Origin of the sequence: Pedobacter frigidisoli, assembly GCF_004331675.1 — a bacterium.
In the GTDB taxonomy this organism is placed as follows: Bacteria; Bacteroidota; Bacteroidia; order Sphingobacteriales; family Sphingobacteriaceae; genus Pedobacter; species Pedobacter frigidisoli.
Window position 1 is genome coordinate 1 of sequence record NZ_SJSN01000015.1, and the last position, 57,671, is coordinate 57,671.

Annotated in this window: 51 protein-coding genes and 2 rRNA genes (1 of these 53 running past the window's edge); 17 read left to right on the forward strand and 36 right to left on the reverse strand. The window is 36.0% G+C overall.

Annotated features, from left to right (window positions below; translation table 11 throughout):
- The 3 genes from EZ449_RS17105 to EZ449_RS17115 all read left to right on the forward strand — a co-directional run.
- Positions 1-241: ribosomal RNA gene (locus EZ449_RS17105) — 23S ribosomal RNA — on the forward strand; the annotation flags it as partial.
- A 140-nt stretch (positions 242-381) separates the two neighbouring features.
- Positions 382-493 (forward strand): 5S ribosomal RNA (rrf, locus tag EZ449_RS17110).
- Between the two features lie 358 nt (positions 494-851).
- Positions 852-1,832 (forward strand): acyl-ACP desaturase, encoded by a 981-nt coding sequence (locus EZ449_RS17115; protein WP_131561117.1) that lies wholly within the window; start codon positions 852-854, stop codon positions 1,830-1,832.
- A 103-nt stretch (positions 1,833-1,935) separates the two neighbouring features.
- Here EZ449_RS17115 and EZ449_RS17120 read toward each other — a convergent pair whose 3' ends face one another.
- The 11 genes from EZ449_RS17120 to pyrR all read right to left on the reverse strand — a co-directional run bounded on the left by EZ449_RS17120 (position 1,936) and on the right by pyrR (position 18,475).
- A complete protein-coding gene (locus tag EZ449_RS17120) occupies positions 1,936-5,307 on the reverse strand; it encodes a methylmalonyl-CoA mutase family protein (protein WP_131561119.1) in 3,372 nt (1,123 codons plus the stop codon).
- A 181-nt stretch (positions 5,308-5,488) separates the two neighbouring features.
- Complete coding sequence (gene pafA / locus EZ449_RS17125) at positions 5,489-7,147, reverse strand: alkaline phosphatase PafA (protein WP_131561121.1); 1,659 nt, start codon at positions 7,145-7,147, stop codon at positions 5,489-5,491.
- Positions 7,148-7,216: 69 nt separating this feature from the next.
- On the reverse strand, positions 7,217-8,506 hold the full coding sequence (locus EZ449_RS17130) for a bifunctional folylpolyglutamate synthase/dihydrofolate synthase (protein ID WP_225872354.1): 1,290 nt from the start codon (positions 8,504-8,506) through the stop codon (positions 7,217-7,219).
- A 32-nt stretch (positions 8,507-8,538) separates the two neighbouring features.
- Positions 8,539-9,372, reverse strand: coding sequence for an energy transducer TonB (locus EZ449_RS17135; RefSeq protein WP_131561123.1), 834 nt, complete (start codon positions 9,370-9,372; stop codon positions 8,539-8,541).
- The gene (locus EZ449_RS17140) at positions 9,372-9,773 is read right to left on the reverse strand and encodes an ExbD/TolR family protein (RefSeq protein ID WP_131561125.1); all 402 of its coding nucleotides are present in this window, start codon (positions 9,771-9,773) and stop codon (positions 9,372-9,374) included. The genes EZ449_RS17135 and EZ449_RS17140 overlap by 1 nt, the downstream gene beginning before the upstream one ends.
- Entirely contained in the window at positions 9,773-10,477 is a 705-nt protein-coding gene (locus tag EZ449_RS17145; RefSeq protein WP_131561128.1) for a MotA/TolQ/ExbB proton channel family protein, read from the reverse strand. The genes EZ449_RS17140 and EZ449_RS17145 overlap by 1 nt, the downstream gene beginning before the upstream one ends.
- Positions 10,477-11,955, reverse strand: coding sequence for an HU domain-containing protein (locus EZ449_RS17150; RefSeq protein WP_131561130.1), 1,479 nt, complete (start codon positions 11,953-11,955; stop codon positions 10,477-10,479). The genes EZ449_RS17145 and EZ449_RS17150 overlap by 1 nt, the downstream gene beginning before the upstream one ends.
- Before the next feature lie 54 nt (positions 11,956-12,009).
- On the reverse strand, positions 12,010-13,707 hold the full coding sequence (locus EZ449_RS17155; RefSeq protein ID WP_131561132.1) for a porin family protein: 1,698 nt from the start codon (positions 13,705-13,707) through the stop codon (positions 12,010-12,012).
- 4 nt (positions 13,708-13,711) lie between these two features.
- Positions 13,712-16,735: a tetratricopeptide repeat protein gene (locus EZ449_RS17160; protein WP_131561134.1), complete on the reverse strand. Its 3,024-nt coding sequence runs from the start codon at positions 16,733-16,735 to the stop codon at positions 13,712-13,714.
- Positions 16,736-16,981: 246 nt separating this feature from the next.
- Complete coding sequence (locus EZ449_RS17165; RefSeq protein ID WP_131561136.1) at positions 16,982-17,911, reverse strand: aspartate carbamoyltransferase catalytic subunit; 930 nt, start codon at positions 17,909-17,911, stop codon at positions 16,982-16,984.
- A gap of 3 nt (positions 17,912-17,914) precedes the next feature.
- Positions 17,915-18,475, reverse strand: a complete 561-nt coding sequence (pyrR, locus tag EZ449_RS17170) for a bifunctional pyr operon transcriptional regulator/uracil phosphoribosyltransferase PyrR (RefSeq protein ID WP_131561138.1) — start codon at positions 18,473-18,475, stop codon at positions 17,915-17,917.
- 246 nt (positions 18,476-18,721) lie between these two features.
- Between pyrR and EZ449_RS17175 the strand changes: the two genes are divergently transcribed.
- Positions 18,722-19,123, forward strand: coding sequence for a thiol-disulfide oxidoreductase DCC family protein (locus tag EZ449_RS17175; RefSeq protein ID WP_131561140.1), 402 nt, complete (start codon positions 18,722-18,724; stop codon positions 19,121-19,123).
- Between the two features lie 31 nt (positions 19,124-19,154).
- Here the strand turns inward: EZ449_RS17175 and EZ449_RS17180 are convergent, their stop codons facing one another.
- The 3 genes from EZ449_RS17180 to EZ449_RS17190 all read right to left on the reverse strand — a co-directional run bounded on the left by EZ449_RS17180 (position 19,155) and on the right by EZ449_RS17190 (position 21,421).
- Positions 19,155-19,358 (reverse strand): hypothetical protein, encoded by a 204-nt coding sequence (locus EZ449_RS17180; protein ID WP_131561142.1) that lies wholly within the window; start codon positions 19,356-19,358, stop codon positions 19,155-19,157.
- 121 nt (positions 19,359-19,479) lie between these two features.
- Entirely contained in the window at positions 19,480-19,857 is a 378-nt protein-coding gene (locus EZ449_RS17185) for a DUF779 domain-containing protein (RefSeq protein ID WP_225872355.1), read from the reverse strand.
- Between the two features lie 58 nt (positions 19,858-19,915).
- Entirely contained in the window at positions 19,916-21,421 is a 1,506-nt protein-coding gene (locus tag EZ449_RS17190) for an aldehyde dehydrogenase family protein (protein ID WP_131561144.1), read from the reverse strand.
- A 332-nt stretch (positions 21,422-21,753) separates the two neighbouring features.
- Here EZ449_RS17190 and EZ449_RS17195 point away from each other — a divergent pair, with 332 nt between their 5' ends.
- On the forward strand, positions 21,754-22,680 hold the full coding sequence (locus EZ449_RS17195; RefSeq protein WP_131561146.1) for an AraC family transcriptional regulator: 927 nt from the start codon (positions 21,754-21,756) through the stop codon (positions 22,678-22,680).
- Here the strand turns inward: EZ449_RS17195 and EZ449_RS17200 are convergent.
- The 10 genes from EZ449_RS17200 to cmk form a co-directional block, all read right to left on the reverse strand.
- Positions 22,677-24,344 carry a beta-N-acetylhexosaminidase gene (locus tag EZ449_RS17200; protein WP_131561148.1) on the reverse strand — a complete coding sequence of 556 codons (1,668 nt, stop codon included), beginning with the start codon at positions 24,342-24,344 and terminating at the stop codon, positions 22,677-22,679. The two genes, EZ449_RS17195 and EZ449_RS17200, sit on opposite strands and share 4 nt — an antisense overlap.
- A gap of 445 nt (positions 24,345-24,789) precedes the next feature.
- Positions 24,790-26,724, reverse strand: a complete 1,935-nt coding sequence (gene rpsA, locus EZ449_RS17205) for a 30S ribosomal protein S1 (protein WP_131561150.1) — start codon at positions 26,722-26,724, stop codon at positions 24,790-24,792.
- Positions 26,725-27,114: 390 nt separating this feature from the next.
- On the reverse strand, positions 27,115-27,444 hold the full coding sequence (locus tag EZ449_RS17210) for a type II toxin-antitoxin system RelE/ParE family toxin (protein ID WP_131561153.1): 330 nt from the start codon (positions 27,442-27,444) through the stop codon (positions 27,115-27,117).
- Entirely contained in the window at positions 27,434-27,640 is a 207-nt protein-coding gene (locus tag EZ449_RS17215; protein ID WP_131561155.1) for a hypothetical protein, read from the reverse strand. Before EZ449_RS17215 ends, EZ449_RS17210 begins: the two co-directional genes overlap by 11 nt.
- Positions 27,641-27,666: 26 nt before the next feature.
- Entirely contained in the window at positions 27,667-28,647 is a 981-nt protein-coding gene (locus tag EZ449_RS17220; RefSeq protein ID WP_131561157.1) for an SH3 domain-containing protein, read from the reverse strand.
- Positions 28,648-28,769: 122 nt separating this feature from the next.
- Positions 28,770-29,159, reverse strand: a complete 390-nt coding sequence (locus EZ449_RS17225) for a hypothetical protein (protein ID WP_131561159.1) — start codon at positions 29,157-29,159, stop codon at positions 28,770-28,772.
- Positions 29,160-29,252: 93 nt separating this feature from the next.
- Positions 29,253-29,507: a hypothetical protein gene (locus EZ449_RS17230; protein WP_131561161.1), complete on the reverse strand. Its 255-nt coding sequence runs from the start codon at positions 29,505-29,507 to the stop codon at positions 29,253-29,255.
- A gap of 40 nt (positions 29,508-29,547) precedes the next feature.
- Positions 29,548-31,041 (reverse strand): TPM domain-containing protein, encoded by a 1,494-nt coding sequence (locus EZ449_RS17235; RefSeq protein ID WP_131561356.1) that lies wholly within the window; start codon positions 31,039-31,041, stop codon positions 29,548-29,550.
- Positions 31,042-31,096: 55 nt separating this feature from the next.
- Positions 31,097-31,927, reverse strand: coding sequence for a 3-keto-disaccharide hydrolase (locus EZ449_RS17240; protein WP_131561163.1), 831 nt, complete (start codon positions 31,925-31,927; stop codon positions 31,097-31,099).
- Between the two features lie 60 nt (positions 31,928-31,987).
- Positions 31,988-32,665 carry a (d)CMP kinase gene (cmk, locus tag EZ449_RS17245; RefSeq protein ID WP_131561165.1) on the reverse strand — a complete coding sequence of 226 codons (678 nt, stop codon included), beginning with the start codon at positions 32,663-32,665 and terminating at the stop codon, positions 31,988-31,990.
- Between the two features lie 122 nt (positions 32,666-32,787).
- Here cmk and EZ449_RS17250 point away from each other — a divergent pair, with 122 nt between their 5' ends.
- Positions 32,788-33,312, forward strand: a complete 525-nt coding sequence (locus EZ449_RS17250) for a ferritin (RefSeq protein WP_131561167.1) — start codon at positions 32,788-32,790, stop codon at positions 33,310-33,312.
- A gap of 40 nt (positions 33,313-33,352) precedes the next feature.
- Complete coding sequence (gene arfB / locus EZ449_RS17255; RefSeq protein WP_131561169.1) at positions 33,353-33,763, forward strand: alternative ribosome rescue aminoacyl-tRNA hydrolase ArfB; 411 nt, start codon at positions 33,353-33,355, stop codon at positions 33,761-33,763.
- Positions 33,764-33,826: 63 nt separating this feature from the next.
- Here arfB and EZ449_RS17260 read toward each other — a convergent pair whose 3' ends face one another.
- Both EZ449_RS17260 and lon read right to left on the reverse strand, forming a co-directional pair.
- Positions 33,827-34,774 (reverse strand): lipid A deacylase LpxR family protein, encoded by a 948-nt coding sequence (locus tag EZ449_RS17260; RefSeq protein ID WP_131561172.1) that lies wholly within the window; start codon positions 34,772-34,774, stop codon positions 33,827-33,829.
- 83 nt (positions 34,775-34,857) lie between these two features.
- On the reverse strand, positions 34,858-37,329 hold the full coding sequence (gene lon, locus EZ449_RS17265) for an endopeptidase La (protein WP_131561174.1): 2,472 nt from the start codon (positions 37,327-37,329) through the stop codon (positions 34,858-34,860).
- A gap of 309 nt (positions 37,330-37,638) precedes the next feature.
- Between lon and EZ449_RS17270 the strand changes: the two genes are divergently transcribed.
- Positions 37,639-38,259, forward strand: a complete 621-nt coding sequence (locus EZ449_RS17270; protein WP_131561177.1) for a tetratricopeptide repeat protein — start codon at positions 37,639-37,641, stop codon at positions 38,257-38,259.
- A gap of 49 nt (positions 38,260-38,308) precedes the next feature.
- Here EZ449_RS17270 and EZ449_RS17275 read toward each other — a convergent pair whose 3' ends face one another.
- Positions 38,309-38,836 (reverse strand): hypothetical protein, encoded by a 528-nt coding sequence (locus EZ449_RS17275; protein WP_131561179.1) that lies wholly within the window; start codon positions 38,834-38,836, stop codon positions 38,309-38,311.
- Positions 38,836-40,359 (reverse strand): 2,3-bisphosphoglycerate-independent phosphoglycerate mutase, encoded by a 1,524-nt coding sequence (gene gpmI, locus EZ449_RS17280; protein ID WP_131561181.1) that lies wholly within the window; start codon positions 40,357-40,359, stop codon positions 38,836-38,838. The genes EZ449_RS17275 and gpmI overlap by 1 nt, the downstream gene beginning before the upstream one ends.
- Positions 40,360-40,565: 206 nt before the next feature.
- On the opposite strand from gpmI, the gene EZ449_RS17285 reads away from it, so the two are divergent.
- The 4 genes from EZ449_RS17285 (at position 40,566) to EZ449_RS17300 (ending at position 43,669) form a co-directional block, all read left to right on the forward strand.
- Positions 40,566-40,931 carry a DUF4783 domain-containing protein gene (locus tag EZ449_RS17285; RefSeq protein WP_225872357.1) on the forward strand — a complete coding sequence of 122 codons (366 nt, stop codon included), beginning with the start codon at positions 40,566-40,568 and terminating at the stop codon, positions 40,929-40,931.
- 297 nt (positions 40,932-41,228) lie between these two features.
- Positions 41,229-42,071 (forward strand): carboxylating nicotinate-nucleotide diphosphorylase, encoded by an 843-nt coding sequence (gene nadC, locus EZ449_RS17290; RefSeq protein ID WP_131561185.1) that lies wholly within the window; start codon positions 41,229-41,231, stop codon positions 42,069-42,071.
- 48 nt (positions 42,072-42,119) lie between these two features.
- Complete coding sequence (gene plsY / locus EZ449_RS17295; protein WP_131561188.1) at positions 42,120-42,767, forward strand: glycerol-3-phosphate 1-O-acyltransferase PlsY; 648 nt, start codon at positions 42,120-42,122, stop codon at positions 42,765-42,767.
- A 95-nt stretch (positions 42,768-42,862) separates the two neighbouring features.
- Positions 42,863-43,669, forward strand: coding sequence for a M48 family metallopeptidase (locus EZ449_RS17300; protein WP_131561190.1), 807 nt, complete (start codon positions 42,863-42,865; stop codon positions 43,667-43,669).
- Positions 43,670-43,786: 117 nt separating this feature from the next.
- On the opposite strand, the gene EZ449_RS17305 is transcribed toward EZ449_RS17300, so the two are convergent.
- From EZ449_RS17305 to EZ449_RS17325, 5 genes are all read right to left on the reverse strand, one after another.
- A complete protein-coding gene (locus tag EZ449_RS17305) occupies positions 43,787-45,043 on the reverse strand; it encodes an anthranilate synthase component I family protein (RefSeq protein WP_131561192.1) in 1,257 nt (418 codons plus the stop codon).
- A 117-nt stretch (positions 45,044-45,160) separates the two neighbouring features.
- Positions 45,161-45,997 carry a BRO-N domain-containing protein gene (locus EZ449_RS17310; protein WP_131561194.1) on the reverse strand — a complete coding sequence of 279 codons (837 nt, stop codon included), beginning with the start codon at positions 45,995-45,997 and terminating at the stop codon, positions 45,161-45,163.
- 155 nt (positions 45,998-46,152) lie between these two features.
- Positions 46,153-47,433, reverse strand: coding sequence for an adenylosuccinate synthase (locus EZ449_RS17315; protein ID WP_131561196.1), 1,281 nt, complete (start codon positions 47,431-47,433; stop codon positions 46,153-46,155).
- A gap of 21 nt (positions 47,434-47,454) precedes the next feature.
- Complete coding sequence (locus EZ449_RS17320) at positions 47,455-47,964, reverse strand: Fur family transcriptional regulator (protein WP_131561198.1); 510 nt, start codon at positions 47,962-47,964, stop codon at positions 47,455-47,457.
- Positions 47,965-48,188: 224 nt separating this feature from the next.
- Positions 48,189-50,396, reverse strand: a complete 2,208-nt coding sequence (locus EZ449_RS17325) for a RelA/SpoT family protein (RefSeq protein WP_131561200.1) — start codon at positions 50,394-50,396, stop codon at positions 48,189-48,191.
- A gap of 110 nt (positions 50,397-50,506) precedes the next feature.
- Between EZ449_RS17325 and EZ449_RS17330 the strand changes: the two genes are divergently transcribed.
- The 4 genes from EZ449_RS17330 (at position 50,507) to EZ449_RS17345 (ending at position 53,970) form a co-directional block, all read left to right on the forward strand.
- Positions 50,507-51,121 carry a DUF4294 domain-containing protein gene (locus EZ449_RS17330; RefSeq protein WP_131561202.1) on the forward strand — a complete coding sequence of 205 codons (615 nt, stop codon included), beginning with the start codon at positions 50,507-50,509 and terminating at the stop codon, positions 51,119-51,121.
- Between the two features lie 5 nt (positions 51,122-51,126).
- Positions 51,127-51,639 carry a glutathione peroxidase gene (locus EZ449_RS17335; protein ID WP_131561204.1) on the forward strand — a complete coding sequence of 171 codons (513 nt, stop codon included), beginning with the start codon at positions 51,127-51,129 and terminating at the stop codon, positions 51,637-51,639.
- Positions 51,640-51,643: 4 nt separating this feature from the next.
- Positions 51,644-52,360 carry a bacillithiol biosynthesis deacetylase BshB1 gene (bshB1, locus tag EZ449_RS17340; RefSeq protein ID WP_131561206.1) on the forward strand — a complete coding sequence of 239 codons (717 nt, stop codon included), beginning with the start codon at positions 51,644-51,646 and terminating at the stop codon, positions 52,358-52,360.
- A gap of 245 nt (positions 52,361-52,605) precedes the next feature.
- Entirely contained in the window at positions 52,606-53,970 is a 1,365-nt protein-coding gene (locus EZ449_RS17345) for an acyl-CoA dehydrogenase family protein (RefSeq protein ID WP_131561208.1), read from the forward strand.
- A gap of 390 nt (positions 53,971-54,360) precedes the next feature.
- Here the strand turns inward: EZ449_RS17345 and EZ449_RS17350 are convergent, their stop codons facing one another.
- Both EZ449_RS17350 and lat read right to left on the reverse strand, forming a co-directional pair.
- Complete coding sequence (locus EZ449_RS17350) at positions 54,361-54,762, reverse strand: hypothetical protein (protein WP_131561210.1); 402 nt, start codon at positions 54,760-54,762, stop codon at positions 54,361-54,363.
- A 2-nt stretch (positions 54,763-54,764) separates the two neighbouring features.
- Entirely contained in the window at positions 54,765-56,096 is a 1,332-nt protein-coding gene (gene lat / locus EZ449_RS17355; RefSeq protein ID WP_131561212.1) for an L-lysine 6-transaminase, read from the reverse strand.
- A gap of 350 nt (positions 56,097-56,446) precedes the next feature.
- On the opposite strand from lat, the gene EZ449_RS17360 reads away from it, so the two are divergent.
- Positions 56,447-57,319: a universal stress protein gene (locus tag EZ449_RS17360; RefSeq protein WP_131561214.1), complete on the forward strand. Its 873-nt coding sequence runs from the start codon at positions 56,447-56,449 to the stop codon at positions 57,317-57,319.
- Positions 57,320-57,341: 22 nt separating this feature from the next.
- Here the strand turns inward: EZ449_RS17360 and EZ449_RS17365 are convergent, their stop codons facing one another.
- Positions 57,342-57,671, reverse strand: partial view of a response regulator gene (locus EZ449_RS17365; protein ID WP_131561216.1) — the final stretch only. The gene runs 723 nt beyond the window's last position; the window shows 330 of its 1,053 coding nt (coding positions 724-1,053); its start codon lies beyond the right edge, outside the window; its stop codon occupies positions 57,342-57,344.

A 57,671-nucleotide genomic window follows, 5' to 3' on the forward strand; every position in this document is an offset into this window, starting at 1 on the left:
GCTGACCTTAGTACGAGAGGACCGGGTTGGACTAGCCTCTAGTGAATCTGTTGTTCCGCCAGGGGCATTGCAGAGTAGCTACGCTGGGAATAGATAAGCGCTGAAAGCATCTAAGTGCGAAACTAGCCACGAGATGAGAGTTCCATATAGGACCGTAGGAGACTACTACGTCGATAGGCTACAGATGTAAAGGTGGCGACACCATAGTCGAGTAGTACTAATCATCCGAGGCTTTCAAAGGCAACATACTGTTGTTTGCTCCTCTAACTAACTTCTTCCAATAATATGTCATTTAAGCTAAAAGCTGAAAGACTGAGGACTAAGGCGAATTGAGATAGCCTTGAGCTTTGGACTTTTACCTTTAGTCTTATATCAAAATATTTAGGTGCCTATATCGGTGGTGTCCACCTCTTCCCATTCCGAACAGAGAAGTTAAGCCCACCAGAGCCGATGGTACTGCGGTAACACGTGGGAGAGTAGGTCGGTGCCAAATCTTAAAAGCCCAAGAGGCGTTTAACAAGGACCCCGTCAGCAACAGCTGATGGGGTTTCTTCGTATATAAAGGTTTCTATGGGCCTGCCTCCCCTGTTGAATAGACCCGGTGGAAGCGGAGATCCTTTTTGGCCTGCCGGAACTTTCCGTTTTCCCTACACCAGCTTATCCCCAAAAAGATCGAAGCGTACGACAGGGCTGAAGCAGCCATGGAATACCAGCATTCATCTCCCTAATATTTAAATAATAAACTTAATATAACTTTTATTTAAAACTGATTACAGCCAATTCTGTTAATTAAGTAAGGTTTGCCATAATATTTGGTTATCTTTGCCTTGATAAATATATAAATACAGATAATGAGTTTTTTTGCAGATAAGAGAAGAGAAGTAATGGTACATATTGAGCAATATATGCTTGATATGATGGATACCTATCTTAAACCAATCGATACCAATTGGCAACCATCTGATTTTTTACCTGATTCTACAAGCGAAAATTTTTATCAAGATATAAGGATATTAAGAGAGAGCGCTAAAGATTTATCGTATGATTTAGTTGCAGTTTTAATTGGCGATACCATTACTGAGGAGGCTTTGCCAACTTATGAATCTTGGTTAGCAATGGTTCAGGGGCCAAGTATGAAAGAGGATGGTGGTTGGATGAAGTGGAACAGGCATTGGACCGCTGAAGAGAACCGTCATGGTGATCTTTTAAATAAATACTTATACCTATCTGGACGTGTAGATATGCGTCAAATGGAGATTTCTACACAGTATTTGATTGCAGATGGATTTGATATAGGTACAGGACATGATCCTTATCGCAACTTTATCTATACCTCATTTCAGGAGATGGCAACTAATATTTCTCATAGAAGAGTAGCTTCGTTGGCTAAAAGAGATGGAGATACATTACTTTCTAAAATGTGCGGTGTGATTGCATCTGACGAAGCTAGACATGCAAAAGCCTACAAGGATTTCATGAATCGTATTTTTGAAGTAGACCCAAATGAAGCTATGATTGCATTTGAGGATATGATGCGTAAAAAGATTGTAATGCCAGCTCATTTTTTACGGGAAGTAGGATTGAAAATTGGTCAAACTTTTGGTCATTTTACTGATGCTGCTCAACGTTTAGGTGTTTATACAGCTGTTGATTATGTAGAGATTATGCAATCATTAATTGAAGACTGGAAAATTGAAGGAATGCAAGACCTTAATGATGCAGGAGAGAAAGCTCGTGATTATATTATGGCGCTTCCATCTCGTTTATTACGCGTTGCAGAAAGAATGAAAAACCCAACAATGGATTATAAGTTTACCTGGATAGCTGGGTAAATTATCATAATGATAGAAAAGTCCCATCTTGATATTTGCAATGCCCCCCTAAAGTGTCTAACTTTTTGGGGGCATTGCATAATTAGGATGGGATTTTTTTGTTTTACATATTTCTGCGGTACTGGCCACCGACTTCGTAAAGTGCTTTACTGATTTGGCCAAGAGAACAAACCTTACAAACTTCCATAAGCTGTTCGAAAATATTATCGCCTGCAATAGCAGATTTTTGAAGTTGTTTTAACAAACTTGCAGAATTATCATCGTTACGATCCTGGAATTTTTTTAATGCGTTAATTTGATATTGTTTTTCTTCTTCAGTAGCTCTAATCACTTCTCCAGGAACAATAGTTGGAGAACCGTTTTTATTTAGGAAAGTATTTACGCCCACAATAGGATATTCACCTGTGTGCTTTAGTGTTTCATAATACAAACTCTCTTCTTGTATTTTACCTCTTTGATACATGGTTTCCATGGCGCCTAAAACTCCTCCACGATCATTAATTCTTTTGAATTCTTGTAAAACCGCATTTTCTACAAGATCTGTTAATTCCTCGATTATGAATGCGCCTTGTAATGGGTTTTCGTTTTTAGCCAATCCTAATTCGCGATTAATAATTAACTGTATTGCCATTGCCCTACGAACCGATTCTTCAGTTGGTGTCGTTATCGCCTCATCGTAAGCGTTGGTATGTAAGGAATTACAGTTGTCATAAATAGCATAGAGTGCTTGCAAGGTTGTTCTAATGTCATTGAAATCAATTTCCTGAGCGTGTAAAGAACGTCCAGATGTTTGAATGTGATACTTCAATTTTTGTGATCGGTCGTTTCCTTTATATTTGTTTTTAATAGCCTTTGCCCAAATTCTGCGTGCTACTCGTCCTATTACCGCATACTCTGGATCTATACCATTAGAGAAAAAGAACGATAAATTTGGTGCAAAGTCATCAATGTGCATGCCTCTACTCAAGTAATATTCTACAAATGTAAATCCGTTACTTAAGGTAAATGCCAATTGTGAAATCGGATTTGCACCAGCCTCAGCAATATGATATCCAGAAATCGATACAGAATAAAAGTTGCGAACTTTTTCATCAATAAAATATTTTTGAATGTCTCCCATCATTCGTAATGCAAACTCAGTAGAAAAAATACAAGTGTTTTGAGCTTGATCTTCTTTTAAAATATCTGCCTGAACAGTTCCTCGGACTGTGCTTATTGCCTTCGCCCTAATTGATGCGTAAATATCAGCAGGTAAAACCTGGTCTCCTGTTACGCCCAAAAGCATTAGGCCTAAACCATCATTGCCTTGGGGTAATACGCCACTATAAGATGGTCTATCTGTATTTTTTGCCTTGTAAATTATATCTATTTTGGTTTTTACTTCATCCTCTAAATTATTCTCAATTATATATTTTTCACATTGCTGATCGATCGCTGCATTCATGAAAAAGCCCAAAAGCATTGGAGCAGGGCCATTTATTGTCATTGATACAGATGTGGAAGCGGCGCAAAGATCGAATCCTGAGTATAGTTTTTTGGCATCATCTAAGGTGGCAATACTTACGCCAGAGTTTCCAATTTTTCCGTAAATATCGGGGCGAAAATGTGGGTCTTCGCCATAAAGCGTAACCGAATCAAACGCGGTAGAAAGACGGTGAGCCGGTTGACCAAGTGAAACATAATGAAAACGTTTATTTGTTCTTTCTGGACCGCCCTCACCAGCAAACATTCTGGTTGGATCTTCGCCATCACGTTTTAGTGGAAATACTCCGGCTGCATAAGGAAACTCACCTGGAAGATTTTCGGTTAATAGCCATCGTAAAATATCTCCCCAATCTTCGTAGCGAGGAAGTGAAACTTTTGGGATGTTTAGTTTTGATAACGACTCGTAAAATAGCGGTTGTTTGATTTCCTTATCACGTACCTTATAAATAAAAAACTCTTCTTTGTAAGCTTTTTTGGTTTCGGGCCATTGGCGAAGCAAACGCTTACATTCACTATCAAGTTGCTCTTCGAAAAAATTATAAGCGTCTTGTAAACCCTCCCCAATTGCCAGCGACTGATTTTCTTGAGCCAAGTTGATTACACCTTTTAGCTGATACATTTTCCTTGCGGTAGCAGACTGCTTATCTACCCATTCATTATAGGTTTGACTAGATTCTGCAATTTCTGCTAGATAACGAATTCTATCTGGTGGAATGATGTAAATCTTTTCAGACTGATTGGAAGTCAATTCCATTTTGGCATGAAAATCTGTACCGGTTTTAGTTTTTATTTGATGCATTAGTGCAACAAATAAATTGTTCATTCCTGGATCGTTGAATTGCGATGCCATTGTTCCGTAAACTGGAATTTCATCGTCTTTGGCATCGAAGATATTATGATTTCGTTTATATTGTTTTCTTACATCACGTAATGCATCCAAAGCGCCTCTTTTATCAAATTTATTAATGGCAACTAGATCAGCAAAATCTAGCATATCGATTTTCTCTAATTGCGTTGCCGCTCCAAATTCGGGTGTCATTACATAAAGTGAAACATCACAATGCTCTGTAATTTCTGTATCTGATTGCCCAATTCCAGAGGTTTCTACAATAATCAAATCGTAACCAGCAGCCTTACAGATATCGATACTTTCCTGAACATTTTTAGATAATGCCAAATTTGCTTGTCTGGTTGCTAAAGAACGCATATAAATCCTTGGATTATTGATTGCGTTCATTCTGATTCTATCGCCGAGTAAGGCGCCACCAGTTTTCCTTTTTGATGGATCAACAGAAATGATAGCCAAGGTTTTATCGGGTACTTCAACTAAAAATCTGCGAACTAATTCATCCACGAGGGAAGATTTACCTGCGCCGCCAGTTCCTGTAATTCCTAAAATTGGTGCGTTGTTATTTTTTGAGAGATTTTTTAATTTATTTACAAATTGTTGTGCGCTTTCAGGATCATTTTCAGCAACTGTAATTGCCCCAGCTATTGCCTTAATATCTTTGTTTGGGATAGTTTGTAGTTCGTCAGTAATGTGGGTTTTGGTAATAAAATCTGTCTGAATCAGCATATCGTTGATCATTCCCTGTAAACCCATTTTTCTACCATCGTCTGGAGAATAGATTTTAGAAATTCCATAATTTTGAAGTTCTTCAATCTCAGTGGGTAAAATTACGCCACCACCACCCGCGAATATTTTGATGTGTCCTGATCCTTTTTCTTGTAAAAGATCATGCATGTATTTGAAATATTCAATATGCCCACCTTGATATGATGTCATTGCAATACCCTGTACATCTTCTTGAATAGCACAATTTACAACTTCATCAACAGAGCGATTATGGCCTAGATGAATAACCTCAGCACCCGAAGATTGAAGAATGCGGCGCATAATGTTTATGGTCGCATCGTGCCCATCAAAAAGTGCGGCTGCAGTTACAAAACGAATTTTATTTTTGGGCTTATATATTTCTATTGGTTGCATATTATAAGATTTTGAGTTTAACAAAATCAAAATCTGTTAAACTTGCTCGAATATTTGGTTCAACAAATGTAGCAAATAGTTATAATTTGAGGCTTTTATAATGGTATTACTACTGTTATAAACTAAAATGCCCCCATAAAGCGTTCAACTTTTGGGGGCATTTCAAAAATAAACTTTACAGTTATTTATCAGTAATCTCTGTTATGGCTTCTCCAACATTACCACTAGGCATTTGAATGTGTAATAATGCAGCTAGGGTTGGCGCAATATCAGTCATATAATGAGTTTTATTTGTGGCTCCCTGTTTAATTCCCCAGCCCATAAATACCAACGGGATGTGCGAATCGTAAGGATTCCAATTTCCATGGGTAGTGCCTGTGTTGCCACCATTGAACCAATTCGGTTGCAATACATAATAAATATCACCACTTCTACGAGCATTATACCCATTGGTGATCATCATTTTTTGAATTTCCTGTAAAGTAGTTTGAGCAATTTTAGAAATATCTACAGCATTTTGGAAACCATCTAATCTTTTTAGGAACTCTACTGAAGCAGATTTAATCACATCGAAACTTACCGTGCCGTTGTCAGTTTTATTGTGATCAAAAATAATTTGGTTGTTCATTGATTTTAAAACTACATTATTTACCTTAAATTTATCATTTAGGAATGCGTTTAACTTATTTGCAATATCTCTGTCGCTTACTACTCCAGCTGGAAGATTATTTTCTTTCATAAAACCTGGTACATGTGCAGCACCATGATCTGCTGTTAAGAAAATAGTATAATTTCCTTTTCCAACTTGTTTATCCAAATAGTTAAAAAACTCTTCAAAATCCTTATCCAAACGCAAATAAGTATCTTCTGCTTCTATTGAGTTCGGACCATAACCATGGCCTACATAATCTGTTGCAGAACAGCTAACAGCTAAGAAATCTGTAATATTATCCTTTCCTAAATCTTCTGAAAGAATCGCCAATTTAGCTAAGTCTAGGGTAATTGTATTTCCATAAGGTGTACTTCTTATGGCATCGAAATTCTTATCGATGTTTTGAGTTAACTGATGTGGAAAAGTACTGGTTTTACCTTCGTAAACTTTTTCATCAGCTGTGCTATTTACGTAAGTATTTAAAGGATATAATGTTTCCCAGTTTTTTGCATAAAATTTATTCGCCAATTTTAGTTTGTTATAATCAGCAACCCATGTCGGTACTTCTTTCATGTAATAGGTACTGGTAATCCAGTTTCCTGTACTTCCTTGATACCAATAAGCGGCATTTGCAGCATGACCAGCAGGTAGAATTGAACCTCTATCTTTTAACGAAATGCCAAGTACCTTACCCTTAAAGTTCGTTGCTAACCTTAATTCATCAGTAATGGTTGTAGTTAGCATATTTTTTGGCGACATATTTCCTTCTGCAGATGGTGTACTTCCAACTGTAGAGACTGTAGAATCTTCAGTGCAATAAACGTTTTTCTTGGTTTCTGGATCGTACCAATCATTACCGATTATCCCATGCACTGCAGGAACAGAGCCCGTATAAATGCAGGTATGACCGCAAGCGGTGTAAGTTGGGGTGTAGGGGATAAAAGTATTTTCTACCGAAAAGCCCTCATGTACAAGTCTCTTAAATCCTCCGTTGGTGTAACGATTGTAGTATCGATATAGATAATCCCAACGCATTTGATCTACAACTAAACCCACTACCAATTTTGGGCGAGCAACTTCGGCTGGGAATACTTTTGTTGCCGCAACAATAGTTTTTTTTGTTTGAGCACTTGTAAAGGATGCGGAAAGGAGAGATAGGGAAAAGAGTAAATAAGATATTTTCTTCATTCTGTTTTTAGTTAAAGGACTAAAGTAACAAATTTTAGATGAAGATATTTTGAAGTTTCTGTAAAGTTTTTATATCGCTTCTGCTACCACAAAAGTGCTACCACCAATGAAAACCAAATCGTTGGGTGAGGCAGATTTCACTGCAGTTTCCTTGGCTTCGATAACTGAATTGTATTTCTCTCCTATTAAATTTAATGGCGACGCTTGCTCCATGAGTTCGGCAGCATCTAGCGCCCTTTCTAAATCTGGTTTGCAGAAATAATAGGTTGCGTTTTTTGGCATTATTGATAAGACTTTAGAAATATCCTTATCCTTTACCATACCGAAAACGATGTGGAGTTTTTCGAATTTTGTTTGATTGATGTTTTTAATCACTTCCGCAATTCCAGCTTCGTTATGTCCTGTATCGCAGATAATTAATGGGTTTTTACCTAGGATTTGCCATCTACCTTGTAATCCAGTTAGCTTTTTGACTTGTTTTAAGCCATTAAAAACATTCTGTACTGAAACCTTAAAATTTGTATTTCCATTTAATACTTCAATGGTTTCTAAAACGGTAAGAATATTTTTATGTTGATAAATGCCGGTTAAATCACTGATCAGATTTTTGTACTTGATTTGATCATTCTCGTAAACTGATAAAGAAAGCTTTGAGTTTTTGATTTTAAAATCCTTGGCTGATAACACATTATCAGCAAAAATAATTGGTGCTTTCATCTCATCAGCTTTGCTGATAAAAACCTGTGCAGATTTTTCTTGTGTCTCGCCAATTACCACAGGAGTTTGCTTTTTAATGATTCCAGCTTTTTCACCAGCAATTTCCTCGATGGTATTGCCGAGCATATTGGTGTGATCCAAACTGATATTTGTGATTACAGAAATTTCTGGTTGAATAATGTTTGTAGAATCTAACCGGCCACCCAAACCTACTTCAATTATTGCAATATCTACCTGATGTTTAGCAAAATGATCAAAAGCTAAAGCGACAGTTACCTCAAAAAATGAGGGTTCTACTTTTTCAATTAAGCTTTGTTGATTTTTTACAAAGGAAACGACTTCAGCTTTACTGATCATTTTTCCGTTAATGCGAATACGTTCGCGGAAATCTTTTAAGTGTGGGGAAGTATATAATCCAGTTTTATAACCTTGTGCTTGCAAAACTGCCGCAAGCATGTGCGAGGTTGAACCTTTACCATTTGTCCCTGCCACATGAATGCTCTTGAATTTATGTTGAGGATTATCCAGGGCTTCGCAAAAGATTATGGTATTAGTTAAATCTTTTTTGAAAGCAGAAGCACCCACACGAGTAAACATTGGAAGTTTACTGTATAAAAAATCGAGTGTTTGGGCGTAATTCAAAACTTTTGAAATGAAGTTTAGAAGATGTTTAGTTAATTTCTTTTGAAATTAAATACCACAACTCCTGTTTGACTATCTTTACCAGTATCAGATTGACTTAAAGTAGAATTCATTACAGCTTCAATACACTTGTTAACCAATGCTGTGTTTGTTGTTGTAGAACCTTTTAATTCCTGTTTGGCGCTAGTAATTCTGCCTGCTTTATTGAAGAAAATTCTAATAGCTATCCTGCCTTCTTCTTGTCCGTCATCTTTTGGTATTACAAGATTTGAAAACTTCCGTAGTTCAATGGGTTTATTCCCGTTTCCTGAACCACCCTCGCCATAATTTGGAGCAAGAGGATCACCATTTACTGAGCCTTGGTTTCCAGGAGTATTCCCAGTTCCATCGCCTTGTCCTTGTCCGGTATTCTTTTTGCCTTTATAGAGTGCATTTTGATTGATGACAGGTTTCGATGGTTTATCTTCGGTAACTGTAGTAGGAGCGGTAGTTGTTGCTTTGGTTGGTTTGGTATTCACGGCAACAGCATCCTCTGTATTTTGTGTTTGAATTTCTTTATCGGTGTTATCGCTAGAAGTTGTTGGTGTCACCTTTTCTTCTGGAGTAACTTTATCAGGTGCTTTTCCATTTGCGTTTGGATCTGCTGATGGCTCTTCGATACTTGTGTAATCATCACCCATTCCTTCTGCAGAGGTTCCATAATTCACAACCATGCCACCCATACCCACTTCTTCAACTGGTTGGAATGATCCAATTACAATAAAAAAGCTAATCAAAAGCAAAACACCCATTATGCCACTTGCTATTGCAATGGCTTTTGGGTAATTGTTTTCTTCATTAGGTATGTTTTGCGCTTTATAGTTCATTATTTCTTTGGCTCTACAGCTACAACAAGTTTTAATTTCAGTTTATTGGCAATATCGTTTACCACAAATCCATCCTGATAAGTTACATTACGAGAAACATATAAAAGAATAGTCATATCGGGAGCTACTTTTTGGTAAGCTGCTAATGTTGGTTCTAACTCTTCTATGGTTACGGGTTTCTTATCAACGGTATATTTTAAATTTTCGTCTATCGTAACCGTAACAGCTTTTTTGGCTGTAGATTGTTGTCCACTAGATGATTGTGGAAGCAGCAATTTTACTACAGTTGGATTTACCACGGCAGATGCCAATAGGAAAAAAAGCATCAGGAAGAACATAATATCGTTCAACGCTGAAGTGTGTACTTCTACCGATCCTTTTGTTCTTTTGCGTAAATTCATTATTTGCCTGGTTCTTCTAGTAAATCAATAAAATCAATCGCATCGGTTTCCATTTTAAGAATGATTTTTTCTACCATAATATTTAAAATGTGGTAAAGTACATAAGCAATGATACCGATAATTAAACCTGTAGCCGATGTAATCATTTTGGTGTATAAACCACCTGAAATGGTTCCAATTTCGATAGCACCTTTAATTGATACCTGATGGAAAATTGTAATTACCCCAACAATTGTACCTACGAAACCAAGCATTGGGGCAATACCCGCAATTATACCAAGAATACTAATGTTTTTTTCGAGTTTCGAAACCTCCAATTTACCAACATTCTCGATAGCACCTTCGATATCTTTAATAGGGCGGCCGATACGCTTTAAACCTTTTTGAAGCATGCGAGACAGGGGAGAATTATTGTTTTTCAATAACGACATTGCGCCATCTAAATTTCCCGATTGGATGTAAGACCTAATCTGCCCCATCAAATTCGACTCATCTTTTGTTGCCTTTTTGATCGTTAAATAGCGCTCAAAAAATATGAATAAAGCTAAGAATGCCAAAAATGCCAATGGTACCATTACCCAGCCACCTTTAAAAAGAAGATCGATGAAACGCAATTCTGGAGCGGGTTGAGTTAGCGCCTGATTAACTGCGTTTGCTGTGTCTTGTAGTGCTTGTGTAGTGTCTTGAATTAATAAAGTTATCATTATGGTTGTGTGTTGTTAACTATTTGTTGTACGTAAAAACCTTTTCCTTTAAGTTTCTTTTGAAGAATGAGTAAATTATCTTCGGCTTCTTTTTGAGTTTTATAAGAACCAATGCTGATGTGTTGCCTTGGTCCATGAATTTTAACAATTTTTGCTTCTATTCCGACTCTTTTTACATCCTTAATATATTTTTCAGCTCCTTTAACTGTTTTATAAGAAGCCCCAATGATATCAAAAGATACTGTGCCGATACTGTTTATAGCTTTAATATCAGTTGTGGTTATAACTGCTTTCTTTGTAGAATCCACAGTTTTTTGTTGAACCTGATTAGCTTTTAAAATGCTATCTGTTTTTGCAGTCGAATCTTGCTTTGCTTTTGCAGTATCTTGGATAACTTTAGGAGAATCTACTATTGCAGCTGGCGGCAGTGTTTCAATTTTAGACTGCTTGTTAAATAACTCTGGTTTTACAAAATATAAAATAACACCAATTAATATAACTATAAAGAGTGCAATAATTATTTTCGGCCAAACTGATTTACCTTCTTCCTCTAATGGCTCATCAACTAAGGGATCGTGCCCAAAGCGGTTAGGGTGTTCTGCGTGTTGTTCCTTAATAAATTCAGGGGCTTCAATAACATGTACACCGTTTTCATCCTCTTCAAGGTCAATATATGTTATTGGGTCTTCCGATTCTGGTGTATGTCCAAAACGATTAGGATGTTCTTCGTGTTGATGCTTAATAGCTTCAGGCACTTCTATTTCTTGATTTATTGAAGTTGAAAGCACTTCCGATTCTGGTGTATGTCCAAAACGATTAGGATGTTCTTCGTGTTGATGCTTAATAAATTCTGGCGCTTCAAAAACTTCTTCTTTGGTTATTTCCGAATGCTTTAGAGTGTTTTTAAAATCGTCCTTTACCTCATCCAATTCTATATTTTCGATAACTGGATGTTTATATTCAGCTTCCTCTGTTTTTTCAATGCGAACTGGAGCAGTTGGCGCCTCAGCTATTTCATCAAAAATATCGTCTTCGTCGGTTTTTAAAGTACCTGGTTTTGGTTCATCAACTACCGTTTCTGGCAATGATGGCAAACCATAAAACTCAGATCCATAATTAATATCCTTACTTGGTTCGAAACTTAAGCCCTCGTGTTCAGTGAAAAATAATCGACCTAAATTTTCCAATTCAGATTCGTTTTCAAGTTCTAGCTTTTGCTTTACTTCATCAACAAATTGAGAAATATAATAAGTCGCACTTTCTGAAGAGATGTTTCTTTTGGTAGAAATAAATTCAGCAAGGCTTTCTTCTTCCTTAACATCGGCAGAAAACTGAAGCGCATAACTTGGTGGTAAAAACGATTGTTTTTCCTTATCGTACCTGCCCGGAAATTTCTTTTTATAGAAAGTGCCCAAGCCGGTAATACCAACTTCTTTGCGTTGCTGCAAGAGTTCTAAAAGGTATGATAAGATATCCATTCCGGTAAAATTAAGCGTTTTTTCTAAACCTACGTAATAATTAATTTAATGCGTCTAAAATGAATAGGTTAGTCCGCCGAAAATATTAAATCCGTTAACTTGGTAATATAAATACCTGCTGTAATTTTTATTTAAGATATTGTTTGCCTTGGCAAAAACTGAGAATTTGTTGTTAATTCTATAATCGGCGCCAAGTCCTAAATCTACAAATCCCTTAACTGTAACGATAGATTCGATAGTTGGATTTGGAATTACGTATTGCAATGGACTAACTGGATTTGCAATATTTACTTTTGCTTTTACATCATCTTGAATAACAACAGCTGCATTAAAACTCAGTTTTTTGTTATAAGTATAAACGAAGTTCGAGCTTACTTTTAATCCCGGTTTAAACCAAGTATAAGTTTCTGATGCTGGTTTCCAATCATCGACATTCAACTTACCAGTCCATTTTAATGCATCACTAACTTGAACAGAAATTTCACCCTCTAAACCCGTTAATTTGGTTTTGCCAAAATCGTAGATTACATCAAACTTATTAAAATCGGTGTAATTGTTAATGAACAAAGGCATATCATCAAACTGCTTTACATAAACACGAGCTTTATAACCAAAACCTGGTCCTCCTGTACCCTTTATACCAGCACTGAAACTTAATTTTTCAACTGTGTTTTTTACTAGAATATTATTGTTTAACCAAGGATTTTCATCTGTGAAGCCCTTTAACGAATTTCGGTTTACATCACCTTTAACCTCTCCAAAAACCTGTAAATAATCTGGAATTAAAGTGAAGTCTGCTGTAATAGCAGGGAAGATTTTCGAACTGCTGTAAGCACCAAATTCCTGAACAAAATTAATTCCTGCGGTAATTTTTGCTCCCTTAACCTGTAAACGGATGTAGGGATTTAAGCGCAACAAGTTATTACCTACACTCGTTAAGGCATCTTTGGTATTTCCGAATTCTGTTGAAGCAGCTAAGCCCAAATTAAGTGAGTTGATGCGTTTGTTTAAATAACCATTAAGGCTAAAGTAATTTTCTTTAGCACTAAACTTATCACTCCAGATGTATCCGTTAGCTTTTAAGGCATAACTCAAAGCATCTTGATCTTCGGTAAAGTTTTTAACCAACTCACCTTCCAATTCTATAAAAGATAAAGCCTGTTTTTCAGGATTAGGATTTAAGGTAGGTTTGTCGTTACCAATCCCGTAGAAATAAGTTCCGTTACGCTCGTAATTAATACGTCCGCTAACGGTATTTTCCTCTAAAATACTACGACCAAAAACGCTTAATTGCTGGTTGCTGCTATTTTGTTTGTTTAGCTTTCCTTCTTGACTGAAATGTTTAAAGTAACCACCAACTTGTAAGCCTTCATCTTTTCCGGTATTAAAATAAGCCTCGCCTAAAAGGGTAGATTGTGAACCAAATGCACCTTTAACATAATTATTAATTAATTCAGTTTCCTTTTCTGCGGCTAATGATTGCGCTTGGAGTTTTTGAATGTCGCTATTTAATTCTAGTTTTCTATCGGTAATGCTGTAATTAAGCTTTGCTTTATAGATTTTAACATCATCCAAATTCGGACTCCTCCTCAACTTTACAGCTTCGGCTAAAATTGGTTTATATGGACGAACAACTTCAATTTCCTCGTTAACAACAGTTTTTTCATCAGGCTTTTTATCCTGCGCCTGAGCAGTCATTAATCCAGCAGCTAAAAAAAACAGTGAACTATATATATATTTAATCGACTTCATAATTCTACTTCTTCTGGTTTAGTTTTTCTAGTTTCTCTTTGGCTGTAGGGATGATATCATCCTTGCCTTCGTAATTATCAATTATACTTAGAAGTGTGCTTTTTGCTTGCAAATTATCTTTTAAGGCAACATAGTTATCAGATAAAAGGATGAATGCTTTCGCAACCCAATAATCATAAGCGGCCATATTATTAACGATTTCAAAGCAGGTTTTTGATGATGTCTTAAAATCGCCCTTACTGTATTCTAATAAAGCCAAATTGTATTTCGCTTCTGCAGCTGCAATGGTTTTAGTGGTAGCAACAACATTTTTAAATTCCTTAACAGCTGTGGTAGTATCACCTTTTAATAAGTAAGCTTTACCAGCAAATAAGCCAGAACTATTTTTTTCTTCTTCCGATGCTTTTTCTGATTCCTTGGTTAATTGCGCATATTTCAACATATCATCAGGCATGTTTAAAGCAGTGTAAGCCTTTAGCAAGTTGTTAATTGCGAAACTGTAGTGCGATTTGTAATCTGTTGTAGTTTCTAATCTTTTTAGATAAACAATGGCTTCGTTATATTTTTTCTGATTAAGAAATAGCGTTGAAATACTAACCAAAGAACGTTCGGTATAATCGCTTGTCCAATCGTTTAAGATAAATTCGTAATCTGGAATAGCTTCATCAGGGCGACCAAGTTTAACCAAAGATTCGGCTCTGATAAACTTTGCCTCTTTTTCGTGATTAGCTTCAGGGAACTTATCAAAATAAGCATTAACTGCCTGAAAAGCACCATTGGCGTCGCCTTTTAAATAAAGATTATTTGCCGCTGAGAAAATGATATTATCTTGTTCGTTTTTGGAGTAATTTCCAAGTGGGGTAGTATTTGCATAAGCAATAAAGCCATTTGCATCGCCTCTGTCTACATAAATGTTTTTTACTGATTCCATTGCCTGTTTAGCCTCATCAGCTGTGGGATAATCGCGGATAACCTTTTTAAACGATTCTAAAGCGGCATCATCCTGATCTTGGTTATATTGAACTAAACCAATGGTAACCAATGCTTTTGGAACATAACTACTGCGTGGATATTTCGCGACCAAATCAACCAAATCAGATTTAGATTTATCGAAATCTCCCTTGTTGAAGTATGTGTAAGCAGTTTCAAAGCCAGCATCATCTGCATAGTTAGAGTTCGGGAAAGCACGAAGTAAACTTTGCATTGTTACTATTTTAGCATCGTATTGGTTTTCCAAACCTTGAATCATCCCTTTTTGGAAAGTGGCATAATCCTCTGAAACAGTTTTTCTGCTGATGATTTTATTGTAGTTAGCCATCGCATCGCCGTAATTCTTGTTTACGAAGTAAGAATCTGCCAAACGAATGGTTGCATCATCAATGGTTTTTTGATCCTTATCATTGCCAGCCAGAAACTTTTCGAAGTAATTGGCTGCTTTGCTGTATTTCTCATCTTCGAAAGCAGCATAAGCTAATGCATAATTTGCAAAGTTGTAAACACCAGTTTTATCAGCATCAGGCATTTGCAAAAACTTCTCGAATGTAGAAACTGCCTCACCGAACTTGCGTAATTCGTACATTGATTCTGCTTTCCAATAAGTACTTAATGCACTAATCTCATTATCCTCAGGATATTTCTCCGAACGTAAGAACATTGCTAAGGCATTCGGAAATGCCCTTTCATTATAAAATTCTAAACCGCGGAAATAAGTTACTTTTTGATATGCTTCCTTAGCTTCTAGTGTTTTGTTTGGAATGGGTTCCAAAATATCTACAGCGGCTTGATAGTTTTTGGTGGTTAGTAAAACCTCGCCCAATAATGTTTTAGCCTCGTTAATTCTAGCAGATTTAGGGAACTGTTTTAAGAAACCCTGAGTAGCTTCCAAAGCCTGCTGATGAAATTCTAGCTCGTAACTTAGCTTTGCGTAATTTAACCAAGCTTCTTCTTGAATTCCTTTATCAAAATCTAAACGAGATGCCCTAAAAAATGCACTTTGCGCTTTTTGCTTATTTCCTAATTGGATAAAAGCCTTTCCAAGCGTGTGCATACCATTTTGTAGGTAAATATCATCTGTGTTGAGTTTTTCTAGAACTGCAACAGATTCCTTATACTTTTTATTTTGAAGTAATGAATAGCCGTATTGATAGATGAAAAGGTTGTTTTTAGTCTCACTTTTATCTTTTGCATAATATTCGGCAAAATATTTTTCGGCATTTTTAAACTCAGATTTTGCAAAGTAGGAAGCCGCAACCAAGCTCAACATTTCTGGTTCAAATTGTTGCTTAGTTTTTTGCATAGCTGGCAATGCATAGCTAATTACATCATCATAACGTTCATCTAAATAATACATCGAAGTGATGTAATACGGATAGCTGGCCTCATAAGTAGGCGAGCCTTTTAATTTTTCGAAGTTTGCTAGTGCTGTTTTATACTCCTTATTTAAATAGTTAATGTAGGCAAAATAGTAGGTAGCGCTTTCCTGAAAATCCCCTTCTTCTTTTTTTACTTTCTCGAATAATGGCTCTGCTTTTTCAAAATCCTTTAACTCGAAATAGGCGTAACCTTGTTTAAACTGGTACTCATTTCTCTGTTTTCCCGATAGGGTAGATGGATCCGTTTTTTCGAACCACTCTAACGCTTTTTTGTAGTTTTTTTGATTGAAATAGGTTTTGCCTACATAAAAGTAAGCCAATTTGGTGTTCGGGTTTAAAGGGTAATCACGAATAAAAGCCTGAAATAAACTTTCTGCATCGCTATTGGTTAGTTCTAAGGCACAAACAGCAGCATAGAATTTAGCATTTTCTTTAAGCAGCGATAATTCTGCGTTGCTTTCAGTTTGGGTAGAGGGTTTATATCGTTGCTGCTCAACAAGTTTAAACTGTTGTGCCGCTGCTGTATATTTTTCTTTGTCTAATAATTCTAAGCCAGTTTGGTAGTTTTTATTGAGGTTTTGCACTGCGCTAACTTGCGCATAGGTGGTAAAACTTCCTGCCAAAAGTAGCGGAATCAGTAAGTATTTTTTCTGCATTGGTTTCAAATATGGTTGGTACTAAATTAGAAATAGTATCAGGGTTTATCAACAGAAGTAATTAACATCTGTTAATAACACAATTAAACGAAGGGATTTTTGGTTTGGTATGATGTAACTAGAAATGTTAAAATTATTGTAAAGATCGATGATGGATAATGGTTGATTGGCCATAGATAATGGTCTGGGATTCTTAAAAGGCTTTTCCAGAATTTTGACTGTTGACTAAAGACTATTGACTACAGACTAACCTTGACTTGCCAATAAATAAAGTACAGCCATTCTTACTGCAACTCCATTTTCAACTTGTTCTAGAATTATTGATTGTTTGCTATCGGCGACATCACTCGTAATCTCCACACCGCGATTGATTGGTCCTGGATGCATTACAATTATCTCTTTATCTAGGTTGTCTAAGATTTGTTTGTTCAACCCATACATCATTGCATATTCTCTAAGAGATGGGAAATATTTAATGTCTTGGCGTTCCAATTGAATACGAAGCATGTTTGCTACATCGCACCAATTCAGTGCTTTAATTAGATTATGCTCAACCTTTACTCCAAGTTGATGGATGTGTTTCGGAATTAATGTTGTGGGGCCACAAACCATCACCTCTGCACCTAAACGTTGTAAGCAAAGTATATTTGATATTGCTACGCGAGAGTGTAAAATGTCACCAACAATAACTACTTTCTTTCCTGTTACTTCACCAAGTTTTTGGCGGATGGAGAAAGCATCGAGCAAGGCTTGTGTTGGATGTTCATGTGCGCCATCGCCAGCATTTACAATTTGTGCTTTTACGTGTTTGCTTAAAAACTGCCCAGCGCCTGCGTATGGATGGCGCATCACCACCATATCAACTTTCATCGATAAGATGTTATTCACCGTATCAATTAAGGTTTCTCCCTTGCTTACGGAAGAGGATGAGGCGGCAAAATTGACCACATCAGCAGAAAGCCTTTTTTCGGCCAGTTCAAAAGAAAGTTTTGTTCGGGTAGAGTTTTCGAAAAAGATATTGGCAATGGTAATATCACGAAGTGAGGGAACCTTTTTGATCGGTCGGTTAATCACTTCTTTAAAATTGTCTGCAGTTTCGAAAATCAATTCGATATCATTCCGGTTAATATCTTTAATGCCTAAAAGATGTCGGGTTGATAGTTTATCTGCTGCCATTTCTTATTTATTGTTTTTATCTGTTGATTCTGATAATAAAATCACTTTATCTTCTGCTCCTTCGCTTGCCCAAGTCACTTTAACCTGCTGTGAATTTAAGCTATCTACTTGATGCCCAATATAATCAGGCTCGATAGGTAAATGTCTACTAAACCTACGATCTATCAAAACCAAAAGCTCAACTTTTTCTGGTCGGCCATAAGCAAGCAATGCATCAAGCGCAGCTCTAATAGTTCTACCTGTCCAAAGTACATCATCAATTAAGATAACTTTTTTGCCCTCAATAATGAAATCGATTGAATTGCTGCTGGCGGTTACCAAGCCATCCTTGCGGCGAAAATCATCTCTAAAAAAAGTAATGTCAAGGTTTCCCTTTAAAATTTTCTTGTTTTTAAGAATGGTTTCAAGCTCTTGATGAATGCGATCGGCCAAAAAAATACCCCGTGGCTGGATGCCTATTAAAACGGTATTTGCGAAATCGTCGTGGTTTTCAATTAACTGATGGCAAAGCCTCTTAATTGTAATCTGAATTTTTTGTCCGTCAAGAAGTGTTTTCTTTTGCATTGAAGAAGGATTGGGCAAATATATAAAAATGTTTCAAGGTAGAAAAGTTGAAAGTGCTTTGTTTTCTTTTTCCTACTTAACAAGCTCTTTTACAAGGTTAAATTGTTTATATATTTTGAAAAGCAAGTTTCTGTGCGCATCGGTTACTAAAGTCCTGCCATTCGCTATAGCCCTTGTAAAAACTCGGGGCTGCCGCTATTGTCAGGTTTAATTAATTCAGTACAAAAGTGTAAATTTACATTCGCTATGGCACAAAAATCAGTAATTTTTTTTGATGGAGTTTGTAATTTATGTAATGCATCTGTACAATTCGCAATCGAGCATGATGTCAAGAATATTTTTATGTTTACAGCTTTACAAGGAGAATATGCCAAGACTATTTTGCCTTACTTTGATGTAGACTTAAATAAGATCAATTCGATTATTTTGGTTCAAGATGATAAACTCTACACCAAATCTTCTGCAGCTTTAAGGATTGCTAAACGCTTAAATGGGATATTGCCCTTACTTTACGGTTTCATCATTGTACCTAAATTTATTAGGGATTGGGTTTATGATATTATTGCCAAAAATCGATATAAGTGGTGGGGTAAGCAAGAAAGTTGTTGGGTGCCCACTCCAGAATTAAAGCAAAAATTTTATCCCTAAATCCTTAAGAGAGGATTTTATATGTAAACACTTAAGATATATTATCTTGATTATTTTGGGGCTTCCAAAGCCAAAGCGTTAAAATAAAAAGTGGTATGGTAATGCTTAAAGCAATTACAATAAATATGCTGCGTTGTTTAACAATATCGGCCTCATCAGTTATAAAAATATTGATAGTTTCCCATAAGGCAAATAGTGTAATTAAGGTACAAACGACGGCAAATACTTTACGCATATTTTAATTTTAAACAAAGATTGCATTAATTTTTAAAAAACGGCCTTACTAGGTTGTAGATAATAAAAAAAAGTCAGTTGGATTTCTCCATACTGACTTAAATTTAACCAAATAAACAAAATTATTCTGCCGTTTTAACTGGCTCTAAATCTTTTAATTCCTCTGTAGAAAACAAGCGATAATGAATTTTAAAGGTTTTTTGTAATGGGGTTTCTAAGGAAAATCCTCCAACTCCGAAACCGTCCAAAACATCAAGCGTAAAATGGGAGAATTTCCAATATTCATAAAGATCTCGATCTACCCAAAATTCGCAATTTTCTACTTCACCTAAACAAACATCACGCATTCGAAGATAATAGCCTCCCTTTTCGAAACATTGTGGTTGAGTGCCCTCACAACATCCACCAGCTTGGTAAAACATCAATTCGCCGTGTTTTTCTTTTAAGATGTTGATTAATTTCTTGGCTTCATCTGTGCTATCAATTCTCTTTATCATCATTCATTAGGGTCAGTTCATTCCAATTATTAATGCTTAAATAAATGTTTTGTTTCAATTATTAAAAGAAACCCAGTTTATTCTTATCGTAAGAGATTAACATATTTTTGGTTTGGCGATAGTGACCTAACATCATTTTATGATTTTCTCTACCAACGCCAGATTGTTTATAACCTCCAAATGGCGCTCCTGCGGGGTAAGAATGATATTGATTTACCCAAACCCGACCAGCTTGGATAGCTCTCGGTACTTGGTACAGTTCATGTGCATCACGAGTCCAAACGCCAGCACCTAGTCCATAAAGTGTATCATTTGCAATTTCTATTGCTTCTTCAACTGTTTTAAAAGTAGTGACTGCCAGTACCGGACCGAAAATTTCTTCTTGAAAAATTCTCATTTTATTATGACCCTTAAAAATGGTTGGTTTGATGTAGTAACCTGATTCAAGATCCCCTTCCAATTTATTTACATCACCACCAGTTAATAGTTCAGCACCTTCTTCTTTTCCTAATTTGATGTAAGCAGCAATTTTCTCAAACTGAATTTTAGATGCCTGTGCGCCCATCATTACGGTTCTATCCAGCGGACTACCGATTTTTATTGCTTCTGTTCTTTCGATTACTTTTGCGATGAATCTATCGTAAATATCTTCTTGGATTAACAATCGGGATGGACAAGTACAAATTTCACCTTGATTTAAAGCAAACATTACTGCACCTTCAACTGCTTTATCTAAAAATGCGTCGTCTTCATCCATTACCGAACTGAAGAACACATTTGGAGATTTTCCACCTAATTCTAACGTTACAGGAATAATGTTTTCCGTAGCATATTGCATTACTAACTTTCCGGTAGGTGTTGAGCCAGTAAATGCCGCCTTTGATATTTTTGGATTAGTAACTAATGCTCTGCCAAGCTCTGCGCCAAAGCCATTTACAATATTGATAACTCCAGGAGGCAACAAATCGCCAATTAATTCCATTAAAACCATAATAGAAATTGGAGTGCTTTCAGCAGGTTTAAGCACAACGCAATTACCAGCGGCTAGTGCTGGAGCTAGCTTCCAAATACCCATTAAAAGTGGAAAATTCCAAGGAATAATTTGTGCAACTACACCAATTGGTTCGTGTACAATTAATGAAACCGTATTTGCATCCAGCTCAGAAAGCGAGCCTTCCTCCGCACGAATTACGCCAGCAAAATACCTGAAATGATCTATTCCCAACGGTAAATCTGCAGCTAAAGTTTCTCTTACCGCTTTTCCATTATCAATTGTTTCAACAGTGGCCAGATATTCTAAGTTATCTTCCATTCGTTGAGCAATCTTATTTAAAATAATACTTCTTTCTGTCGAAGACGTTTTGCTCCATGTTTTAAAAGCTTCATGTGCAGCATCTACAGCTAGTTCTAAATCTTCTTTTGATGAGTGGGCAGCCTTGGTAAATACTTTCCCATCAATCGGCGAGATGTTATCGAAATAAATGCCTTTTACTGGTGGTACAAACTTACCTCCGATATAATTATCGTAGTGGGTTTTGAATGATGGTCTTTCAATTAAATTTTCCATGATTATTATTGGTTTTTTAAATTGGAAAGCCACTAAGGTTTTTTCTGAGATTGAATTTTATCGGAATTGCTCATAGTGAATTTCGCGATTACAAGATTTGGTTAATACAAACCTAATCGCAAAGCCAATGTAGCAGGTAGTATAATCGGCTCAATTGGTAGCACTTTTCATTCATGCTTTGTAACCTTATTGAATCGATATTGCGCTTGTTGTATAAATACGTAATGTAATCGGATAAGTATAATTTGGCGTCGCCAAAATCAACCTATAAATCAATGAAATAAATTATATTTGATTATTAAGTAAATGTCTAACCAAAATCAATTCGGATTATGCAACACACATTAGATCAGGTAAACTTAAGTGCTTCAAAAAATCTTCAAACCTTAGTTGAGAACAGGACTTCTTATACTTTGGAAAGATGTGAATTAAGTGTTTTTGAAACTTATGCCGAGTCTTATAAGGTTCCATTAACCTTTAACGATTTTGTGATTACCAGCATGTTACGTGGCAAAAAAGTGATGCATTTATTTGATAAAAAGGGCTTTGATTATTTTCCGGGACAAACGGTTATCGTTCCTCCATCGGTTACTATGAAAATTGATTTTCCAGAGGCAACAACGCTTAATCCAACCCAATGTATTGCCTTGGCGATTGATCAGGAGCAGATTAAAAAAACGATTGCTTATCTGAATGAATTTTTTCCGAAAGAGGGAAGTAATGAAAAGTGGCTTTTAAATTATGATGAATATCACTTTTACAATAATGAGGAAATTGCCTACCTTATAAATAAAGTTATCCGGATCTGCTCGGAAAGAACAAAGGAAAAAGATGTATTAGCTGATTTAACTTTGAAAGAGTTATTGGTTAGGATTATGCAGTCTCAAAATCTTAAAACGATTAGTGATGAAGCTTATAATCTTAATCAGAATCCGCTTGCATTTGTTTTAAACTACATTAAATCTAACCTGAACGAAAAGATTAGCATCAATAGTTTGAGCGATAAGGCTTGCATGAGCAAGGCGACATTTTATAGATTATTTAAAAGAGAATTGGGGATTAGTCCAAATGATTTTATTTTAACTGAAAAAGTTAATCGGGCAAAAATTTTGCTTGCTCAGCCAGGAAATAAAGTTGCATCTACAAGCTATGAATTAGGTTTTACAGATGCTAATTACTTCATAAGGGCATTTAAGAAAATTGTTGGGGTTACGCCTGGCGCATATCAATTGCAGGTAGCCAATCAGTTAATTCATTAATTTTCCAAATACCTTTTTGAATAGGTAATTCCCATCAAATCATAACGTTTAAACTGTGTCATTAATCGCTTTCGAAAATCTGGATAGTTTCGCTTTTCTTTCGGACTCCATAAAATTTCGCTTAAGGCATCTAGTCTGGGGAAAAGCTGATATTGAACCTTTGCTGGGTTGGTAATATACTCAGTCCATAAGCAACCTTGTCCGCCCCAAATGTATTTGGCTTGTTCTGCATTTAATTCAGCAGGAATGGGTTCGTAATTGTAAACATCGGCAAGAAGGGAAGCTTTGCCTGCAGTCAGACTATCTTCCTTTACAAATTGAGCATGATTGAAATAAACTTTATCCTCAGGCGTCATGATGGCTTTGTGGTTTTGCTTGGTCGCTTCTGTTCCACCTTTTTCTCCTTGCCAACTCATCACTACCGCATTTGGTGCTAATCCTCCTTGTAAAATTTCGTTCCAGCCAATAATGGTTTTACCTTTGCTATTAACAAATTTCTCAATTCTTCTAATAAAATAGCTTTGTAGCTCGTTTTCTGATTTCAAGCCATTGGCTTTCATAAATTGCTGTGAAACTGTAGATTGTTTCCACCAAACCTTGGATGCTTCATCGCCACCGATGTGAATATATTGCGATGGAAATAAATCCATTACCTCAGATAAAACATTTTCCATGAATTTAAATGTCGTATCAGATGCTTGAAGTATGTTATTATATTTGTTCATCATTCCCCAAGTTTGTGCAACCTCATATTTTTTGTTTGGCTCGGTGCCTAGTTCTGGGTATGCGGCCAGTAAAGCCATACTGTGTGCTGGCATTTCAATTTCGGGGATGATGATGATATAACGTTTCGCTGCATAATCGATCACTTCTTTTATTTGCTCTTGCGTATAAAAACCACCATGTTTAATTCCGTCGGTTTTTATTACAGCATCTTTAGGTGTAATTTTAATTTCTGTTGGTAAAACTTGATATTTGATATACTCATTTCCCTTTCCTGGCCACAAACCAATGATACTACCGTTTCGCCAGGCGCCAATTTCTGTGAGTTTTGGATATTTTTTAATTTCAATTCTCCAGCCATGGTCGTCGGTTAAATGCCAATGAAAATAATTCATTTTATGGAGTGCTAAATAATCAATGTACTGCTTAATAAATGCAACATCGAAAAAATGGCGACTCACGTCCAAGTGCATTCCTCGGTAATCGAAGCGAGGGTAATCGGTTATGGTAACCGATGGAATTTGAAGTGATGTTGATTTTAACTCTGGTAGCAACTGAATTAAGGTTTGAATACCATAAAAAAGTCCATTTTCTGAACCGGCATAAATTACTGTTTGCTCGTAGTCGCTTATAAGTTCATATTCGTTTGAATTTTTTAATAAACGTGTAATTATTTCCAGTTTGATTATGTTTTTTTTACTTGTTGAATTTGGGTTAATCTGAAGTTTTAAGTCGTAATATTTTTGAATATAACTTTGTAGAAATAAAGCAGAATTGGCTAAGGGATCATTTGAAATAATTTCTGTGTTTTTATCAATGATAAATTTTTCTGTGCTTAATCCTGTCTTAATACTTACAGGCTGTGGAATGATATTTACTTCTTGAGCAAATAGGCTGTTGCAAAAAGCAATCGATAAAAGCAAAAAGATAATCTTCTTCATAATAGAATGGTTTTCCTTATCAAAAGTAATAATTATAGGTGGATGAAAGGAAAAGGTTTGAGAGAACAAATTACTTATATTCCTAAAGCCGATGGTAGGAAAATCATTTTAGGTTGTGTGCTTCGACAAGCTCAGCATGACAATCGCCAAAAATATTGAACGGACAGCGAGGCAGGAGTAAGCGATTATTGCTTGCTTTCGTTTCCAAATTATTTGAACCATATAAGACATTTAAGGAAGTGTAAGCTCAAGATGGAAAAGCTTAAATGTTCTTACATTCCTTGTATGGTAAAAAATGAGATTGCTTCGTCGGCTGAAAAAGCCTCCTCGCAATGACGACCTTGTGAAGATTTTGTGTATTCTATGTTTCCGTAGCAAAAAATAGAAGCAAAAAAAAATCCCGATAACTTTCGCTATCGGGATTAATATATTTAGTTAAAAAGAACTAGCCTTTTTTAGCTTTGCTTTCTTCGCCTTCTAATTGCGATTTCAATTGAGCCAATACGTCTAAATCTCCTAAAGTAGATTTCTCTACAGAATCTTTAACTTTTTTAACTGCTGTTATAGATGCTTTAGCTTCTTTCTTTTTAGCATTTCTTTCTTCTGCTACAGCTTCAGCTTTAACTTCTTCCCAAATACGAGCGTGAGAAACAACGATGCGTTTAGCTTCTTTGTTAAACTCGATGATTTTGAAGTCGTTAGTTTCTTCAGCTTTAACCGAAGTACCATCTTCTTTAACCATGTGTTTAGTTGGTACGAAACCTTCTACACCATAAGGTAAAGCAATAACAGCACCTTTATCAGTTACTTTAACAACAGTACCTTGGTGAACCGAATCTAAAGTGAAGATCGTTTCGAAAGTATCCCAAGGGTTTTCTTCCAATTGTTTGTGACCTAAGCTTAATTTACGGTTATCAACATCAAGTTCTAAAACAACAACGTCTAATACATCACCAACTTTAGTGAATTCGTTAGGGTGGTTTACTTTTTTAGACCAAGATAAATCAGAGATGTGGATTAAACCATCGATACCTTCTTCAATTTCAACGAAAACGCCGAAGTTAGTCATGTTTTTAACTGTAGCTGTGTGCTTGCTTCCAACTGGGAATTTAGCAGCAACTTCTTGCCAAGGATCGTTAGATAATTGTTTAATACCTAAGCTCATTTTGCGTTCGTCTCTATCTAAAGTTAAAACTTCAGCTTCGATCTCATCACCAACTTTTAAGAATTCTTGTGGATTTCTTAAGTTTTGTGACCAGCTCATTTCAGAAACGTGGATTAAACCTTCAACACCTGGGATGATTTCTAAGAAAGCACCGTAATCTGCAACAGTTACGATTTTTCCTTTTACTTTAGAACCAACAGCTAAGTTAGCATCTAAATTTTCCCAAGGGTGAGGAGTTAATTGTTTTAAGCCTAAAGCGATACGTTTTTTCTCATCATCGAAATCTAAAACAACAACGTTGATTTTTTCATCTAATGATAATACTTCTTTTGGATGCTCTATGCGGCCCCAAGAAATATCAGTAATGTGAAGTAAACCATCTACACCACCTAAATCGATGAACACACCGAAATCAGTAATATTTTTAACAGTACCTTCTAATACTTGTCCTTTTTCTAATTTAGAAACGATTTCTACTTTTTGGCTTTCTAAATCGTCTTCAATTAACACTTTATGAGAAACGACTACGTTTTTAAACTCATGGTTAATTTTAACAACTTTGAATTCCATTGTTTTACCCACGTATACATCGTAATCGCGGATAGGTTTGATATCAATTTGAGAACCTGGTAAGAAAGCTTCAACGCCCATGATATCAACAATTAAACCACCTTTAGTACGGCTCTTAACGAAACCGTTGATGATTCTATCATTTTCAAGAGCCTCGTTAATAGCTTCCCAAGATCTTTGAGTTTTTGCTCTTTTGCGAGAAAGGATCAATTGACCGTTAGCATCTTCCGGTGCTTCAACGAATACGTCAACTGAATCGCCGATTTTTAAATCCGGTGTATCACGGAATTCTGAAGTAGAAACTAAACCGTCTGATTTAAAACCAACGTTTAATACTACATCTTTGTTGTTAATTGAAACAACAATACCGCTAATGATTTCACCTTTAGTGATTTGATTGAATGTTCCAGCATACATATCTTCAAACTTCTTACGGTCTGCATCATTGTAATTACCGAAAACTTTTTCATCTGCATCCCAATCGAAATCTTCGGTTGGTGTTGCTAATGATGATTTGATCGATTCGATCGAAACTGAATCAGCTTCTGATTCAATCGTTTCTTTTTCAGTCAGGCGTCCGCCTTCTCCCTGAAGCTCAGCTGTTTTTGCTGCTAATTCTTTTTCTGCTACTTGTTTTTTAGCCATTAATTAATTATCTCCTTTTTTCCCTATTTAGGGACTGCAAAGGTAAAACTTTTTTAATTAATAGGAAAGATTTTTTTAATAAATGTTGCTGATTTTTAGTGGATTAGAAAAGCAGTATCGAGTATTTAGTATCGAGTATCAAGATTAGGCGCTGAAAGGGGGTGTTTTGAAATTCTCCTTTCTCAGCGTAGTGTCCATAGGGCAGTGCTTTATTTTCTAATATAAAGAAGTAATGATTTGGAAATGAGCATTCAGTAGTTCTTCTGTTAAAGCAGTCCCGTTATTTGCTATAGCCCCGAAGAAAAATCGGGGGCTGCCGCTGCTACCGGGTTTAGATCGAAAGGATTGTGCAAGAACAAAGAATATTTAATTATTGAATAATGATATAAACTATTCAGAAATTTCACTCAACAGCTCAATCAGTTCTCTATCTGAAATATTATCTTTCTCAGATTTATCATAAATAGAAAGTAAATAAACAGTTGAATCTGAAATAACAAAATTAGTTATTATTCTTGCTCCACCAGATTTGCCTTTACCTTTGGATGCTATTGCAATTCGAATTTTATAACAGTTTTTTCCAATTGGAGTACCAATTTCTGGATCAATTCTTATATTTTTAACTAATTCTAAAAGCTCTTTCTTTAATGATGCATACTTTTTGAAGAGACGCTTGGTTTGCTTTTCAAAAGAGGAGATGGTTTTTACATTATAAACCATTCAAAAAAGCCTCAGCATCATGTCCCTCCAGCTTTCCTTGCTTAATCAGTTTTAATTCTTCAACAGCTTCTTTTATCTCTTCAATTAAAACGGCTTTGTGGTCAATAATGGTTTTCGTTTTAACATAAGGAATGCTATTAAGTACATCCATTAAGGAAGCTGCTTTATGATCTGGAATTTCTAATAACACTTTCATAATACCAAATATACAAATTTAAAATCCTACTTCTTTGTAAAAGTTCCTCTCGTAAAACCCTCTCCAATTAAAGTATTTTCGTCTCTTATCAATAACATAATCGTATTCTGCTGATCGTAGAGTTTGATCATTTCGCCATCAATAACATACTTTGAAGTGAAAGTAGAATCTGTATAGGCATCTGTAACCGTTACCGAATCTTTCGATTTAAATGTGAAAGTTTTATATTGTATATCTTCATTGCTGGCAAAAGTGCCAGCAACAGTTTTTTCTTGTATAAAAGTAATGAAACAAAAATAACCTGTAACCAAGATAATTACTACTGAAAAACCGATAATGAGTTTATTCCCACTGGCATATTTTAAGGAGAAGAATAAAATGGCAGCCAATATTAAGGCAACAACAGCGAAAAAGATAATGTTGGTATAATCTGTAGCGGCTTGAGGTACTGATGCAGCAGGAACGGCATTTGTGGAAGCAGCCGGTTTAACTGGAGAAACTCGAACTAAAAACTCTCTACTTACCCAGCCTTCTCCGTTGGTAACCTTAATTTTAAAAAAGGTGCTATTGGTAGAGTCGATTACAGCAACATTTTCGTTTTCAGGAAGATATCCAATTACCTTGCTTTTTGAATCGGCCTTTGCTCTTACTCTCAAGTTATCAGTAGTTACTCGATAAATAATATCTGCTGCCGGGCTGGTTGGTGCAGTATTTGGCTGTGGCGCATTTGGCTGCTGTGCTGCTGGTTTTGAAGATGCAATTTTCTCTACAAAATCTTTACTTACCCAACCTTCTCCATTCTTTAGCTTAATTTTGTAAAACTTAGGATTGCTCGCATCTAAAACTATAATATTTTGATTTTGCGAAATATTGCTAATCACCTTGCTTTTCGGATCGCTCGTTGCTCTTACCCTTAATTTATCAGCTTTAACACGATAAGTATCTTGAGCGCTTAAGCTTATTGAAGAAATAAATAAGGCAATGAAAACGAAGAATATTCTAGTCATAATTTTGGGGATTCTGCAAAGCAGTTAATAAATATTTCAACGATGCCAAGAGCAAACATCGTGCTATTGTGCCAAAATTAGAAAATAGTTTTAAAACGAACCTAAGAAGATCATAAAAAGAGCTAATTGAATTTGTCTTTCATTAAATGAGGTTGAACAATATTGGTGTAAGGATATATTTCGAATATGTAAAAGAGGCCTTTTTTTGTATTTAACTTGTTTTTCTTAACATATTCTTTTAAGGAGCTTGTTATCTCTGATTCTATCCTGCTTTTGGCAGTTTTAGTATCATTCGTGTAGAAAATTATCTCTTCAATTTTCAAAGTGGAATCTATTTTAACTGAAAACAAGCTATAATCTCCAACTTTTTCGCTGCTGTAAGTTTTGTATTTTGAATCATTCAAATAGAGAGGGATAGTTTTTCCCGTAAATTTATTGATGTTGTTTCTCAGCGTTTCTAAAATAAATGGAATTTTTCCTTTGGCAAAGTTATAATCATCAGCCCTTTGCATACTACAATAGCCAGATGAAATTTTACCTTCTTTATCCTTGTATCCAAAAATTAACCATTTACTTCCTAGAATAAGTTTAATATCGCAAGAACTCTATATGTTCGGCATGTTATTATATCCTCCAATATTAATTGATTCTTGCGCTTCTCCCTTATAAAGCTGCTGAATGTTAATCGTAGTCTCGTAATAATCCTTGCCAATTCTGTTCTTATCTGTTTTAATAATTTCAGCTATAGCAACAAAATCAGCTTTATAAAAGCTTTCCGTTATGTATTCTAAGCCGCAGTGGCAGGCAAATAAGTTAGTTGATGTAAGCGTAATAAATATTACAATTATTAATTTCTTCATGGAAATAAGATGATTTAAATTTCAAATTCCATAATGGGCTTTACCAACTTCCGCCTGTACCACCTCCGCTACTTCTTCCACCACCCCAACTGCTTGATGATGATGAACTGCCACTACTGGAAGAAGAGGAACTTGATGAAGATTTAGATTCGACTAGCATAGCTAGTGTAATCCATTTAATGAATTCTACATTTTTACAACAGCTACATTCGTTTATCAGTTTTGCCTGACCATCATGACTATAAGTTGCTGCGGTAACGGTAACTTGTTTGTTTAATTTGTAAGTTCTGAAACCGCATTTCGGACATTCGGTGTAACCATTATATTCTTCAGCAGGCCACTGTTTAATAATATGCTCTTTACGATCTGTACTTTCCCAAATATCGTAATCGTAAGTTTTTGCAACTTCCTCAGCTCGCTGTCCGCCGCTTAAAAATGGTTTGCCTTCAATGTTGATATCCCTATCCACACGAATCATTTCTCGATTTTTATTATCAAGAATTGGCGTGAATCGATCAATGTTTTTAGCTCGCTTAAATAAGTAGTTAATAAGTGTGAAGAGTATCAACGGAGAAAAAATGACTAGCCAAAAGTTTTTTTTGTTGAAATCGGTAACTGCGTTGAAGAAATTTTTATCGTCAATATGTGTTTTCCTTAAAGTTGAAATATGAAATATATACCGAAAGAATAAGCCTACAGCTAAAATTCCATATAAAATGAAAGGTGCATGGGCTAATTTTACCCGCTCAAATAAACCAAAGCCATTAAAGAATACCATGGCGAAAATGCTGATAAACATGAACATGAAAAATCCTGCACAACCACTGGTAATGGTTTTTTCCAAATCAGTATTGCCTTTCCCTTTTAGATTTGTAGTCTTTTTAGCTTGCTTATTTACCAGTTTGAAAACGCCGATAAATGCTAAAATAATAACTATAACGGGCACCCAAACATCACCCAAGTCGTTATGCTCATCCTGTTGAGTGAAGAATTGATTGAGTTCTGATTTATTTTCGGGGTTTAAGATGATCACCCCAATGGCATCAATGGTATTAATTATGCCTTTTCCAAAATCATTTTCCCTAAAAGCTGGGATTAAATTTTGCTCAGCAATGTGTTTTAGTTTCACATCAGGCAAAACACCTTCAGTTCCTGTTCCGGTGATAAAACGATATTTGCGTCTATCTTTAGAAATGAATAACAATAAGCCATTGTTGCTCGTTTTCTGCCCGATTCCCCAAGTATTAAAAAGCTCATAAGCAAAATCAAAATCCTCTTGATCTTTATCAAAATCATTAACAATTACTACTGCAGCCTGTACATTGCTTTTCGCCGCGAAATTGGAAATTGAACTGTTGATATTAGCTACATCATCTGCACTTAAAATTCCATCAGGATTACTTACCCAACCACCGCCGTTATTTTTCGGATCTGGAATATCCTTAACTTGATATGCTTTTTGGGCATAAGTAAAATTAAAAAAAAGTATAAGTGCAAAAATACCAACTACTTTTAATAATGAATTTCGGAGCATCGTGAAATTAACATAAGGTTATAATCGTTTACATCATTCGCTAATAAGGTGGATTTTATTCTTTCAATATTCTATCCAATACCTTATCCAATTTTGATTTATCTTTTGCGTAAGGAGCTAAATCAAAAAGCTGAACGGTTTTAAATTCGATTGGGTGGCTTTCACTTTGTAGAGAAATATAACCAGATTTTAATAGAGTGCCATCAACTTTAACCTTTGGATCGAAGTTAGAAACGCTTCCGCCACCAATTTGTGGTTTGGTATATTCCAAAACTACTTCGCCAGCAATAATGTGTTTAATAACTGAATCACCAAGGACTAAAAATTCTGCCGTTACCCATTGATCGCCTGCATATGTTTTCGATTTTGAATCTAAGCAGTGTGGTGTAAATAACTCACCTTTATAATTAATTAACGTTCCTGGTGTACAAACGTTACTGGTATGTCTTTCGTGTTCACCATCACCACCAAGAATTTGAGCTTCAACCGATATCGGGAAGTCTTGATCTTTAAGCATGGTAGCAGGATCCTGACAATGCAACATTGCACCACTATTTCTGGTTGCCCAACCCTCGCCACCTTTAGCTTGGTCGCCAACAAAGCGATAAGTAACTTTTAACAAATAAGAAGAGAATGGCTTTTTATAGAAAATATGGCCATACTGTTTATCGAACTCGGTGTAACCATCGTAGCTTACCTTCATCAATCCGTTTTCTACCCTAAAAGTATTGGCGTAATTATCCTTATAATCGTGTTTGGAAATTTTAACGTTCCAATCCTTTAGATCTTTTCCATTGAAAAGATTAATCCAACCTTTTTGGGCGCTGGCATTAAAGGAAATAGATGCAACAATAAAGAATAACAGAGTAGGCAGTTTTGATTTCATGGTAGCTTAATGGTTAGGTGCTAAAAATATGAAATTAAAATCAACTCGATAAATAAAATTCTAATTAGGTAGTGATTCAACTTTTTCTAAGGCAAAAGCCAATTGTTCTTCCTGCGTTAAATCGGTATTATCCAATATTATGGCATCATCGGCCCTAACCAGCGGACTTTCTTTACGTGTGGTATCAGCATAATCGCGGTGAGCCAGATTTTCAAAAACTTCTTCTAGGGTAGTTTCATTGTTTCCTTTACTTTCCAGCTCCTTAAACCTGCGTTCTGCCCTGATTTTTGGATCTGCCGTCATAAAGAATTTTAAAGGTGCATCAGGAAAAACGGTTGTGCCAATATCGCGGCCATCCATTACGATGCTTTTTGATTTTCCCATACGTTGTTGTTGTTTCACCATTTCGTGGCGAACAATTTTATGGGCAGAAACCTCACTTACATTTTCAGAAACGGGCATAAGGCGAATTTCATCAGAAACTTCCTCGCCGTTAAGCGTAATGTGCGATTCGTAATCACGAGAATGAAAATTTAGTTCGATATGTTGTAACGCATCAGTAACAGCATTGTCATCAGAAATATCGATCTTATTTCTTAGAAAATATAGAGTAACCGCACGATACATCGCTCCGCTATCTACATAAACAAAACCCAATTTTTTAGCTAATGCTTTCGCTAAAGTGCTTTTTCCGCAAGATGAATAGCCATCAATAGCTATAACCAAATTCTTCTTCATTTTGTTACAAAGGTAAAAAATTGAAGCACATTGCTAAATTTTTTAAGTGTATTTAGAGAAATAATAAAGCCTTAAAATGAAACATAGCGATTTAAATTTTGTTTATCCTTAAACGAAAAATTATGTTATTATCTGAAAAAATGTTATCTGCATTAAATAACCAAGTTAAATTAGAAGCTGAGTCATCGCAGGTATATTTGGGAATCGCATCATGGCTAGAAACACAGCCTGGTTTAGAGGGTTATACTGAGTTTTTTTATCGCCAAAGTGATGAAGAGCACCACCATATGCTGAAGTTAATTCATTACATAAATGATAGAGATGGGCATGCAATAATTACAGCACTAGACATGCCTAAAAATTCATTCGGCCAAGTTGTAGAGGTTTTTCAGGATTTTTTAGATAATGAATTGCTAGTTTCAGCAAGCATTAATGATTTGGTAGAATTGGCTTTGAATGAGAAAGATTATCTAACCTTTAAATTCTTGCAATGGTATTTAGATGAGCAGCTAGAAGAAGAGAAAATGGCTAAAACTATGCTTGCAAAGCTTGAATTGGTTGGAAATGATAGAGGTGGAATTTATCAACTGGATAAAGATATTGTTGGCTTGCGCACTAAGGTAAGTGAAACCAAAGAAGGGGAATAAGCCAATTCCAATTGATGGATCAATTTTGTACTTTTGCGGAATGTTACCCACTAGAGAAGAAATTTTAAAATCCGTTACATTCAAAACCTCCAGGAGTGGAGGCAAAGGTGGGCAAAATGTAAATAAAGTATCGAGTAAGGTTGAGCTAATATTTGATTTAGAGAGTGCTTTGTTTCTTGATGATGATGAAAAGTTATTATTAAGGACTAGACTAGAAAACCGATTGGATTCTGATGGCTTGTTACATGTTGTTTCTCAAGAGGATAGGAGCCAGCTTCTAAATAAGGAGAAAACGGTAGCCAAATTAATAGAGCTCTTGAAGCGATCGCTCCAAATTCAAAAAAAACGGAAGCCAACCAAAATTCCGAAATCGGTTATTCAGAAGAGATTGAATAATAAAGCAGTTATGGCTAATAAGAAAGAATCTCGTAAAAAACCAAGTTTTGATTAGCTTTTTTTAATAAGCTTAATGTCCTTGATAAGATCTTGTTAAACAAGCAAAAAATTCAACAATTTATTTCCCAAATCGATAATATAAACTCAAGCCGCCATAATTCTGTGCCTTGGCAACACTTTTAATTTCCTTGGTTTTGAAAATGATATTAAAATCTGCGGTGAATCTTTTTGAGCTATAATTTACCCCGAATTGCTGTTCGAACACGATTGGCTTAACGCCGAAAGTAACCGGACTTTCATCATTAAATAAGCTTCCTTGAATGGTTGCATCATCCGCAACTACATTCAGTTGAGGTTTTAAATAAAAGAAAAACTCAGATTTATTTAAGCTTTCTGTTTTTGAATCTCCAATCACAGCATTGTGATAAGCACTATTGTATAACTGGTTTAATCTTCCCGCTCTAAATAAAATAGAGGCTCCTAAGCCAGAAAAAGTTGTTCCTAAATTGGCGTACCCTTGGCCGCTAAAATCAACTACATTATCTTCAGTTCGGTAAAGCATTTTGCTGTAGTTTGCAGCTAGATTTACGGCAACCTCATTTTTGATTTGATATTCCCAGCCTGAAGGTGTATAGAAACCAACGGTTTTATGTAGAAAACGCTGTGCATCCTGCGCTAGAGAATTTGGGCCCACTGTTCCAATCTCTATACTTGTTTTTAAAACACTTTCATTTTTATAGAAAACTGAATATGCTGCACCAGCATACAAATAGCCCGCAAAAGGCCTATCCTGATCTTCCTTTTTAGCTACCATTCCCCAGTAAGGCGTATACATTTTCTGGCCCGCAGATATTTCAAAGGTTTTCTTCTCGATTTTGTCAGATAGTTTTTCAGTGTTTATCGCCCTGCGGAAATAAATAAATAAGCCATTCGTATAATAACGATCATTAAGTGTCGCTAAATAAGCATCGTTCTCTGTTTTAAAACCGAATTCGTTTTTAAAAGATTGAGCAAAACTTGTTGAAACAAGCAAGCAAAGAAAAATTGTAAGTGAAAAATTCCTCATAAAAAAAGTCCCGATGAATTATCGGGACTATAAAAGTATTTATTGTAATTGGTTTTTCGATTTTTATTCAAAAAGATTACAATTTAGTTGACAATTGGTAAAATTTTGATACTTAAATCCAATGGTTTTTTAACCTTATTTTTTGTAAGTGCCAAATCAATTACCTCACTCATTTCTGTAACATAATGGAAAGTAAGGTCTTTAATATAACTTTCCTTAATCTCTAAAATATCTTTTCTATTGCTTTTGCAAAGAATAATTTCTTTAATGTTAGCTCTTTTAGCAGCGAGGATCTTTTCCTTAATTCCGCCAACTGGAAGCACCTTTCCTCGTAAAGTTATCTCACCGGTCATGGCTAAATGTTGTTTCACCTTACGTTGCGTAAATGCAGATGTTAGTGCCGTAAGCATGGTTACGCCTGCTGATGGGCCATCTTTTGGAGTTGCACCTGCCGGAACATGGACGTGAACATCCCAGTTATCGAACAAGGTATAATCTATGCCAAATTCAGCAGCATGCGCACGTAAATAAGCCAAAGCAATTACAGCAGATTCTTTCATCACATCACCAAGGTTACCAGTTAATGTTAACTTTCCCTTTCCAGGGCTTAAGCTCGATTCGATAAATAAAATATCTCCACCAACACTTGTCCATGCTAAACCCGTAACCACTCCAGCAACCTCATTACCTTCGTAAAGATCTTTATCGTAAATGGGAGCGCCTAAAATGCGTTCAACATCTTCATTTGTTAAGGTTACATTATACTCATCTTCCATGGCAATCTTAGTTGCGACACCACGAACCAACGAGCCAACTTTCTTCTCTAAACCACGAACGCCAGATTCGCGAGTATAATCCTCGATGACTTTCTCGATTAATGCAGGTTTTAAGACGATATCCTTATTCTGCAAACCGTGATTTTCCTTTTGCTTAGGCAATAAGAATTTCTTTGCGATTTCGATTTTCTCTTCTATGGTATAGCCATTAACCTCGATAATCTCCATTCTATCTAACAAAGCAGGCTGAATGGTACTTAACGAATTGGCCGTAGCAATAAATAAAATGTTCGATAAATCGTAATCCATTTCTACGTAATGATCATAAAAAGCATTGTTTTGCTCAGGATCTAAAACCTCAAGCAGCGCTGATGATGGATCGCCACGATGATCGGTTCCTACTTTATCAATTTCATCTAAAACGAAAACAGGATTATCTGCACCAGCTTTTTTAATTGATGAAATAATACGACCTGGCATTGCACCAATATATGTTTTACGGTGACCACGAATTTCAGCTTCATCGCGAATGCCACCTAAGGCCATTCGTACGTATTTACGCCCTAAAGCTTTCGCTATAGATTTTCCTAATGATGTTTTACCAACTCCTGGAGGACCAACTAAGCATAGAATTGGCGCTTTCATGTTGCGTTTTAGCTTTAGCACTGCTAAATATTCTATAATACGTTGCTTAACTTTTTCTAAACCAAAGTGGTCTTTATCTAAAATTCTTTGAGCCCTTTTTAAATCAAAATTATCTTTGGTAAACTCGCTCCAAGGCAAATCTAACAGCAATTCCAAATAGTTTAACTGTACAGAATAATCTGGAGCAGCAGGATTCATCCTCCCGAGCTTATCTAATTCCTTATCGAAATGTTCGGCTACAGGTTTAGCCCACTTCTTCTTCTTTGCTTTTTCTTGTAATGCATCAAATTCCAAATCAGCAGAATTACCACCAAGTTCTTCTTGAATGGTTTTTAGCTGTTGATTTAAGAAATAATCACGTTGCTGTTTATCAAGATCGGTACGAACTTTAGATTGAATTTGATTTCTCAATTCCAACATCTGCAATTCTACCATTAAAAGCTCCATTACTTTCTGTGCCCTTTCTTGCAAATTACCCATTTCGAGGATTTTTTGCTTATCAGACATTTCGGCATTCATGTTAGACGAAATGAAGTTGATCAAAAATGAATTACTCTCAATGTTTTTAAGTGCAATACTGGCCTCACTGGGAATATTTGGAGAAAGCTGGATAATTTGGCTTGACATCTCACGGATAGAAGCGATTAAAGTTTTGAACTCCTTATCGGCTTTGTGTTTTTGCTCTTCAAATTTCTTAACAACAGCTTTAATATATGGCTCGTTTTGTGCTTCTTCTATTAAACTAAAACGTTGCTTACCTTGAATAATAACGGTAGTATTACCATCGGGCATTTGCAACAATTTAATAATATTGGCAACTGTTCCAACGGTGTTAAGTTGCTCAAATGTAGGGTCTTCGATAGAAACATCTTTTTGAGATACAACCCCGATAATTTTGTTCCCCTTATAAGCTTCCTTAATTAATTTTATAGATTTATCTCTTCCAACAGTAATTGGAATAACTACTCCCGGAAATAAAACTGTATTTCGCAACGGCAAAATCGCCAATGTTTCAGGCGTTTCCTCATTGTTCATTTCCTCTTCATCTTGTTGAGACATTAAAGGGAAAAATTCGGTATCCTCGTTTATTATTGGCATAGCAGAATTGAAATCAAATATATCTTGTTTACTCATTATCACGTTTTCTCTAACGACAAACTGGCAGTTCAATCGTATTCACTTTGTTTGTTTATGTTGTTAAGCTAATAATTTCAACTCTTGTGCCAAAGTAAAAATAATATTAAACTTATGTTAAAAAGGCAGAGCAATTTAAATAATTCCGCCAATATCATATAAAGTATTTTTTAGCGTTAAAGCTAATGTTTAAGGGCTTTAGTTTTAAGATACTTAAAATTAAAAACGCTTAAATTATCAGAATAGGATTATATTGCAAAAAATTTCGCCTCTTTTGGCGCTCAATTTATTAAACTTATTTTTCATTACATGAAGTATTTTAAACAAGCACTTTTAGGATTAATCATTTTTTCATCAACAAGCAGTTTTGCCCAAAGTAATTACGAAAAGAGCATGCAGGCAATGATGAAAGGTGATTTTAAAACTGCTGTTACCCAATTGGAAAAAGCCGATACAAAAACGCCTGATAATGCTAAAATTTTGCAAATGTTGGGTTATTCTTATTTTCAAAACGGCGAATATGAAAAATGTATAGCAACTTATAGTCGTTTAATTGGCATAAAACCTACGGAAGTATCTGCTTATTATTACCGCGGAAAAGCCAGGCTAAATATAGCAAATGATCCTAAGGAATCGTTGAACACAATGCGTGAAAATTTTTACATTGCAGCGATAAGAGACTTTACAAAAGCTATTGAAATTACAGGTGATGAAGATACGCAAATGCTTCAAAACCGTGGTTTGGCTTATAAGGATTACGCTATTTTCAAATCGTACAAATCGAAGAAAAAGGACGAAAAAGCTGCTTGTGTTGCATTGTTTAATAACTCTATTGCCGATTTTCAGAAAGTGTTAACTGTGCAGCCGATAAGAAAAGATATTATTGATTGGATTACTTATGATAAAGCTCAAATTACAAGCTTGAAATAAAATTTGTAAAAAAGGGAAGCTTGAATTTTTTAAGCATCCCTTTTTTTTATCAGAATTTTCCGTTAATTAAATAATTTTTCTCTTCAAGCAACCTAATTTTCTGTCGCTTTTTTATTTGATATAAACTGTCAGGACAATAAGTTAGCGTATCGTGAGACTGAAATAGAATGTTTTTATTATCGATAACGATTTCTATTTTGCCTGCCCTTTGGCCATTCCAAGTAATAGAAACCATCTTAACAGGGATTTTTTTATTATCGGAAGTATAAATATCTACTCCATTTTGTTCCCTTACTCTAAAACTACCTCTCCACGATTTTCTATTGATATCTGCATTTACAAAAATGGCCAATTCCTTTTCCCAATTATGGATTTTAGTTATCTTGTTTTCAACGGATTCATTTATGCTAACCATTTTGTTTACGCTAGGATTAAGTTTTTGTAAGCGTGAAATTTCTTTTCCAAAAAAGCCCTTTAAATCAAAGTATAATAAGTCGATATCTGCCTCAGATTCCTTTCGCTGATTACAGGAAAACAATGCCAAAGCAAATACCAGAATATAAAGTTGTTTAGTCATTATACTAAAACGTTTCCTGTCATTTCCGCTGGAATAGCAACGCCCAGTATTTTTAAAACAGTGGGAGCAATATCGCCCAATTTTCCATCAGCAATAGTTTTATAATCCTTATCGATTAAAATGCACGGAACAAGGTTAGTGGTGTGTGCGGTATTTGCTGATCCATCTCTGTTAACCATAAATTCTGAATTGCCATGATCTGCTAAGAGAATAAATGAATAACCATTTTCTAAACCTTTATTTACAACGATTTCCGCACATTTATCTGCCGTTTCAACTGCTTTGATAACTGCTTCGAAAACACCTGTATGGCCAACCATATCTGGATTTGCAAAGTTAAGGCAAATAAAATCTGCCCATCCACTTTCCATTTCTGCGGTAATGGCTTCAGTAATTCCAGCAGCGCTCATTTCTGGTTGCAAATCATAAGTTGCAACTTTTGGAGATGGAACTAAAATACGTTTTTCGTTCTGGAACTCTGATTCTCTGCCGCCAGAAAAGAAGAATGTTACATGTGGATATTTCTCAGTTTCTGCAATCCGGATTTGATTCTTGTTATTTTCAGCCAAAACCTCACCAATTGTTTTTACTAAATCATCTTTGGTGAAAACTACATTAACTTTTTCAAAGCTTTCATCGTAAGTGGTCATGGTGACATAATACAATGGCAGTTTATGCATTTGCTGCTCAGGGAAATCTTTTTGAGTAAGTGCCGTAGTAATTTCGCGTCCTCTATCGGTACGGAAGTTAAAGCAAATTACAACATCGTCATTTTGGATGGTTGCAATTGGCTCACCATTATCTTGAGTTAAAACAATTGGTTTTAAAAACTCATCGGTTACTCCATTAGCGTAAGATTTTTGAATGGCGCTTAAGGCATCTTGCGTTTTCTCACCAATACCATTCACCATTACATCATATGCCTGTTTAACTCTTTCCCAGCGATTATCTCGGTCCATTGCGTAATAACGCCCAACCATTGTAGCCAACATAGCGTTGGTATCTTGGATATGGTTTTGAAGATCGGTAATAAAGCCTAAACCAGAGTTTGGATCGGTATCTCTGCCATCTAAAAAAGCGTGGATAAAAGTATTTTGTACCTTGGCTTCGTTAGAAGCATCGCATAAAGCCTTTAAATGCTCGATGTGAGCATGTACACCACCATTAGAAACCAAACCAATGAAATGAACAGGCTTGTTATTTTGTTTAGCATAATCGAATGCTGCAAGTAAAATTGGGTTTACATGCAGTTCTCTATCGGTAATCGATTTGTTAATTCTTCCAAGTTCTTGGTAAACCACACGACCAGCACCTAAATTCATGTGGCCAACTTCCGAATTTCCCATTTGTCCGGCAGGTAAGCCTACTGCCTCGCCCGACGCTTCAAGCTTAGAATTGGGATATTTTTGTAATAACGAATCGAAAAAAGGAGTGTTGGCGGCGTATGCAGCATCAGAATTATCTTGTTTTCCGTAACCCCAACCATCTAAAATTATAAGCGCAAGTTTTTTATCGTTTACCATATTTATAGAAAAATTTATTAACTAACACTAAAACAATTTCCTTTAAAACATGTTTTAGTATTTTATTTACCAGGCAAATATAAGTTTATTGCATGTTATATAAATTAAGTAATCAGTTTTTTGATAAGCTAATGGCATAATTTTAGCTACACGGTTCTGTATAAAATACAGAAATGATCCGGAGCTTGTTTTTACTAATTATTAGTTTGTCATCATTATATAGTCCTAATGCCATTCAGGCCGATATTATTGATGATTTATCATTGTATTTTAAGGCTAGCAATACCAAGGATATCGCCAAAAATTTTGCATCTACCATCGAACTGATCATTGTTGATGAAGAAGATGTATACTCAAAAGCACAGGGAGAACAAATCTTGAGAGATTTCTTTATCAAGCATCCCCCAGTAAAAACAAGTATTTTTCATAAAATTAACACAAATCCAAATTACCGTTTCGGGGTAATTATGTTAGGTACCTCAAAGGAGACTTTCAGAGTTTCCATCACCATGAAAAAGTTTAATAATAACTTCCTAATTACTGAATTGAGGATTGAGCCAGCCAAGGACTAATCATAAAAACTATTTTTTGGACAGTAATTGCTGAGATAAGTGCATTTAGGCTATTATCTGGTATATTTTACTTAGGTTATCTTTGCAAAATAAACCTGACAGGAGCGAGCACGAAACCAAATTTTTTATTTGGTGAGTACAGCAGATGGCAGGACTGACAATGAAATGAAATACAGGTTTTGCTTTCCAAATCCTTAATCAAAAGGTGTTATTTCGAAGCAAAAACGATGTTTTATACCTGTCAGTAAATTGTCTGCTAATAAATATTTCTTATTTTTGCGGTATAAACTCTAAACTTTGGATACTCAACTTATACGTCAATTCATAAAAAATGCCCTTGCCGAAGATGTTGGTGATGGAGATCATACTTCTCTTTCAACTATTCCAGCCGGTACTCAAGGAAAGGCTAAACTCATTATAAAAGAAGATGGAATTTTAGCTGGAATGGAACTAGCCGTTGAGATTTTTAAGGAAGTTGATGCAAGCTTGAAAGTTGATGTTTTATTGCAAGACGGTGCTGCGGTGAAGTTTGGAGATATTGGTTTAACTGTATCTGGAAGTACCCATTCTATATTAATTGCTGAGCGTTTGGTTTTAAATTGCATGCAGAGAATGAGTGGCATTGCTACTAAGACAAATCGTATTGTTGCGCTTTTAAAAGATACCAGGACAAGGATTTTAGATACACGAAAAACTACGCCGGGCTTACGATATTTAGAAAAGTGGGCTGTAAGAATAGGAGGTGGCGTAAATCATCGCATTGGCTTGTATGATATGATTTTGATAAAGGATAATCATGTTGATTATGCAGGTGGAATTTCTAATGCTATCAAAGCTGCTCAAAAATACCTTGTCGATCAGCAAAAGGCGCTACAGATAGAAATTGAGGTGAGGAATATTGAGGAGTTATCTCAAGTATTGGCAATGGGTGGAGTAGATAGAATTATGCTTGATAATTTTAATTTCGAAAATTTAAGAGCCGCTGTAAAACTAATCGATGGAAAGTTTATCACAGAGGCATCAGGCGGAATTACTGAAGAGAACGTAGCGGAATATGCTGCTTGTGGAGTAGATTTTATCTCGATGGGCGCACTTACGCATTCGGTAAAAAGTTTAGATATTAGTTTAAAAGCTTACTAAATGATTTGCTATAAAATTAAAAGCTTATTTTTTGTATCATTGTAGGCTATGGTTACGGTTTATTCGCTCAGCGCTTTATTAGTTGCTTATCTTTTTGGATCAATACCTACTGCTGTATGGCTCGGTCAGGCCTTTTACGGTGTTGATGTTAGAGAGTATGGAAGTGGCAATGCTGGCGCTACTAATACCTTTAGGGTTTTAGGTAAAAAAGCGGGAATTGCGGTAATGATAATCGATATAGCAAAAGGCTATACCGCGACAAATCTGGCCTATTTAATTGGCATGTCTGTAACCGGACCACAAAATTCAATCGTCTTTGTTAATTACCAATTGGCCCTTGGCGTAACTGCTGTAATGGGACATTTGTTTCCCGTTTTTGCAGGTTTTCGAGGTGGGAAAGGAGTTGCCACACTTTTTGGAATGATTTTGGCAGTTAACTTTGAAGCATCTATGCTTTGTGTTCTGGTTTTTGTGGTGGTATTATTATTAACTAAATATGTTTCATTAAGTTCGATATGTGCGGGATTTACTTTTCCGCTGAGTGTTGTCTTTCTGTTTCAGGTTTCAATAAAATCCGAAGTGCTTTACGGCATGGTTGTTTGTATCCTGATTTTAGTTACCCACCAAAAAAACCTAGAAAGGTTGCTGAAAGGCAAGGAATCCAAAGTGTATTTGTTTAGGAAAAAGGCTAATTAACTAACAAAAACACATTCACTAAAACTTATTTAAAGGCTTACTGTTTAATCTTCGGTTTTGCATATAAGTAATACTAATCATTTAAAAGCTCATCTATGAAAAAGTTATTTTTAACAGCAAGTGTTGCTGGGATTTTATTATTTAACTCATGTTCTACCGTTCCGTTAACAGGACGTAGTCGGTTCGATTTAGTTAGTAATGATCAGGTTTTACCTATGGCATTCCAAGCTTATAGTACTTTTTTAACGGAAAATAAATCTACTGTATTGCCTGCATCGAACGCTCAGGCATTAAAGGTCAAAACAGTTGGTAGCAGATTAATAACTGCCGTAAAATCTTACATGAATAGCAATAACTATGGTAATTTAATTGCTGATTACCAATGGGAAGTTAATGTTGTACAGAACAACGAAAAAAATGCTTGGTGTATGCCTGGTGGGAAAATTGTAGTTTACACTGGTATCTTACCTGTAACCCAAGATGACGCTGGTTTAGCAACAGTTATGGGTCATGAAATTGCACATGCTATTGCTGGTCACTCGGCAGAACGTATGTCGCAAGAAATGGTGGCACAAGGAATTGGCGCTGCAGCAGGTGTAGCCCTATCTAAAAACCCGAAGACACAATCTATCTTTAATACGCTTTATGGTGTTGGTACGCCGGTGGCGATGTTAAAATTTAGCCGTAACCAAGAGTTGGAAGCCGATCGTTTAGGTTTGATTTTTATGGCGATGGCTGGATATAATCCTTCTAATTCAGTGAATTTTTGGAATAGAATGTCGTCGGCATCAGCAGGAGCACAAAAACCAGCTGAGTTTTTAAGTACACACCCTAGTGATGCTACTCGTATTGCTCAAATTCAAAAATATTTGCCAGAAGCACAACAATATTACAAGAAATAGGGTTTAATACTTAAGGTTTAAATGGTGGAAAGTTTGGTGTTTGCTAGATTTTCCACCTTTTTCTATTTAAAGGAAAAACGATTTGCCTAGACTATTGTTTTTATTAATGTCTAACAACTAATTTCCCAATACTTTCAAAATTGCACTGGCCTTCAGTAAGCATTCTTCATACTCTTTCTCTGCATCGCTTTGATAAGTAATTGCGCCACCAACCTGAAAGGATAAATATTGGTTTTGTGCATTGTAAAGAATACTTCTGATGATAACATTGAAATCAAAATCCCCCTCAGAGCTGATACATCCAAAAGAACCAGAATAAATTCCTCGTTTGGTTTCTTCATATTTTTCAATCAGTTCCATTGCCATCACTTTTGGAGCGCCAGTCATAGATCCCATTGGGAAAGCATTTTTTATGGCATCGATAAAATGAATTTCTGGATTAAGCTCACAGCTGATGGTCGAAATCATTTGATGCACTTGAGGGAATGAATAGACCCCGAAAAGCTCTTCAACTTTAACTGATACTTTAACAGCAGATTTGGTGAGATCGTGGCGTACCAGATCCACAATCATAACATTTTCTGCTTGTTCCTTAACATCGTTTTTTAAATGGTATTTAATATTTTCATCTTCTTTAGGATCGTCACTTCGTCTTGCAGTTCCTTTAATCGGTTGCGAAATTAGTTTTGAGCCTCGTTTACATAAAAATCTTTCAGGGGTAGCCGATAAAATATAATGTTCGTAAATCTTAAAATAGCCTGCAAAAGGAGTGGGGGAAATTTGGTTTAATACTTCAAAAGTTTGAACTGGGTTAATTACGGCATTTTCAGCAAAAAACTCCTGACAAAAATTAACTTCATAAATATCACCACGAAGAATGTGATTCCTTAACGTCTCTACTTTGTTTATATATTGATCTTTCGTCAACCTTTGAGAAATTTCTAATTTTTCGACTTTAGCTTTTGAAATAAAATCAAAATTCTCTATTTCTATTAAAATGGAAGTTTCACCAATCAGAACTTTTGGTTCACCATTTTTATAGGCAATTAAATACTTGGGAACAAAGAAATATAGGTCTGGAAAGTTTAAATGATCTAAGTTATTCGATTGAAGATCCTCGATTTCGTTTTTTAGATCGTAGCTAAAGAAACCGAAAATCCATTGCTTGTGATTTTCATAAAATGCTTTTAATTGTTCAAAAGCATCGCCGCTAGCACATTTTAGCTCATGTTGAACACCAGCTGCAATAACAAAATCATAAGCTGAATAAGAGTCCTTGTATTGATTGGAGTCTAAGAAAGAACAGACCTCGAACTGATTTGCCCAATGCAATGCTCTTTGTTTAAAATCAGATATATTTTGTAGGTTTTTCAAGCTGCGCCAAAGGTAACTAAACGCAACATAAGTGGAAAGCTCTAATTATACAATCTTTTAATTAAGCAAAACCTTTTATTATTTGCAAACTGTGGAATGAGCTCAAATATTAAATTGCTACTCTAAATTCTTTCCAGTTTCTTTTTCATTAAGTTGTTTGAAATTTTGACTACTCACAATCTTTTTGCCTGATTTTTGTTCTAAATCTTTTCGAGCTTTACCTGCAACGCTACCGCCATCTTTTGCTGCAATATGATTTTCTTCAAAGCCTTTTGCGTCTCTATTTTTAGCAATTTCTGTAGTTGAGGCTTCGCCTAGCATCGAAAAAATTAATTCCAAATCTGTCATGTGATCTCTCAAATTCTCCGTAGATTTTGTTAAACCTTTTAGCTTTTTATAATCACTAGGAATGATGCCAAAGGTTGCTTTACTTATTTCTGCTGTTAAAATGGAATATTCTCTACCTTCTTTCACACCTCTTTGTTTCCATTGGTTCGTAAGTTCATCGCGAACAATAATGCCTCGAATTCTTTTTTCTATCCATCCATCACTATATCCTTTGGCTTTATAAGTAGCTCTAATCCTGGCTTGAGCCAATTCTGGGTTTTCTATTTCTGCAATTCTTTCTGCACCAACTTGTGCCAGCCATTGCTTAAAAGGTTCTGCCTTTGGTGATGGTATGGATTGGATAAGACGTAAAAGTTGTTCTGTATTGGCAACGTCAGTCATTCTCATTTTTCCATCATCTGCTGACATTTTCAACTGTCCCAATTTATGGGACAGTTCACTTCCTTCACTCTTAAGCTTAGATTTTAAAGCATTCCAATATTTTCTTGCTCGGGTAGAATTTGTTAAAACCTCAATAACATCAATAATAGAGAAATACCATTTATTTTCCTCCTCATTCCAAGCAGAACGTACTTTTCTATCTTCAAATAATTTTAAGCTATTCATTTTAAAATTCTCATTAGTTTTTGATAAACAAAGGATGTTGTTTGATAAGGAGGAAGCTCTAAGATAAATAAACGCTTTTTAATAACTAAAAAATGTTACAAACAAAAAAAAGCAACCTTTTTCAAGATTGCTTTTGATTTAAAATTTCTAAATATTTATCGTAATTCTAAAGTCTGTGCTCTATCTGGCCCAACTGAAAGGAACTTAATTGGTACTTCTAATTCTTTTTCTAAGAATGCAATGTAATCATTCAATTTGGCTGGTATTTGATCAACAGAAGTAATTTTAGTCACATCTGTTGCCCAACCATCAATTGCTTTAAGCACAGGTTTTGGTTCGATGGAAATAATATCATAAGGCATATAATCGATCGTTTCGCCATCATATTCATAATGTGTACAAGCGTAAATGGTATCGAAAGTATCCAATACGTCAGCTTTCATCATAATCAATTCGGTAACACCGTTTAACATGATCGCATATTTTAATGCAGGAAGATCGATCCAGCCACAACGACGAGCACGCCCTGTTGTTGCGCCAAACTCATGTCCCAAGGCACGTAAGTTTTCACCAACTTCATTATCTAATTCAGTTGGGAATGGACCTCCGCCAACACGTGTACAATATGCTTTAAAAATGCCATAAACTGCACCAACTTTGTTAGGCGCAATACCTAGTCCGGTGCAAGCACCAGCAGTTGTGGTATTACTTGAGGTTACAAATGGATATGACCCAAAATCTACATCTAATAAGGTTCCTTGTGCGCCTTCTGCTAAAACCGCTTTTCCATCTTTCAGATAGCCATTTACAAAGTGCTCGCTATCTACATGAGGAATGCTTTTCAAGAATTCGATTGCTTCAAAGAATGATGCTTCTTTTTCTGCCAATTCATATTCAAAACCTTCGTAATGAGAAAGGATTTCAGTATGCTTTTCAACTAATTTTTGGTAACGCTCCTTAAAATCTGGAAGTGTGGTATCGCCAACACGTAAGCCGTTACGACCAGTTTTATCCATATAAGTTGGGCCTATACCTTTTAATGTCGAACCGATTTTATTTTTCCCCATACGTGCTTCGTTGGCAGCATCCAGCAATTGGTGGGTTGGCAAAATTAAGTGGGCTTTACGGGCGATAACCAATTTGCCTTCAGCAACTGGATCATGACCAGCTTTTTTTAAATTATCTAGCTCTCTTTTTAAAATGATTGGATCGATAACTACACCATTGCCAATAAGGTTCATGGTTTTTTCGTTGAAAATTCCAGATGGAATAGTATTTAAAACGAATTTTTTGCCATCGAACTCTAAAGTATGTCCGGCATTTGGGCCACCCTGAAAACGGGCAATGAGATCATATTTCGGACTAAGAACATCAACGATTTTTCCCTTTCCTTCATCGCCCCATTGTAGGCCGAGAAGTACATCTACTTGCGTCATTATTAAAAATTTAAGCTGGTTTTATTTTGTGGATTGATTTAATTCTAGTTTTGCTGCAGCAGCGGCATTTTCACTCACTTTTCTAGATACGCTGCAATCTGAGCAGAAACCATACATATTTAATGAATGGTGTTTAATGTCGAATTTCAGTAGATCGCCAACCATGGTTTGGATTTGGTGAACACGAGGATCGCAAAACTCTACCACTTTACCACATTCAATGCAGATGACGTGATCGTGTTGGCGGTAACCATAAGATTTTTCGAATTGCGCCATGTTTTTACCAAACTGGTGCTTGGTAACTAAATCGCAGGAAACCAATAATTCTAGGGTGTTATAAACCGTAGCACGACTTACGCGATACTTTTGGTTTTTCATGTGGATATAGAGAGTTTCTACATCAAAATGGTCGTTTCTGGAATATATTTCCTCCAATATGGCGAAACGCTCAGGTGTTTTACGTAGATTTTTGTTCTCTAAATAAGCCTCAAAAATCTTGCGAACGAGCTCATTTGTTTTTTGTTCTGACATAGTTTTTTAACTCCATTCAAAGGTATATAAATTGTTTGATTGTTATGCGATTAGATTGTTGAAATGTTGTAATAAGTCCGAGGTCGGAAGACGGGAGTCCGAAGATATAAGTTCTTAACCCAAAGTCTTAAGCTTATTGCAATTTGCTCATTAAACTCCTGACTTTCCAACTCTCTTTCGGTGCTATTAAACTTCGGACCTCTGACTCTCGACTTTCCAACTACCTATGCATCAAACCTCGTAACCCCTGTAACGCCTCTAACCTTTAATAAATTATTGATCAAGTTTTCTAAGTGTTCAGTATCATTAACAAAAATCATGATCGAACCATCAAAGATCCCCTCGTTAGTATCTACCGTTATTGAACGCATATTCACCTTAAAATCAGTCGAGATTACACGAGTGATGTTGTTGATTAAACCAACATCGTCAATACCAACAATGCGTAAACCGGTTAAAAAAGTAAGTTCTTGTTGTTTGTTCCACTTAGCCTTAACTACGCGATAACCGTAATTAGACATCAATTGAGTGGCGTTAGGGCAATTTGTACGGTGAATTTTAATCCCTTCACTCACGGTAACAAAACCGAAAACGTCATCGCCTGGAATTGGATTACAACAAGCCGCTAAAGTGTAATCTATTTTTTGTAAATCTTCACCAATCAGTAAAATATCCCCATCGGCATTTTTCATTTTACTTTTAACCATATCAACCGTTAAGTTTTCTGGTCGTTCTGGTCCACGCGATTCTACTTCTTTTTCAGTGTTTAGGTATTCCTTAATATCCTTAAGCTCTATTTTGCCTAGTGCTACATTTACAAATAACTCTTGTGTGGATGGAAGCTTAAAGAAGTAACTTAGTTTTTGTAGATTATCGGTATTGTAAGTAATTTTTAGTGATTTCAGTTTACGCTCCAGAATCTCTTTACCGTTATCGGCAATCTTACGTTTTTCTTCTTTAAGCGATGATTTAATCTTGGATTTTGCTTTCGCCGTTACCACAACATTTAACCAATCCTCCTTTGGAGTTTGTTTGTTTGAAGTGATAATTTCTACCTGATCTCCGTTTTGAAGTTTGTAAGAAATTGGCACCAATTTGTGGTTAACCTTGGCGCCAATACAGGTTGCACCAACGCCAGTATGAATTTCAAAAGCAAAATCAAGAGCAGTAGCTCCTAGTGGCAATTGAATTAATGCGCCTTTGGGTGTGAAAATGAAAATCTCATCAGAAAAAAGATTCATTTTGAAATCGTCTAAGAAATCCAATGCATTCGCCTCTGGATTGCTTAACATTTCCCTTACTTTCTGAATCCATTGATCCAAGCCATTATCATTGCTCGATTCCTTGTATTTCCAGTGCGCTGCAAAACCTTTCTCCGCAATTTCATTCATACGCTGTGTACGAATCTGAACCTCAACCCATTGTCCTCTTGGGCCCATTACTGTTGTGTGTAAGCTTTCGTAACCATTTCCCTTGGGCGATGAAACCCAATCGCGTAAACGATCTGGATTGGGGCGATATAAATCAGTTACAATTGAGTACGCTTTCCAGCAATCGGCTTTTTCATTTTCTGGTGCAGAATCCAAAATAATTCTAATGGCAAAAAGATCATAAACCTCTTCAAAAGGGATATTTTTCTTTTTCATTTTATTCCAAATGGAATGGATGGATTTTGGGCGACCATAAACATCGGCAACTAAACCTTGATCATGTACAATTTCATCAATAGGTTCCACAAACTTTTTGATGAACATTGCCCTTTCCGTCTTTTTCTCGTTTAGTTTTTTAGCAATAAACTTGTAAGTATCAGGGTCGAGATATTTCATAGAAAGATCTTCGAGTTCCGATTTTACAGCATACAAACCTAATCGATGAGCCAGAGGGGCATATAAGTAAATCGTTTCCGATGCAATTTTAAGCTGCTTGTGGCGAGGCATAAAATCCATCGTACGCATATTATGCAGGCGATCGGCAAGTTTGATTAAGATTACGCGAACATCATCAGCCAAAGTCAAGAGCATTTTACGGAAATTTTCCGCCTGTAAGGAGCTGTTGGTGTCGAAAACGCCTGAAATTTTGGTTAAGCCATCAATAATCTTTGCGGTTTTCTTGCCAAATTCACGTTCAATATCTTCTAGCGTAATGTCTGTGTCTTCAACTACATCATGCAGCAAAGCACAAACGATAGAAGTTGTTCCAAGGCCAATTTCCTCCGCTGCAATTTGTGCAACGGCAATTGGATGATAAATGTACGGTTCGCCAGATTTTCGGCGCATATCCTTATGGCTTTCCAGGGCCATATCGAAAGCCTTTCTAATCTCTTTCTTGTCTCCTTTTTGCAAAGTAGACTTGCTTGCACGTAATAATGCCCTATATCTTTTTAAAATTTCTTGCTTTTCCGCCTCTAAATCAATCACTAACTCTGTTTTCATTTGTATTTTTTGCGTAAAAATTTGCGTCTTATTTATGAATAAAACCTATATTAGGTTTGTGAAACACCTAATATATGAAATAACACCTAACTTTGTAAAAGTATAAATTTATGAATTTTAAAGGGCTTATCATTCTGTTTATTGTCACGATTTTTGGTGTTTCACTAAAAGCTCAGGAACCTGTTGCGCCTACTTTTCCAAAAATGGGTAAGTTGGATACCATTCGGGTAGCCTCTACAAATGATAATGGTGTAATGATTCCATGGATGCAGCTGCAAGAGGTTAATATTTTTGCTGCAAGAATTTGGAAGTCGCCCGCAGAGCAAGTTGCATTTAATCGCTTGCGTTACAATGTATTAAAAGTAATGCCATACGCCTTATTTGCAAAACGAAGATACGAACAACTAGAGCAAGATATTTCTCGTACACCAGAAAAGAAAGACCAGAAAAAGTTGGTTAAGCAATGTGATAATGAAATAAAGGACATGTTTAACCGCGAAATTAAAGATTTAACCATCACACAAGGACAAATTTTAACTAAACTTATTGATAGGGAAGTTGGGAGAACTACATACGATATTGTTAAACAAACCAAAGGCGGTTTTGCGGCATTTTCCTATCAAATTGTTGCCCGTGTTGTTGGCCATAATTTAAAAAGCACTTACGATCCAAATCAGGATAGAGATATTGAATCCATTATCCGAACTTCAGGATTTTATCAATAAATCTAATGCAAGAAAGCATTCCGAATATTTATTCGTTCAAGGTTAAGAAAATTAATGGCGAAGATCAGCCGTTATCTGCTTATAGAAACAAAGTTATTTTAATTGTAAATACAGCTTCAGAATGTGGATTTACGCCGCAACTGAAAGAATTACAACAATTGAAAGATGAAATCAACCATCCAGATTTTGAGATTTTAGGTTTTCCTACCAATGATTTTGGTAAGCAAGAGCCTCTAAATGGTTCTGATATCGCTTCTTTCTGTGAAATAAATCACGGCGTGAAATTTCCTGTTTTTGATAAAATTATGGTTCGTGGCGAACATGCCCATCCACTTTATCAATTCTTGAGCGATAAAAAACAGAATGCTAAATTAAACTCAAAGCCTCGATGGAATTTTCACAAATACCTAGTGAACAAAAAAGGTGAATTGGTAGATTATTATTTGCCTTTTACCAAGCCTTTAAGCTCAAAAATTAAAAAGACAATTCAGCGCCTGCTGAATGAAAATGCCCAATAATACCATGAAATTAGATATTTTAGTGATAGCCGTTCATCCTGATGATGCAGAACTTTGCTGCTCAGGAACCATTTTAAAGCACATTGCCTTAGGTAAAAAAGTAGGTATTGTAGAATTAACCCGAGGAGAATTAGGTACCCGTGGTACTGCAGAAACCCGTGATGAGGAAGCTTTAGATTCTGCTAAAATTTTAGGTTTGCATGCTCGTGAGAACCTCAGAATGCGTGATGGTTTCTTTCAGAACGATGAGTTTCACCGTTTGGAAGTAATCAAAATGATCAGAAAATATCAACCAGAAATTATTTTAAGTAATGCGCTCGAAGATCGTCACCCTGATCATGGTAGGGCTGGCGATTTAGTTTATGATGCTGTTTTTCTTTCTGGCTTGCCTAAAATAGAAACTGAAATGGATGGAGAAAAACAAGTAGCTCACCGTCCGCGTTTATTGCTGCAATACATTCAAGATCGATATTTAAAGCCAGATATTATCGTTGATATTTCCGACCACATGGATAAAAAAATTGAATCGATTAAGGCTTTTAAAACCCAATTTTATAATCCAAATGTAGATGGTTTACAGACTTATATCTCATCTCCGGAGTTTTTTGAAACCATTGCAGGTCGTTCCAGAGAATTTGGTAAAAGTATTGGCGCTACTTTCGGCGAGGGTTTTACTTCGAGAAAATTGTTAGGTGTTGATAATTTGTTCGATTTGAGGTAATTCCGATTGAGTTAACCGCAAAGAAAAAGAAGTACTTCGCAAAGGACGCAAAGCTGGGAGGTTATTTTTTAGTTTTAATTTATTTAACCGCAAAGAAAAGGAAGTTTTTCGCAAAGGGCGCCCAGCTAATCGATTAACTAAGCTAATTTTTATTTTTCTTTGCGTAAAACTTTGCGCCCTTTGCGGTTAAAACCGCCACGCCCAACAAAACCGCCACTCGTTTGTTACTCTAAAAACGAATAATAATGGCGAATATATTCTCTTCACTCAAAAACGCATATAACCTCTTTAAACATGTAGATTTCGATAAGTTAGAAGCTTTATCAAAAAAGGTCGATTTACCGAAAATAGTCGAAACCATTTCTAGCTTGGATGATAAACAAATCCAAGGCATGATGAAAATGATGGGAGGTGGTTCTGGGAAAAAGAAAGAACTTCCGCCAATTGAGGGCGATTTTTACCATTTGGGCGATGAGGCGCTTAAAGATGAAGATCGAGAATTACAGTTAAAAGTTAGGGCTTTTCTAGAGAAAGAAGTTAAACCAATCGTTAATCATTATTGGAACAAGGCAGAATTTCCTTTCGAAATTATTCCCAAACTTGCTGAGTTAAATATCTGTGGATTAACCTACAAAGGTTATGGTTGTCCGGGGAAATCAAATTTAATGGAAGGGATTTTAGCCATGGAAATGGCTAGAATAGATACTTCAATCTCTACTTTTTTCGGTGTGCAAAGTGGTTTGGCCATGGGGTCTATTTATTTATGCGGTTCAGAGGAACAGAAACAGCAATGGCTGCCTTTAATGCAACAATTCAAGATTATTGGTGCTTTCGGCTTAACTGAACCCGAAGTTGGTTCTGCGGCTGCTGGTGGCTTAACCACAACCTGTAAAAAGATTGACGGAAAATGGATCTTAAATGGTCAGAAGAAGTGGATTGGCAACGCCACATTTGCTGATATATTAATCATTTGGGCTAGAGAAGAAGAAAGTGGCGATGTAAAAGGTTTCATCATCAAAAAAGACAATCCTGGTTTTGCGGTAGAAAAAATGCAGGATAAAATGGCCTTGCGAATTGTTCAAAATGGTATTATTACGTTAACCAATTGTGAAGTTGAGGAAGCGGACAGGTTACAAAATGCCAATACATTTAAGGATACAGCAAAGGTTTTACAAATGACGAGAGCAGGAGTGGCGTGGCAGGCTGTTGGTTGTGCTCGTGGCGCTTATGAAAATGCTTTGGATTATACCAGAACGCGTAAGCAGTTTGGGAAACCAATTGCATCTTTTCAACTAATTCAAAATCATTTGGTGGATATGCTCTCGAATTTAACCGCAATGCAAACGCTGTGTTTTCGTTTATCTCAGTTGCAAGATCAAGGTTTGTTGAAAGATGAACATGCTTCTTTAGCAAAAGTTTTCTGCTCATCTCGAACCAGAGATGTAGTTAGCAGTGCTCGAGAAGTAATGGGTGGAAACGGAATTTTACTCGAATATAATGTCGCTCGCTTTGTTGCTGATGCGGAAGCAATTTATTCTTACGAAGGGACGAAAGAAATCAATACGTTAATTGTTGGTAGAGCAATTACTGGGTTTTCAGCCTTTGTATAATCAACATACGAAGTTTAGTAGGACAGAGCAATGGAGAACTTCGTCAGTTTTTTAGAATTAACTTACGAAGTTTAGTTGGGCAGAGCGATAGAAAACTTCGTCAGTTTCATATACATTTTTTTGGAAATGAACGTCAGTATCTCATGGCTGCTCCAGTCCTGCCATTCGCTATAGTCCCGATGAAATATCGGGAGCTGCCGCTTTTGTCGGGTTTAATAACGCAAGCCAGATTTTCAAACATTAGTTGCTTATGAAAGGCTTTTGTACACAGAATGTTGTTTATAAACCCGATTGAAAGGATGCCAATTTTCTTCTAATTGGCAGGAGGGAAAGCGGGGCTGATGATGCCAAGAGAGCCGAACCAATCATTTCCAAAAAAAAAATAGGATTTTAAAAAGGGTACTTGTTAAATGCCACCTGACTCATGGCGCTTTTTTCAAACAAAGCGATGCATGATTTATTAAACTGAGGATCGAAGTTTACCTCTCCAGGATGCAATGTATTGGGAATATTTTTGCTTTCCATGAAGAAGTAAACTTTGGTGTTTCCATACTTGGTATGGGGCATTAAATTGCCGTAATCTTCCATTTCTTTCCATACAGAATCTTTAACAGTTACCACATAAATTCGTTGTACGGGGCCTGTGTTATTGGCATTTCTATATTTTACTATTTCTTTGAAACCAGCTTTCATATCAGCTACACCAGGTTGATTTAGCGTATCTTTTATCATAAAGAATATTAAAATTAATATTCCTAAAACGGCAACATAAAACAGAAATTTCTTCTTCATGCCTACAATAAAGGCAATATTTTTTCCATAACTGTCAACCCCTCGTCAATATGTTTTTGCTCAATGCAAAGTGCCGGGCGGAAGCGAATTGTTTTCTCTCCGCAGCCTAAAAACATCACATTATTTTCTAGTCCCTTGCCAATAAACGTGTTGCGCATTTCTTTTGTCGGGAAGTCGAACGAGCATAATAAGCCTCGTCCACGTACATTACTCATTTTATCGAATTTTTGAGCAAACTTATCCAGATTTCCCTTTAAGTATTCGCCAATTTTGGTTGCATTATCGCAAAGGTTATCTTCTTCTAAAATTTGCAGAATCTGTGTAGATCGCACCATATCCACTAAATTCCCTCCCCAAGTAGAATTTATCCGACTCGGAACCTTAAAAACGTTCGTTTCTATTTCATCAACTTTTTTGCCTACAAGAATTCCGCATACTTGCATTTTCTTGCCAAATGCTACAATATCTGGCTGGGCTTTTTCGCTGAAATGTTGGTGACACCAAAACTTTCCGGTTAAACCAACGCCGGTTTGTACTTCATCATAAATTAGAAAAGCTTCGTTCTCATCAGCCAAAGCTTTTACTTGAATTAAAAATTCCTCACGCAAGTGGTTATCGCCACCTTCAGATTGAATTGGCTCGATAATAATGGCACAGATCTCATCTTTATTATGGGCAAAAGCTTGTTTAATTTGAGCGATTGATATTTCTTCTGTTTGAATCGCATGGTTCAAATTATCGCCAGACAGCGGGAATTTTACTTCGGGAATAGAAACCCTTGGCCAATCGAATTTAGCAAACCACTTGGTTTTGTCGGGCAGAGTATTGGTTAAACTTAAGGTATAGCCCGTTCTTCCGTGAAAAGCCCTTTCAAAGTGAAGCACTTTAAAGCCCTTTTCTTCTTTATAACCTTTGGCAAAGTTTTTCTGTACTTTCCAATCCATGGCCACTTTAATAGCATTTTCCACAGCCAAGCCGCCACCTGCAATAAAAAAAGCATGAGGTAAATAATCGGGAATACCGATTTTAGAAAAGGTTTCTAAGAATTGGGCATATTGTTGTGTATAAACATCAGAGTTTGATGGGTTTGCCATTGCCGCTTGCAGCAAGCTTTTTTTAAAGGCCTCATCGTTAATCATTTTCGGGTGATTATAACCCAAGGGAACTGAAGCAAAACAAGTGAAAAAATCGAGTAAGGTTCTGTTGTATTTCGAATCGTAAATATAAGCTCCGCGACTTTTCTCCATATCATAGGTAAGGTCGAAGCCATCGGCCAAAATATGCTTACTTAGAGATTCGTTAACGCGATCGGCTGGTACTGTTAATTGGTACATAAACTTGATTTTGGTATAAATCAAATTTAGTTAAATGTGCCTAAAATCAAAATTTAAGCACTTTTTCTATGTTTTATACAAAAAATAGGTTTAAACTGTTTAAAGTATGATTATAGACAAAAACGCCATTTAGACTTCTTGATTGTGGAAAACTTTTTTGGCGAAATACCATAAAACATAGTGTTAAAACTGAAAACATTTTGGGTTTTCTTTTTTTTCTGGCTACAATACTTACCGAAAAATTAAGCACTTGATAACCAAACAATGGGTTCTACATCATAGGTTTTATTGATCTTCCTCATGGTATATTGGCTTGAGATTGGCAAACTTTGCGCTATATAATTGAAACGATGAAAACATTACTTATAGCGACCGATTTTTCGGAAAGTGCAAGCCGAGCCGCGGCATATGCCTGCAAATTTGCTGCTCAGGTGGGAGCAAATGTAGAGCTGATTCATGCTTCATCTGCAGATGCTGATTCTCCATTACAGATAATTTGGCCAATTGAAGATGAACAAACCCTGATTAGTCACAATGAAACACTTTTGGAAAAATTTTCTGATAAACTCCAAAACGATCTTTTTGCATCTTACGAGGTTAAGGAGAATATCCCGAAGATTAAGATTAAGTCTGCCTTTGGGGATGTTAGTGACATTTTAAGGGAAACTTTTCTGTTGGAGAATATAGGAATGGTTGTTCTTGGTCTATCTGGAAATGGTGATATGAAACGTTTAATTCAAGGCAGTTGCAGCAGGGATAGTATCGATTTTGCAGAATATCCACTCCTGCTAGTTCCAAAAGGTGCAGATTTTGTTCCGATCAAAAAGATTGCCTTTGCAACAGATTTGAAAACAAGCGATATGGAAATTATTCAATTATTGGCCTTACTTGCAGCTAAGCTAAACGCCGAACTGTTGATCGTTCATGTGATTGTTAATCGTGAAGATAAAATGTTGCTCCATCGAATTGATTCTTTTATGAAAGAACTTAAATCGAAAGTTAACTACAATAAAATGTATTATAAAAATGTGTATCAACCTAAAATAGAAGACGGCCTGAATTGGTTGAGCCATCATGAAGATATCGATGTATTAGCTGTTATTCATCGAAAACATAGTTTAGTATCGGATATTTTGCATGCCAGCTATTCTCACAAAATGGCTAGACAGACTAATCTTCCTCTAATCGTTGTGCCAGAGGGCTACAAAGGCATGCTATTTTAATTCAAAAATTACTGCAGGGTTTTTAATTTTTCATATTGAAAAGCCCCTGATGATTAAGTACAGTTATTTTTGTTCCAATTCTATCTATGAGGAGCTCGTCCTTAAAATCTGATAGGGTGCGGCTTACCGTTTCAGTAGCCATGCATGCCATTGCGGCAAGGTCTTCTCTGGAGATATTTATTAAATTATCATCTATATTTTGCTGTCCATACAAACGTAGTAACGTAGCGGCCATTTTCTTTCTAACTGAATGATAGGCAAGCTCCAATAGCTGCTCTTCCTTTGCCCGATTGTCTTTGGAGAGCAAATGAATAAATTTTCTGGCTACCTCTGGGTATAGGTTAAGTATAGT

What these genes read in the sequence shown, in the direction of transcription:
- EZ449_RS17115 (WP_131561117.1), top strand. Translation starts at nt 852, where the DNA reads ATGAGTTTTTTTGCAGATAAGAGAAGAGAAGTAATGGTACATATTGAG.
- EZ449_RS17120 (WP_131561119.1), bottom strand. Translation starts at nt 5,307, where the DNA reads ATGCAACCAATAGAAATATATAAGCCCAAAAATAAAATTCGTTTTGTA.
- pafA (WP_131561121.1), bottom strand. Translation starts at nt 7,147, where the DNA reads ATGAAGAAAATATCTTATTTACTCTTTTCCCTATCTCTCCTTTCCGCA.
- EZ449_RS17135 (WP_131561123.1), bottom strand. Translation starts at nt 9,372, where the DNA reads ATGAACTATAAAGCGCAAAACATACCTAATGAAGAAAACAATTACCCA.
- EZ449_RS17140 (WP_131561125.1), bottom strand. Translation starts at nt 9,773, where the DNA reads ATGAATTTACGCAAAAGAACAAAAGGATCGGTAGAAGTACACACTTCA.
- EZ449_RS17145 (WP_131561128.1), bottom strand. Translation starts at nt 10,477, where the DNA reads ATGATAACTTTATTAATTCAAGACACTACACAAGCACTACAAGACACA.
- EZ449_RS17150 (WP_131561130.1), bottom strand. Translation starts at nt 11,955, where the DNA reads ATGGATATCTTATCATACCTTTTAGAACTCTTGCAGCAACGCAAAGAA.
- EZ449_RS17155 (WP_131561132.1), bottom strand. Translation starts at nt 13,707, where the DNA reads ATGAAGTCGATTAAATATATATATAGTTCACTGTTTTTTTTAGCTGCT.
- EZ449_RS17160 (WP_131561134.1), bottom strand. Translation starts at nt 16,735, where the DNA reads ATGCAGAAAAAATACTTACTGATTCCGCTACTTTTGGCAGGAAGTTTT.
- EZ449_RS17165 (WP_131561136.1), bottom strand. Translation starts at nt 17,911, where the DNA reads ATGGCAGCAGATAAACTATCAACCCGACATCTTTTAGGCATTAAAGAT.
- pyrR (WP_131561138.1), bottom strand. Translation starts at nt 18,475, where the DNA reads ATGCAAAAGAAAACACTTCTTGACGGACAAAAAATTCAGATTACAATT.
- EZ449_RS17175 (WP_131561140.1), top strand. Translation starts at nt 18,722, where the DNA reads ATGGCACAAAAATCAGTAATTTTTTTTGATGGAGTTTGTAATTTATGT.
- EZ449_RS17180 (WP_131561142.1), bottom strand. Translation starts at nt 19,358, where the DNA reads ATGCGTAAAGTATTTGCCGTCGTTTGTACCTTAATTACACTATTTGCC.
- EZ449_RS17185 (WP_225872355.1), bottom strand. Translation starts at nt 19,857, where the DNA reads ATGATGATAAAGAGAATTGATAGCACAGATGAAGCCAAGAAATTAATC.
- EZ449_RS17190 (WP_131561144.1), bottom strand. Translation starts at nt 21,421, where the DNA reads ATGGAAAATTTAATTGAAAGACCATCATTCAAAACCCACTACGATAAT.
- EZ449_RS17195 (WP_131561146.1), top strand. Translation starts at nt 21,754, where the DNA reads ATGCAACACACATTAGATCAGGTAAACTTAAGTGCTTCAAAAAATCTT.
- EZ449_RS17200 (WP_131561148.1), bottom strand. Translation starts at nt 24,344, where the DNA reads ATGAAGAAGATTATCTTTTTGCTTTTATCGATTGCTTTTTGCAACAGC.
- rpsA (WP_131561150.1), bottom strand. Translation starts at nt 26,724, where the DNA reads ATGGCTAAAAAACAAGTAGCAGAAAAAGAATTAGCAGCAAAAACAGCT.
- EZ449_RS17210 (WP_131561153.1), bottom strand. Translation starts at nt 27,444, where the DNA reads ATGGTTTATAATGTAAAAACCATCTCCTCTTTTGAAAAGCAAACCAAG.
- EZ449_RS17215 (WP_131561155.1), bottom strand. Translation starts at nt 27,640, where the DNA reads ATGAAAGTGTTATTAGAAATTCCAGATCATAAAGCAGCTTCCTTAATG.
- EZ449_RS17220 (WP_131561157.1), bottom strand. Translation starts at nt 28,647, where the DNA reads ATGACTAGAATATTCTTCGTTTTCATTGCCTTATTTATTTCTTCAATA.
- EZ449_RS17225 (WP_131561159.1), bottom strand. Translation starts at nt 29,159, where the DNA reads ATGCAAAGGGCTGATGATTATAACTTTGCCAAAGGAAAAATTCCATTT.
- EZ449_RS17230 (WP_131561161.1), bottom strand. Translation starts at nt 29,507, where the DNA reads ATGAAGAAATTAATAATTGTAATATTTATTACGCTTACATCAACTAAC.
- EZ449_RS17235 (WP_131561356.1), bottom strand. Translation starts at nt 31,041, where the DNA reads ATGCTCCGAAATTCATTATTAAAAGTAGTTGGTATTTTTGCACTTATA.
- EZ449_RS17240 (WP_131561163.1), bottom strand. Translation starts at nt 31,927, where the DNA reads ATGAAATCAAAACTGCCTACTCTGTTATTCTTTATTGTTGCATCTATT.
- cmk (WP_131561165.1), bottom strand. Translation starts at nt 32,665, where the DNA reads ATGAAGAAGAATTTGGTTATAGCTATTGATGGCTATTCATCTTGCGGA.
- EZ449_RS17250 (WP_131561167.1), top strand. Translation starts at nt 32,788, where the DNA reads ATGTTATTATCTGAAAAAATGTTATCTGCATTAAATAACCAAGTTAAA.
- arfB (WP_131561169.1), top strand. Translation starts at nt 33,353, where the DNA reads ATGTTACCCACTAGAGAAGAAATTTTAAAATCCGTTACATTCAAAACC.
- EZ449_RS17260 (WP_131561172.1), bottom strand. Translation starts at nt 34,774, where the DNA reads ATGAGGAATTTTTCACTTACAATTTTTCTTTGCTTGCTTGTTTCAACA.
- lon (WP_131561174.1), bottom strand. Translation starts at nt 37,329, where the DNA reads ATGAGTAAACAAGATATATTTGATTTCAATTCTGCTATGCCAATAATA.
- EZ449_RS17270 (WP_131561177.1), top strand. Translation starts at nt 37,639, where the DNA reads ATGAAGTATTTTAAACAAGCACTTTTAGGATTAATCATTTTTTCATCA.
- EZ449_RS17275 (WP_131561179.1), bottom strand. Translation starts at nt 38,836, where the DNA reads ATGACTAAACAACTTTATATTCTGGTATTTGCTTTGGCATTGTTTTCC.
- gpmI (WP_131561181.1), bottom strand. Translation starts at nt 40,359, where the DNA reads ATGGTAAACGATAAAAAACTTGCGCTTATAATTTTAGATGGTTGGGGT.
- plsY (WP_131561188.1), top strand. Translation starts at nt 42,120, where the DNA reads ATGGTTACGGTTTATTCGCTCAGCGCTTTATTAGTTGCTTATCTTTTT.
- EZ449_RS17300 (WP_131561190.1), top strand. Translation starts at nt 42,863, where the DNA reads ATGAAAAAGTTATTTTTAACAGCAAGTGTTGCTGGGATTTTATTATTT.
- EZ449_RS17310 (WP_131561194.1), bottom strand. Translation starts at nt 45,997, where the DNA reads ATGAATAGCTTAAAATTATTTGAAGATAGAAAAGTACGTTCTGCTTGG.
- EZ449_RS17315 (WP_131561196.1), bottom strand. Translation starts at nt 47,433, where the DNA reads ATGACGCAAGTAGATGTACTTCTCGGCCTACAATGGGGCGATGAAGGA.
- EZ449_RS17320 (WP_131561198.1), bottom strand. Translation starts at nt 47,964, where the DNA reads ATGTCAGAACAAAAAACAAATGAGCTCGTTCGCAAGATTTTTGAGGCT.
- EZ449_RS17325 (WP_131561200.1), bottom strand. Translation starts at nt 50,396, where the DNA reads ATGAAAACAGAGTTAGTGATTGATTTAGAGGCGGAAAAGCAAGAAATT.
- EZ449_RS17330 (WP_131561202.1), top strand. Translation starts at nt 50,507, where the DNA reads ATGAATTTTAAAGGGCTTATCATTCTGTTTATTGTCACGATTTTTGGT.
- EZ449_RS17335 (WP_131561204.1), top strand. Translation starts at nt 51,127, where the DNA reads ATGCAAGAAAGCATTCCGAATATTTATTCGTTCAAGGTTAAGAAAATT.
- bshB1 (WP_131561206.1), top strand. Translation starts at nt 51,644, where the DNA reads ATGAAATTAGATATTTTAGTGATAGCCGTTCATCCTGATGATGCAGAA.
- EZ449_RS17345 (WP_131561208.1), top strand. Translation starts at nt 52,606, where the DNA reads ATGGCGAATATATTCTCTTCACTCAAAAACGCATATAACCTCTTTAAA.
- EZ449_RS17350 (WP_131561210.1), bottom strand. Translation starts at nt 54,762, where the DNA reads ATGAAGAAGAAATTTCTGTTTTATGTTGCCGTTTTAGGAATATTAATT.
- lat (WP_131561212.1), bottom strand. Translation starts at nt 56,096, where the DNA reads ATGTACCAATTAACAGTACCAGCCGATCGCGTTAACGAATCTCTAAGT.
- EZ449_RS17360 (WP_131561214.1), top strand. Translation starts at nt 56,447, where the DNA reads ATGAAAACATTACTTATAGCGACCGATTTTTCGGAAAGTGCAAGCCGA.